The organism is Ancylobacter oerskovii, assembly GCF_018390555.1.
GTDB classification, from domain to species: Bacteria; Pseudomonadota; Alphaproteobacteria; order Rhizobiales; family Xanthobacteraceae; genus Ancylobacter; species Ancylobacter oerskovii.
The window spans coordinates 226259-283440 of the sequence record NZ_JAHBGB010000041.1; the positions used below are offsets into that span (position 1 = coordinate 226259).

At 70.1% G+C, this 57182-nt stretch carries 49 protein-coding genes (2 of these 49 running past the window's edge); 22 read left to right on the forward strand and 27 right to left on the reverse strand.

The window, feature by feature from the left end; translation table 11 throughout:
- Positions 1-593, forward strand: the 3' portion of a protein-coding gene (locus KHC19_RS19675) for a LysR family transcriptional regulator (RefSeq protein WP_213354647.1). Its footprint begins 319 nt before the window's first position; only the last 593 of its 912 coding nucleotides appear in the window; its start codon lies off the left edge, out of view; the stop codon is at positions 591-593.
- Positions 594-605: 12 nt separating this feature from the next.
- Here the strand turns inward: KHC19_RS19675 and KHC19_RS19680 are convergent, their stop codons facing one another.
- The 7 genes from KHC19_RS19680 to KHC19_RS19710 form a co-directional block, all read right to left on the reverse strand.
- Positions 606-2486, reverse strand: coding sequence for a PAS domain-containing sensor histidine kinase (locus KHC19_RS19680; protein ID WP_213354649.1), 1881 nt, complete (start codon positions 2484-2486; stop codon positions 606-608).
- 159 nt (positions 2487-2645) lie between these two features.
- Positions 2646-3176, reverse strand: coding sequence for a DsbA family protein (locus KHC19_RS19685; RefSeq protein WP_213354650.1), 531 nt, complete (start codon positions 3174-3176; stop codon positions 2646-2648).
- On the reverse strand, positions 3173-3712 hold the full coding sequence (locus KHC19_RS19690; RefSeq protein ID WP_213354652.1) for a redoxin domain-containing protein: 540 nt from the start codon (positions 3710-3712) through the stop codon (positions 3173-3175). Before KHC19_RS19690 ends, KHC19_RS19685 begins: the two co-directional genes overlap by 4 nt.
- Before the next feature lie 58 nt (positions 3713-3770).
- Positions 3771-4289 carry a Dps family protein gene (locus KHC19_RS19695; RefSeq protein WP_213354654.1) on the reverse strand — a complete coding sequence of 173 codons (519 nt, stop codon included), beginning with the start codon at positions 4287-4289 and terminating at the stop codon, positions 3771-3773.
- A gap of 238 nt (positions 4290-4527) precedes the next feature.
- Positions 4528-4887 carry a response regulator transcription factor gene (locus KHC19_RS19700; protein ID WP_213355159.1) on the reverse strand — a complete coding sequence of 120 codons (360 nt, stop codon included), beginning with the start codon at positions 4885-4887 and terminating at the stop codon, positions 4528-4530.
- A gap of 125 nt (positions 4888-5012) precedes the next feature.
- Positions 5013-5621 (reverse strand): response regulator transcription factor, encoded by a 609-nt coding sequence (locus tag KHC19_RS19705; RefSeq protein WP_213355161.1) that lies wholly within the window; start codon positions 5619-5621, stop codon positions 5013-5015.
- A 47-nt stretch (positions 5622-5668) separates the two neighbouring features.
- Positions 5669-7114, reverse strand: coding sequence for a sensor histidine kinase (locus KHC19_RS19710; RefSeq protein ID WP_343207763.1), 1446 nt, complete (start codon positions 7112-7114; stop codon positions 5669-5671).
- 266 nt (positions 7115-7380) lie between these two features.
- On the opposite strand from KHC19_RS19710, the gene poxB reads away from it, so the two are divergent.
- Positions 7381-9114 (forward strand): ubiquinone-dependent pyruvate dehydrogenase, encoded by a 1734-nt coding sequence (gene poxB, locus KHC19_RS19715; RefSeq protein WP_213354658.1) that lies wholly within the window; start codon positions 7381-7383, stop codon positions 9112-9114.
- 130 nt (positions 9115-9244) lie between these two features.
- Here poxB and KHC19_RS19720 read toward each other — a convergent pair whose 3' ends face one another.
- From KHC19_RS19720 to KHC19_RS19770, 11 genes are all read right to left on the reverse strand, one after another.
- Complete coding sequence (locus tag KHC19_RS19720) at positions 9245-10081, reverse strand: alpha/beta fold hydrolase (protein WP_213354660.1); 837 nt, start codon at positions 10079-10081, stop codon at positions 9245-9247.
- Positions 10082-10358: 277 nt separating this feature from the next.
- Positions 10359-11321, reverse strand: coding sequence for a cation diffusion facilitator family transporter (locus tag KHC19_RS19725; RefSeq protein WP_213354662.1), 963 nt, complete (start codon positions 11319-11321; stop codon positions 10359-10361).
- Positions 11322-11435: 114 nt separating this feature from the next.
- Positions 11436-12221, reverse strand: coding sequence for an AprI/Inh family metalloprotease inhibitor (locus KHC19_RS19730; protein ID WP_213354664.1), 786 nt, complete (start codon positions 12219-12221; stop codon positions 11436-11438).
- Positions 12222-12228: 7 nt separating this feature from the next.
- Positions 12229-13233 (reverse strand): 2-hydroxyacid dehydrogenase, encoded by a 1005-nt coding sequence (locus tag KHC19_RS19735; RefSeq protein ID WP_213354666.1) that lies wholly within the window; start codon positions 13231-13233, stop codon positions 12229-12231.
- Positions 13234-13496: 263 nt separating this feature from the next.
- Positions 13497-13985 (reverse strand): MarR family winged helix-turn-helix transcriptional regulator, encoded by a 489-nt coding sequence (locus KHC19_RS19740; RefSeq protein ID WP_213354668.1) that lies wholly within the window; start codon positions 13983-13985, stop codon positions 13497-13499.
- Positions 13986-14088: 103 nt separating this feature from the next.
- Complete coding sequence (locus tag KHC19_RS19745; protein ID WP_213354670.1) at positions 14089-14691, reverse strand: NAD(P)H-dependent oxidoreductase; 603 nt, start codon at positions 14689-14691, stop codon at positions 14089-14091.
- A gap of 9 nt (positions 14692-14700) precedes the next feature.
- Entirely contained in the window at positions 14701-16110 is a 1410-nt protein-coding gene (locus KHC19_RS19750; protein ID WP_213354672.1) for an FAD-binding oxidoreductase, read from the reverse strand.
- Positions 16110-17426 carry a cytosine deaminase gene (locus KHC19_RS19755; protein ID WP_213355162.1) on the reverse strand — a complete coding sequence of 439 codons (1317 nt, stop codon included), beginning with the start codon at positions 17424-17426 and terminating at the stop codon, positions 16110-16112. Before KHC19_RS19755 ends, KHC19_RS19750 begins: the two co-directional genes overlap by 1 nt.
- Before the next feature lie 30 nt (positions 17427-17456).
- Positions 17457-18263 (reverse strand): ABC transporter permease, encoded by an 807-nt coding sequence (locus tag KHC19_RS19760; RefSeq protein WP_213354674.1) that lies wholly within the window; start codon positions 18261-18263, stop codon positions 17457-17459.
- A gap of 13 nt (positions 18264-18276) precedes the next feature.
- Positions 18277-19080 carry an ABC transporter ATP-binding protein gene (locus KHC19_RS19765; protein ID WP_213354676.1) on the reverse strand — a complete coding sequence of 268 codons (804 nt, stop codon included), beginning with the start codon at positions 19078-19080 and terminating at the stop codon, positions 18277-18279.
- A gap of 25 nt (positions 19081-19105) precedes the next feature.
- Entirely contained in the window at positions 19106-20149 is a 1044-nt protein-coding gene (locus tag KHC19_RS19770; protein WP_213354678.1) for an ABC transporter substrate-binding protein, read from the reverse strand.
- Between the two features lie 412 nt (positions 20150-20561).
- Here KHC19_RS19770 and KHC19_RS19775 point away from each other — a divergent pair, with 412 nt between their 5' ends.
- From KHC19_RS19775 to KHC19_RS19785, 3 genes are read left to right on the forward strand one after another with little or no spacing between them, the layout of a single operon-like run.
- Positions 20562-20957: a RidA family protein gene (locus KHC19_RS19775; RefSeq protein WP_213354686.1), complete on the forward strand. Its 396-nt coding sequence runs from the start codon at positions 20562-20564 to the stop codon at positions 20955-20957.
- 31 nt (positions 20958-20988) lie between these two features.
- The gene (locus KHC19_RS19780) at positions 20989-21807 is read left to right on the forward strand and encodes a creatininase family protein (protein ID WP_213354688.1); all 819 of its coding nucleotides are present in this window, start codon (positions 20989-20991) and stop codon (positions 21805-21807) included.
- 17 nt (positions 21808-21824) lie between these two features.
- Positions 21825-22847, forward strand: a complete 1023-nt coding sequence (locus KHC19_RS19785) for an Ldh family oxidoreductase (RefSeq protein ID WP_378297049.1) — start codon at positions 21825-21827, stop codon at positions 22845-22847.
- Between the two features lie 103 nt (positions 22848-22950).
- Here the strand turns inward: KHC19_RS19785 and ppa are convergent, their stop codons facing one another.
- On the reverse strand, positions 22951-23478 hold the full coding sequence (ppa, locus tag KHC19_RS19790; RefSeq protein WP_213354690.1) for an inorganic diphosphatase: 528 nt from the start codon (positions 23476-23478) through the stop codon (positions 22951-22953).
- A 216-nt stretch (positions 23479-23694) separates the two neighbouring features.
- On the opposite strand from ppa, the gene KHC19_RS19795 reads away from it, so the two are divergent.
- The 8 genes from KHC19_RS19795 (at position 23695) to KHC19_RS19830 (ending at position 33603) form a co-directional block, all read left to right on the forward strand.
- Positions 23695-23901 (forward strand): hypothetical protein, encoded by a 207-nt coding sequence (locus tag KHC19_RS19795; protein WP_213354692.1) that lies wholly within the window; start codon positions 23695-23697, stop codon positions 23899-23901.
- The gene (gene aztA / locus KHC19_RS19800; protein ID WP_213354694.1) at positions 23901-24662 is read left to right on the forward strand and encodes a zinc ABC transporter ATP-binding protein AztA; all 762 of its coding nucleotides are present in this window, start codon (positions 23901-23903) and stop codon (positions 24660-24662) included. The genes KHC19_RS19795 and aztA overlap by 1 nt, the downstream gene beginning before the upstream one ends.
- Positions 24659-25531, forward strand: a complete 873-nt coding sequence (locus KHC19_RS19805; protein WP_213354696.1) for a metal ABC transporter permease — start codon at positions 24659-24661, stop codon at positions 25529-25531. Before aztA ends, KHC19_RS19805 begins: the two co-directional genes overlap by 4 nt.
- A gap of 12 nt (positions 25532-25543) precedes the next feature.
- Entirely contained in the window at positions 25544-26530 is a 987-nt protein-coding gene (locus KHC19_RS19810) for a metal ABC transporter substrate-binding protein (RefSeq protein ID WP_213354704.1), read from the forward strand.
- Positions 26531-26710: 180 nt separating this feature from the next.
- Entirely contained in the window at positions 26711-27685 is a 975-nt protein-coding gene (locus KHC19_RS19815) for a CobW family GTP-binding protein (RefSeq protein WP_213354712.1), read from the forward strand.
- A gap of 97 nt (positions 27686-27782) precedes the next feature.
- Complete coding sequence (locus KHC19_RS19820) at positions 27783-28772, forward strand: WD40 repeat domain-containing protein (RefSeq protein ID WP_213354714.1); 990 nt, start codon at positions 27783-27785, stop codon at positions 28770-28772.
- Positions 28773-28961: 189 nt separating this feature from the next.
- Positions 28962-32468, forward strand: a complete 3507-nt coding sequence (locus tag KHC19_RS19825; RefSeq protein WP_213354716.1) for an autotransporter family protein — start codon at positions 28962-28964, stop codon at positions 32466-32468.
- A 394-nt stretch (positions 32469-32862) separates the two neighbouring features.
- The gene (locus KHC19_RS19830) at positions 32863-33603 is read left to right on the forward strand and encodes an acetoacetate decarboxylase (protein WP_213354718.1); all 741 of its coding nucleotides are present in this window, start codon (positions 32863-32865) and stop codon (positions 33601-33603) included.
- A gap of 282 nt (positions 33604-33885) precedes the next feature.
- Here KHC19_RS19830 and KHC19_RS19835 read toward each other — a convergent pair whose 3' ends face one another.
- The 6 genes from KHC19_RS19835 to KHC19_RS19860 all read right to left on the reverse strand — a co-directional run bounded on the left by KHC19_RS19835 (position 33886) and on the right by KHC19_RS19860 (position 40068).
- Positions 33886-34842 carry a nickel/cobalt transporter gene (locus KHC19_RS19835; protein ID WP_343207764.1) on the reverse strand — a complete coding sequence of 319 codons (957 nt, stop codon included), beginning with the start codon at positions 34840-34842 and terminating at the stop codon, positions 33886-33888.
- Positions 34839-35414 carry a DUF1007 family protein gene (locus KHC19_RS19840; RefSeq protein WP_246549267.1) on the reverse strand — a complete coding sequence of 192 codons (576 nt, stop codon included), beginning with the start codon at positions 35412-35414 and terminating at the stop codon, positions 34839-34841. The genes KHC19_RS19835 and KHC19_RS19840 overlap by 4 nt, the downstream gene beginning before the upstream one ends.
- Before the next feature lie 428 nt (positions 35415-35842).
- A complete protein-coding gene (locus KHC19_RS19845) occupies positions 35843-36877 on the reverse strand; it encodes an aspartate-semialdehyde dehydrogenase (protein WP_213354728.1) in 1035 nt (344 codons plus the stop codon).
- Positions 36878-37008: 131 nt separating this feature from the next.
- Positions 37009-38211: an MFS transporter gene (locus KHC19_RS19850; RefSeq protein ID WP_213354730.1), complete on the reverse strand. Its 1203-nt coding sequence runs from the start codon at positions 38209-38211 to the stop codon at positions 37009-37011.
- Entirely contained in the window at positions 38211-39494 is a 1284-nt protein-coding gene (gene ispG / locus KHC19_RS19855) for a flavodoxin-dependent (E)-4-hydroxy-3-methylbut-2-enyl-diphosphate synthase (protein ID WP_213354732.1), read from the reverse strand. The genes KHC19_RS19850 and ispG overlap by 1 nt, the downstream gene beginning before the upstream one ends.
- A gap of 73 nt (positions 39495-39567) precedes the next feature.
- The gene (locus KHC19_RS19860) at positions 39568-40068 is read right to left on the reverse strand and encodes a Fur family transcriptional regulator (RefSeq protein WP_213354739.1); all 501 of its coding nucleotides are present in this window, start codon (positions 40066-40068) and stop codon (positions 39568-39570) included.
- Between the two features lie 188 nt (positions 40069-40256).
- Between KHC19_RS19860 and KHC19_RS19865 the strand changes: the two genes are divergently transcribed.
- From KHC19_RS19865 to KHC19_RS19880, 4 genes are all read left to right on the forward strand, one after another.
- Complete coding sequence (locus KHC19_RS19865; protein ID WP_213354740.1) at positions 40257-41036, forward strand: 3-hydroxybutyrate dehydrogenase; 780 nt, start codon at positions 40257-40259, stop codon at positions 41034-41036.
- Between the two features lie 29 nt (positions 41037-41065).
- Positions 41066-42343, forward strand: a complete 1278-nt coding sequence (locus KHC19_RS19870; RefSeq protein ID WP_343207765.1) for a patatin-like phospholipase family protein — start codon at positions 41066-41068, stop codon at positions 42341-42343.
- 50 nt (positions 42344-42393) lie between these two features.
- Positions 42394-42975, forward strand: coding sequence for a GNAT family N-acetyltransferase (locus KHC19_RS19875; RefSeq protein WP_213354741.1), 582 nt, complete (start codon positions 42394-42396; stop codon positions 42973-42975).
- 64 nt (positions 42976-43039) lie between these two features.
- Entirely contained in the window at positions 43040-43810 is a 771-nt protein-coding gene (locus KHC19_RS19880) for an RluA family pseudouridine synthase (RefSeq protein WP_213354748.1), read from the forward strand.
- A 19-nt stretch (positions 43811-43829) separates the two neighbouring features.
- On the opposite strand, the gene KHC19_RS19885 is transcribed toward KHC19_RS19880, so the two are convergent.
- A complete protein-coding gene (locus tag KHC19_RS19885; RefSeq protein WP_213354750.1) occupies positions 43830-44780 on the reverse strand; it encodes a glucokinase in 951 nt (316 codons plus the stop codon).
- A gap of 146 nt (positions 44781-44926) precedes the next feature.
- On the opposite strand from KHC19_RS19885, the gene rsmB reads away from it, so the two are divergent.
- From rsmB to KHC19_RS19910, 5 genes are all read left to right on the forward strand, one after another.
- Entirely contained in the window at positions 44927-46288 is a 1362-nt protein-coding gene (gene rsmB, locus KHC19_RS19890; protein WP_213354752.1) for a 16S rRNA (cytosine(967)-C(5))-methyltransferase RsmB, read from the forward strand.
- 105 nt (positions 46289-46393) lie between these two features.
- Entirely contained in the window at positions 46394-48148 is a 1755-nt protein-coding gene (locus KHC19_RS19895; RefSeq protein ID WP_246549194.1) for a heparinase II/III family protein, read from the forward strand.
- A gap of 380 nt (positions 48149-48528) precedes the next feature.
- Positions 48529-50118 carry a bifunctional phosphoribosylaminoimidazolecarboxamide formyltransferase/IMP cyclohydrolase gene (purH, locus tag KHC19_RS19900; protein WP_213354754.1) on the forward strand — a complete coding sequence of 530 codons (1590 nt, stop codon included), beginning with the start codon at positions 48529-48531 and terminating at the stop codon, positions 50116-50118.
- Positions 50119-50376: 258 nt separating this feature from the next.
- The gene (locus KHC19_RS19905; RefSeq protein ID WP_213354756.1) at positions 50377-55239 is read left to right on the forward strand and encodes an NAD-glutamate dehydrogenase; all 4863 of its coding nucleotides are present in this window, start codon (positions 50377-50379) and stop codon (positions 55237-55239) included.
- Between the two features lie 177 nt (positions 55240-55416).
- Positions 55417-56187: a DUF1796 family putative cysteine peptidase gene (locus KHC19_RS19910; protein WP_213354758.1), complete on the forward strand. Its 771-nt coding sequence runs from the start codon at positions 55417-55419 to the stop codon at positions 56185-56187.
- A 13-nt stretch (positions 56188-56200) separates the two neighbouring features.
- Here KHC19_RS19910 and acs read toward each other — a convergent pair whose 3' ends face one another.
- Positions 56201-57182, reverse strand: partial view of an acetate--CoA ligase gene (acs, locus tag KHC19_RS19915; protein ID WP_213354764.1) — the 3' portion only. It continues 974 nt past the right edge of the window; the window shows 982 of its 1956 coding nt (coding positions 975-1956); its start codon lies beyond the right edge, outside the window — the gene reads right to left on this strand; its stop codon occupies positions 56201-56203.

Below are 57182 nucleotides of genomic sequence, written 5' to 3' on the forward strand. Positions count from 1 at the left end.
CGCCGCTGGTGGCGGATTTCATGGCGGCGCATCCGCAGGTGAGCGTCGACCTGCAGCTTTCCGACAGCGTGGTCGACATCGTCGCCGAGGGGCTGGACCTCGCCATCCGCATCGCGCCGATGGACGACAGCAGCCTCATCGCCCAGCGGCTGGCCGACAATCCGCGGCGGCTGGCGGCGGCGCCGGCCTATCTCGACCGGCACGGCGCGCCGGCCAGCCTCGCCGATCTGGCACGGCACGAATGCCTGACGGTGAGCGGGGCGTCGCATTGGAGCTTCCGCGCCGGCACGGCGACGCGGCGGGTGAAGGTGGCCGGGCGGTTCTCCGCCAATTCGGTGGACGCGCTCCACGAGGCCTGCCGCGGCGGGCTGGGCATCGCCAATCTGTCGGACTGGAACCTCCACGAGGACCTGGCGCGCGGCGTGCTGCGGCCGGTGCGGCTCGCCGATGCCGAGCCGGAGCCGCTGGCCATCTGGGCGGTCTACCCGACCCGGCGGCTGGTGCCGGCCAAGGTGCGCCTGTTCATCGAGGCGCTGGGGCGCCGGCTGAAGGCCGGTGCCGCGGAACGCGGGGGAACGCCCCCGGCGCCGTGAGCGCCCCGCCGGTCAGAAGCCGGGCGCGGCGCGGCCGGCGACGGGCAGCGTGATCGAGATCCGCCCGCCGGGGGCGTCGTCGCCGGGGATGTCGATGCGGATCTCGCCGTCATGGGCGTTGACGATGGTGCGGCACATGGCGAGGCCGAGGCCCATGCCGCCGGCCTTGGTGGTGAAGAAGGGCTCGAAGGCCTTCTGCGCCGCCTCGGCGCCGAAGCCCGGCCCGGAATCGCGCACCTCGATGCCGACCCTGCCGCCGGCGCGCCAGGTGCGCAGGGCGATCCGCCGCTCGCCGGCCGGGGTGGCGTGCATGGCCTGCACGGCGTTGGTGATCAGGTTGATCAGCACCTGCTGCAGCATGATGCGGTCGCCCTCGACGGCGACGCCGTCGGCTTCCAGCACCGGAGCCAGCGCCACGCCGTGGGAGACGATCTCACCCTGGACCAGGCGCATCGCCTCCTCCACCAGCGCGTCGACGTCGAGGCGCGTGCGCTCCGGCTCGACCTTGGTCATGAAGGAGCGCACCCGGCGCACCACCTGCGAGGCATGGTGGGCGGCGGCGCCGGCGGCATCGAGCGAGGCCCGCACCTCGGCGAGGTTCGGCGGGTCGCGGTCCATCCACCGTCCGGCCGCCGCGGCATGGGCGCTGATGGCGGCGAGCGGCTGGTTGATCTCGTGGGCGATGGAGGCGGACACCTCGCCGATGGTGGCGGCGCGCAGCGCGTGATCGAGCTGGCCGCGGGTGCGCTGCAGCGCCTCCTGCACGCGGATGCGCTCGGTGATGTTGAGGACGCTGGCCTGCACGCGGTCCAGCAGTTCCGGCGGCGGGAAGTTGAACGCCACCAGCACCCGCAGCAGCTCGCCCTGGCGGGTGCGGATGCCGGCCTCGCTCTGGAAATGCGGCGCGCCGGCATCCAGCGCCAGCAGGAAGGCGATGAAATCCTCGTCGGGATCGGTGAGGAAACCGTCGAGATGGGTGAAGAACTCCTCCTTGGAGGACACGCCCATCAGGCGCAGGCCGGTGCTGTTCACATCGGTGATGCGGACGCTGGCGCGGATGCGGCGCAGCAGCTCCGGGCGCTGGCCGAGATGCTGGGCGAGATCCTCGACGCCCTCCGCCCGCAGCGCGTCGAGCTCGGCCTTCACCGGCCGCAGATCGTGCTCCCAGATCGCCACCGCCAGCGTCTCGAAAATGGTGCGGAAGCGCTGCTCGCTCTGGCTCAGCGCCTCGATGGCGGCCTTGCGCTGGGTGATGTCGGTATTGGTCTCGAGCGTGGTGCCTTCATAGCGGCCGGGCTCGGTGCGCCGGCGCAGCCGGCTGAAGACGTGGATGGTGCGCCCGTCGCGGGTGGTCTGGGTCACTTCGCCCTCCCACGAGCCCTCCCGCGCCAGCGCGCCGCGTATGGCGCTGCGGGAGGGGGCGGAGCGGGTGGCGAGCAGGGCGTGGGGGTCCTGGCCGTAGGCCTCGTCGAAGCTCCAGCCATAGAGCGCCTCGGCGCCATGGTTCCAGTAGATCACCCGGCCGGCGACGTCGGTGAGGAAGATGGCGTCGCTGGTGACGTCGAGCAGTTCCGCCTGCGAGGCGACGGTCTGCTGGTCGGCGAGGCGCTTGAGCACGATGAAGGCGGTGGCGAGCACCGCCGCCACGCTGAAGACGAGGCGCAGTACCGCGTCGAGCGCGACGGCGTCGTCATGCCCGTAGAAGAAGCTGAACAGCGCGAGGGCGATGCAGCCGGCCGCCGTCGCGCGGATGGTGCGCTCCGACGCGGTGTCGCCGATGAGGATCAGCACCAGCACATACAGCACCGCCACGGCGCTGCTGAGCATGGTGAAGCTGTCTATGGCGAAGATCGCCGCGGCCAGAGCGGCAGCCCCGGCATAACGGCATTTCAATGCCAGGCTGCCCGGGGCTGCTTGTCGACGCATCGCGGATGGCGGTTCTTCATGACGTTGGGTGAGGTGGCTTCCATTATAGGGCCGTCATGCCGCGTGTCATCGGCCAAGGCGAGGGGACTTCTTGCCAGAACGCACGAATAAGCGCCGGAGGCACGCTCATATCCGCTCCGCGGCGGCCGCCCGCAGCACCGTCAACAGGCTGTCGACGTCGCGCGGGCCGTCATAGCGCTCGCCATTGACGAACAGCGTCGGGGTGCCGTTGACGCCGCTGCGCAGGCCGCCGGAGAAATCGCGGCGGATCTTCTCGTCGTAGCGCCCCTCGAAGGCGGCGGCGAGATGGGCGTCGTCGAGGCCGATCATCCGCGCATAGGCGTGCAGGCTGGCCTGGTCGAGCGCGTCCTGGCGTTCATAGAGAAGGTCGTGCGCTTCCCAGAACCGGCCGATGGCGGCGGCCGCCTCGGCGAACTCCGCGGCACGGCCGGCATGGGGATGCTGCTGGGTGAGCGGGAAGTTGCGGAACACGAAGCGCAGCCGGTCGCCCATTTCCGCCTGCACCGCCTTGAGCACCGGATAGGCTTCGCCGCAATAGGGGCATTCATAGTCGCCATATTCCACCAGGGTGACCGGCGCGTCGGCCGGCCCCTGGCCGTGATCGTCGGGACCCACCGGGGGCTTGAGCGTGCTCATGATGCGGCTCCCGCGCTGTTCTTCGCCGCGAGCGCATCCAGTGCGTCGAGGATACCGTCGGCGCCGGGATTGAGGCCGAGCGGCGAGACGTAGCTCCAGCGGATCACGCCCTCGCCGTCGATGACGAACAGCGCGCGCTCGGAGGTGCCCTCCGTCTCGCGATAGACGCCGTAGCGGCGCGCCACCCCGCCCTTGGGCTCGAAATCGGCCAGCAGCGGAAAATGCAGCCGACGCTCGGCGGCGAAGGCGGCATGGCACCACACCCCGTCGGTGGAGATGCCGACCAGCTGGGCGCCATAGCGGTGAAACTCGGGGAGCACTTCATTGTAGAGCGCCATCTGGTCGCCGCAGACCGGGCTCCAGTCGGCGGGATAGAAGGCGAGGATCACCGGCTTGCCCCGGAGGTCGCCGAGCGACAGCGACTGGTCCGGCGTCGCCGGCAGGGTGAAGGCGGGAGCGGGCACGCCAGCCGGCAGCACGCCAGCCGGCAGCACGCCAGCCGGCAGCACGCCGGCGCGGGAGAGGGCGTCGGGCATCGGATATCTCCGCTGGCCGCCGCCGGCGCCATGACGGCACCGGCGGGACGGCGCGCATTCAATGGTTGGAGCGGGTGCACTCGTAGAGGAACCAACTGCGGCGCTCGGCCTCGTCGATCCACACTTCGAGGAGGCTGGTGGTGGCGACGTCGTTATATTCCTCGCAGACCACATGGGTGGCGCGCAGGAAGCCGATGAGCGCGCGATTGTCCTCGGCGAGCTCGGCGAGCATGTCCTGCGCCGTCACATAGTCGGCATCGTTGTCGGCGAGGCGCTGCAGGCGGGAGATGTGGCCGATGGAACGCAGCGTGGTGCCGCCGACCTTGCGCGCCCGCTCGGCGATGGCGTCGGTGGTGGCGAAGATCTGGTCGCCCTGCTCGTCGAGCATCAGATGGTAGTCGCGGAAATGCGGGCCCGACAGGTGCCAGTGGAAGTTCTTGGTCTTGAGATAGAGCGCGAACATGTCGGCGAGCAGGGCGGTCAGCGCGGCGGCGATGTCGCGGGTGGCGTCGGCGCCGAGATCGGTGGGGGTGCGCAGCGGGGCGATCTGGCGCGTCTTGGCCGGGATGTCGGTCATGTCAGGCTCTCCAATCGGGCGGGTTGAATGCGGTAGGCGAGGCTGGCCTTTCGGCGGGCGGCGCTGCACGTCCGGCGCCTGTCCGGCCGTCGCGGCCCGCCGTGCCGGGATGTCGGGAGCGAGACTAGCCGGTGGCGCGGCCGCCGGAAATCGGCTGTTGGGGTGGCGGCCTCATACTTCGGTTTGCGCGGTGGCCGCGCGGGCGCGAGGCGCCGGAGGGCGCGGGCGAAGGCGGTGGTCAGGCCGGGCGGCTGAGCGCCTGGTCGAGGCAGGCGATCATCTCGCCGCCGTCGAACGGCTTCGACAGGAAGCCGATGGCACCGGAGGCGGTCACCTGGCGGCGCAGCCGCTCCTCGGGAAAGGCGGTGATGAAGATGAGCGGCATGTGGTGGCCGCCCTGCCGCAGGCGGGTCTGCAGCTCGACGCCGCTCATGCCGGGCATCTGGACATCGGTGATGACGCAGTCGCTGTCGAGCAGCCGCGGGGAACGAAGGAAATCCTCGGCCGACGCAAAGGTGCTGGTCTCGAAACCCAGCGACCGAACCAGGCTTGCGGTCGCGGTCCGCACCGACTCGTCATCATCGATGATCGAGATCATCGCGGTCTGGCGCACAATACTCGTTTCCTTCTCGCTGATCGGGACGCGTACCGATCGCACGCCTCCTGTCCCCTCTATATCGCGCACAAGAGACGGCTTCGGAATTATATGAAGGTTTGCGTCGTCTATCTCTTCGGTGCCGCGAGGCCCAGCGTCTCCGCCATCCGCACGAGATCCGCGAGGGAGCGGGCGTTCATCTTCTTCATGACATGGCCGCGATGGATCTTCACGGTGATCTCGCTGAGGCCGATCTGCGCCGCCACCTGCTTGTTCATCAGCCCGGAGGTGACGAGCGCCATCACCTCCTTCTCGCGGGCGGTCAGGGTTTCGTAGAGTTCCTGGACCCCGGCCACCGCCCTGTCGGCCTGCCGGCGCGCGCGGTCCTGCTCGATCGCCGCCGAGACGGCGTCGAGAATGTCCTGGTCGCGGAAGGGCTTGGTGAGGAAGTCCACCGCGCCCGCCTTCATCGCCCGCACCGTCATCGGGATATCGCCGTAGCCGGTCATGAAGATCACCGGCATGTTGCGCTCGCTGCGGGCGAGCTGCGACTGGAAGTCGAGCCCGCTCACCCCGGGCAGGCGGATGTCGAGCACCAGGCAGCGCGGCACGTCCGGCAGCCGGGCGGCGAGGAATTCCGCCGCCGAGCCGAACAGCTCGACGCTGAGGCCGATGGAGCGGAACAGGCTGGAAAGCGCCTCGCGCAGGGACGGATCGTCGTCGACCACGATCACCATGGGCTCGGCGGGCTCGGCGGCGGCGCGGCGCGGGGGAGGGGTCGCAATCACGGGGTCGGCTCCTTGAGCGCGGGCAGGATCACGCGGAAGGTCATTCCGCGATCGGCATTGGGGAGGGCTTCGATGCGGCCCATATGGGTCTCGACGATCGAGCGGCAGATCGACAGGCCGAGCCCCATACCCTGGGACTTGGTGCTGTGGAACGGCTCGAAGAGCCGCGGCATCGCCTCCGCCGCGACGCCGGCGCCGCGGTCGACGACGGCGATCTCGACGACCGGCTCGCCGGCCTCGTCGCGTCCCGGCCGCGAGCGCACCACCAGCGGCCGGCTGCCGGCGAGCCCGTCCATCGCCTGGGCGGCGTTGATGACGAGATTGGTCAGCACCTGCTGCAGCTGCACGCGGTCGCCCCTCACCAGCGGCAGGTCCGCCGCGAGGTCGAGCTGCGGCCGGGCGCGGTGATGCTGCAGCTCCCGCTCGATGATGGCCAGCGTCTCCTCGATCAACGGGTTGAGCGCCACCGGCTCGTGGCGGAGCTCGTCCCGGCGCGACAGCGCCCGCAGCCGGGCGACCACGTCGCCGGCGCGGCGGCCATTGGCGATCATCCGCTCCACCGAGGCGCTGGCCTCGGCGACGTCCGGCACCGGCCGGCGCAGCCAGCGCAGCCCCGCCTCGCCATTGGTGACCACCGCCGCGAGCGGCTGGTTCACCTCATGGGCGATCGACGCCATCAGCTGGCCGAGCGTCGCCATCCGCGTCACCTGCGCCAGCTCGGCCTGCGCCTTCAACAGCCGTTCCTCGGCCTGCTTGCCGGCGGTGATGTCGTTGTTGGTCTCCATGGTGGCGACCGGCCGCCCCTGGGGATCGCGGTGCTGCGACCAACGGCTGGCGACGACGACATGGGTGCCGTCGCGGCGGGTGTGGCGCAGCTCGCCTTCCCAGCGGGCGTCGCGTTGCAACTGCGCGTTCGAGGCCTCGCGGCTGACCGGGAAGACGGTGCGCAGCAGCTCCGTGGTCTTGCGGCCGGTGGCCTCGCCGGCGGGCCAACCATAGAGCTCCTCCGCGCCGCGATTCCAGTAGAGGATGGTGTCGGCGGCGTCGCGCACCAGAATGGCGTCGTGGGTCAGGTCGAGCAGCGCCGCCTGGCCGTGCATCATCTCGCTGGAGCGGCTGTGGCGGAGCGAGAGCAGGGTGACGATGCCGATGGCGACGGTGGCGACCACCGCGCGCATCACCGCCTGCAGGTCGTAGCGGTCGCCATGGACGGCGAGAAAGCTGACGGCGGTGAGGGCGATGCAGATCGCCCCGGCCAGCAGGATGCCGCGCGGGGTGAGCCGGTCCGCCGCCAGCATCACCGCCGCGACATAGAGCACGGCGATGGCGATATCGAGCTGCGTCAGCGTATCGACGGCGAAGATGGCCGCGGCGAGCAGCGCCGCAAAGACGGGCGCCAGCGATCCGCCGGGCCGCAGCAGGGCGGCAAGGCGAGCGCTCACCGCGCGGCTCCGCGTCGCGGACGCCCGGGGCGCGGGCGGGAAGGGCACGGGCAGCGGGAGGCCGCCATCCATCCTCGGGGGGCAGGGATACACATCATGTTGCCATGCTAGCAAAATCCCTCTCCCGCAAGCCTATACACTCGTATGTTTTTCATCGGCCGATCGTATGCCGGGGAAAGCAAATGTAGAATTGAGCCCGAGGCTGGATCATCGATAGTCGCCCGGTCGTCTTGAAAATCCCACCTCCCGTTCGAAGGGCACCTGCCATGAGCCGAAACATCGCCGAGCTGACCATCGCGACCCTGACCCAGATCGGGGTCAAGCGGATCTATGGCGTTGTGGGCGACAGCCTCAACGGCCTCACCGACGCCATCCGCCGGACCGAGGCCATCGACTGGGTGCATGTGCGCCACGAGGAGGTCGCCGCCTTCGCCGCCGCCGGCGAAGCGGCGATCACCGGCGAGCTGGCGGTGTGCGCCGGTTCCTGCGGGCCGGGCAACCTGCACCTGATCAACGGCCTGTTCGACGCCCAGCGCTCGCGCGTGCCGGTGCTGGCGATCGCCGCGCAGATCCCGTCCTCGGAGATCGGCGGCGGCTATTTCCAGGAGACGCACCCGCAGAACCTGTTCCGCGAGTGCTCGGTCTATTGCGAGCTGGTTTCCGACCCGGCGCAGATGCCCTTCGTGCTGGAGAACGCCATCCGCGCCGCCATCGGCCAACGCGGCGTCGCGGTGGTGGCGATACCCGGCGACATCGCGCTGAAGCCAGCGCCTGCCCGGCCGACCTCCGCCAATGCCGGGCTCAAGCCGCCGGCGCCGGTGGTGCGGCCCGCCGAGGACGAGATCGATGCGCTCGCCGCGCTGCTCAACGGCGCCGAGCGCGTCACCCTGTTCTGCGGCCGCGGCTGCGCCGGCGCGCATGCGCCGCTGATGGCGCTGGCGGAAAAGCTCAAGAGCCCGGTCGTGCATGCGCTGGGCGGCAAGGAGCATGTCGAATACGACAACCCCTACGATGTCGGCATGACCGGCTTCATCGGCTTCGCCTCCGGCTACGAGGCGATGCATGCCTGCGACGTGCTGCTGCTGCTCGGCACCGACTTCCCCTACAAGCAGTTCCTGCCGGCCGGCATCAAGATCGCCCAGGTCGACATCCGCCCCGAGCAGCTCGGCCGGCGCTGCGCGCTGGAGCTCGGCCTCGTCGGCGACGTGGCGGCGACGCTCGACGCGCTCATCCCCAAGCTCGCCGTGAACGAGGACCGCACCCATCTCGACGAGGCGGTGGCGCGGTATCGCACGTCGCGCAAGGGGCTGGACGACCTCGCCACCGGCACGCCGGGCAACAAGCCGATCCACCCGCAATATCTGGCACGCCTCGTCAGCGAGGCGGCGGCGGAAGACACGGCCTTCACCTTCGACGTCGGCACCCCGACCATCTGGGCGGCGCGCTACCTGACCATGAACGGCAAGCGTCGCCTGGTCGGCTCGCTGGTGCACGGCTCGATGGCCAATGCCATGCCGCAGGCGATCGGCATCCAGGCGTCGCAGCCGGGCCGGCAGGTGGTGTCGCTCTCCGGCGATGGCGGCTTCACCATGCTGATGGGCGACCTCATCACGCTGAAGCAGGAAAAGCTGCCGGTGAAGGTGGTGATCTTCAACAACGGCACGCTCGGCTTCGTGGCGCTGGAGATGAAGGCGAACGGCTTCGTTGAGATCGGCACCAACCTCGAAAACCCGGACTTCGCGGCGATGGCGCGGGCCATGGGCATCCATGGCGTGCGGGTGGAGGACCCGGGCGACCTGCCGGGCGCGATCGCCGACGTGTTCGCCCATGACGGCCCGGCGGTGCTGGACGTGGTGACGGCGCGGCAGGAACTCTCCATGCCGCCGACCATCGAGCTCGCCCAGGCCAAGGGCTTCGGCTTGTGGATGGTCCGCGCGGTGATGAGCGGGCGCGGCGACGAGGTGCTCGACCTCGCAAAGACCAATTTGCTGCGGCGCTGACACGGACGCCGCCATGCCGGGGACGGCGTGGCGGCGACCCGTTCCGGCGATCCGGCGCGGGGCGGGGGCCAAACGAAACGGGGCGGCAAGCCGAACGCTTGCCGCCCCGTTCTTGTCGATGGAAGCCGGCTCAGCCCTTGATGAAGGCGAGCAGGTCGGCGTTCAGCACCTCGGGGTGGGTGGTGAGCATGCCGTGCGGGTAGCCCGGATAGATCTTCAGCGTGCCGTTCTTCAGCAGCTCGATCGACTTCAGCGCGGCGTCCTTGTAGGGCACGATCTGGTCGTCGTCGCCGTGCAGAACCAGCGTCGGCACCGAGATCGCCTTGAGGTCTTCGGTCTGGTCGGTCTCGGAGAAGGCCTTGATGCCTTCGTAATGCGCCTTGGCGCTGCCGATCATGCCCTGGCGCCACCAATTGTCGATCACGCCCTGCGAGACCTTCGCGCCCTCGCGGTTGAAGCCGTAGAAGGGGCCGGCGGGGACATCGACGTAGAACTGCGCGCGATTGGCGGCGAGCGCGGCGCGGAAGCCGTCGAACACTTCCAGCGGCAGACCCTCGGGATTGGCGTCGGTCTTGACCATCAGCGGCGGCACGGCGGAGACCAGCACCGCCTTGGCGACGCGGCCGGCCGGCTCGCCGTGCCTGGCGACATAGCGGGCGACCTCGCCGCCGCCGGTGGAATGGCCGATATGCACCGCGTTCTTCAGGTCGAGATGCTCGACCACCGCGAAGGCGTCGGCGGCGTAATGATCCATGTCGTGGCCGTCGGAGACCTGCGACGAGCGGCCATGGCCGCGGCGGTCATGGGCGACGACGCGGAAGCCCTTCTGCACGAAGAACAGCAGCTGGGCGTCCCAGTCGTCGGACGACAGCGGCCAGCCATGGTGGAACATGATCGGCTGGGCGTCCTTCGGACCCCAGTCCTTGAAGAAGATCTCGACGCCGTCCCTGGTGGTGACGAAAGGCATGGTTGCGATCCTTCGAGCTGGCGATAAGGCGGCGGTGGAATGGCAAGCTGCGAAGCACCGCCGGGTGGCGCGGAAGGTAGAGCGAACGCCGCGACCGGTACGTGACGAATGCACGCCCGCTATCGTGAATGCCCGCCGGCGAGCGGGTGGGAGCCGGTGTCGCCCGCCCGTCGCAGGCAGCAAGATAGGCCGCCGCGCAGAGGGTGGCTATTGGCGTTCGCGCAATGAATGTCGTGTGATGATGCGATATCCTTTGCGTTGAAGGCGAGCGGCGACCCTAGAGCCGCTGCGGGGCCTCGGCGGCGCGGAGCGCGGCATCCTCGATCTGGATGGTGAGATGCGACAGGCCGAATTCGGCCTGCATCGCCGCCTGCGCCGCGGCGAGCGTCGCGCGGGCGCGGGCCATGTCCCGCACCACGACATGGCCGCTCATCGCGTCCATGCCGGAGGTGAGCGTCCAGACATGCAGGTCGTGCACCGCCTCGACGCCCTCGATGGCCATCAGCGCCGCCTCGATCCGGGCGAGGTCGATGTCGGGCGGCGTGCCTTCCATGAGGATGTGCACGGCGCCCTTCAGCAGGATCCAGGTGCGCGGCACGATGAACAGGCCGATGCCGGCGCCGACGAGCGGATCGACCAGCGTCCAGCCGGTGAACATGACGATGACGGCCGCCAGGATGACGCCGAGCGAGCCGAGCATGTCGGCCAGCACCTCGAAATAGGCGCCCTTGACGTTGAGGCTCTCGCTCGAACCCGCCGACAGTAGCCGCATGCTGACGAGGTTCACCGCCAGGCCGGCGACGGCGACCGCCAGCATCGGGCCGCCGATGATCTCCGGCGGATTCAACAGCCGCTGCCAGGCCTCGTAGAGGATGAACACCGTCACCACCAGCAGCACGACAGCATTGGCGAGCGCCGCCAGCACCTCCATGCGGACATAGCCATAGCTGTTGCCCGGGGTGGCGGGGCGCTCGGCGAAGCGGATGGCGACCAGCGCCAGCACGAGGCCGCCGGCATCGGTGAGCATGTGCACGGCATCGGCGACCAGCGCCAGGCTGCCGGTCCACAGGCCGCCGACGACCTCGACCACCATGAAGGAGAAGGTCAGCGCCAGGGCGAGATAGAGCGAGCGCTTGTGCCGTCCGCCGGCCGTGACGAGGGCGGCGGCATCGCCATGCGAATGTCCGCCGCCATGCGAATGCCCGCTACCATGCGAATGTCCATGCGCATGTTCCGCCACCGCGCTCTCCCCGTTGCCCTGCTTCCCCGCGCGCCGTGCGGCGCCGCCGGCGATGGTAGTCGATTTTCCGTGACACGCATGCGTGCGACGGCCCCGGGACGCCGCCGAGGCGGCTCAGGGGCTGCGCGAGAGCATCAGCGTGGCGCGGTCCTCCGGCACCTTCAGCCAGCTGCCATCCTCCTGCGCGGCGAAGCGCAGCGGCTCGCCCTTGTCGCCGAGCAGCAGCAGGTCGCCGGCCTCCAGCCGCCAGCGCTCGGGCGACACGGTGCCGAACAGGGCGGCGCAGGCCGCGTCGGGGGCGAGCGGGTAATCGCCGTCGCCGAAGGGCTGCTCGCCGAACATCACCGTGCAGAAAGGCGCATCGGGGGCGCGCGACAGCCGCCACAAGCCGAACAGATCGGCGGGGCGCGCCGTGGGCGCCGCCTGGGCGAGGCGCGGATTGATGAGGAAATACACGCCGTCGCGCTCGCGCAGCGCTTCCCAGGCGCCGCCGGCGCCCTCGGTGAACTCCGCCACCAGCCTGCCGGACGGGGCGTGCAGGCGGATGGCGTCGCCCGGACCCGGCGACCAGGAGGCGATGTCGGCGGCGAAGGCGATCTGCTCGGCGCAGGCGGCGCGGTCGAGGGAAAGCGCGAACAGCGGATGGCCGACGCCGGCCGGCGGACGGACGGCCTTGCCCGCCAAGGTGAGATGGCAGATGCGGTCGCCATCGGCATTGGTGAGCTGATAGGCCTCGGCAAGGCGGCGGGCGACCTGCGCCGGGGTTTCCGGCACGGCGCTTTCCGGCGACTCGCGCGTCGTCGCCTCCTGAGCGTGGAGAAGGGGAGCCGTCGCGCCCAATCCGCCCACTCCCGCGCAGAGCAGGAGGGCGGAAAGGGACAGGCCGCGACGGCATGTCATGGGCGTCTCAGCCCCGGACCGGCGGCCAGGGCGTCTCCGGCACCGGGGTGAGCGGCGGCCGGCCCGCGGCCCAGGCGAGGAGATTGTCGACCACCAGCTGACCCATGGCGTCGCGGGTGAGCTGCGTCGCCGAGGCGACATGCGGCAGCAGCACGACATTGTCGAGCGCGACCAGCGCCTCCGGCACGTTCGGCTCATGGGCGAAGACGTCGAGCCCGGCGGCGAGGATGGTGCCGTCCTGCAGCGCGGCGATCAGTGCCGGCTCGTCCACCACCGAGCCGCGCGCGACATTGATCAATACGCCGCGCGGCCCGAGCGCCTGCAGCACCTCGGCATTGATCATGCGGTCCGTCGCCGCGCCGCCGGGCACGATGACGATCAGCACGTCGACGTCGCGGGCGAGGGCGAGGAGGTCGGGATAATGCGGGTAGGCGACGTCGGCGGCCGGCCGGCGGCTGTGATAGGCGATGGGACGGCCGAAGCCTTCGAGCCGCCGGGCGATCGCCTGGCCGATGCGGCCCATGCCGACGATGCCGATGGAACGGTCGCGCAGCGTCGCGGTGAGAGGGAAGCCGCCGGTCGGCCATTTGCCGGCGCGCAGATAGCGCTCGGCCTGCGGCAGGCGGCGGACGGCGGCGAGGGTGAGCGCGAGGGTGAGGTCGGCCACCTCGTCGTCCAGCACGCCGGGGGTGTTGGTGACGACCACGCCGCGCGTGCCGGCGGCGGCGGCATCGACGGAATCGTAGCCGACGCCGAAATTCGAGACGATCTCCAGCTGCGGCAGCGCGTCCATCAGATCGGCGGTGACGCGGCGGCGGGCGGTGGCGCCGACCCCGGTGGCGATGGCGCGGATGCGCGGACCCGCCTGCGCCAGCACCGCATCGCCGTCCGCCCCGTCGAGCCGGTGCACGGTGAAGTGCGCGGCGAGCTGCTTCTCGATCATCGGCATCAGCGGGCCGGTCTGCAGAAGCTCGATGCGATCGGCGGGGCGGGCGGTCGGGGATTCGGACATGTCAGGCTCCTTCGCGTCGCGGGCTATTCGTCACCAAAGCGCCGGCGCTGGCAATCCGTCTTCCGCAGGATCGGCAGCCTGCCGGCCGGTTCCCGGAGAGTTGCGGCGGTATCGGGAGGTGGGTCGGGGACGGGGCGGGAGCGCGGCGAACATTGCCGGGGATCGCCGGCAGCGGAGCCGCGCCGGAGCAGGGGAGACAGGCGCGCAGCGCGTGCGGCCGCGCCACAAGGGGCGGTGAACGGCCCGGTGATCGCGTGGAGGACCTAAGCCGGCTCCTCGACCTCGTCGGACTGCTCGTCCAGATCGGGATCGTCGGCGCCGAGCTTGGTGGAGAGGTTCTTCTCGATGCGGCGCAGCAGCTTGCGTAGGCGCTTGCGGTCCTTGCCGTCGATGCCGCCGATCATGGTGTCTTCGAGCGAGTCCCAGATGTCGTCGATGGCGCCGGCACGGACGCGGCCCTCATCGGTGAGATGGACGCGCACCAGCCGGGCGTCGGTATCGGAGGCCTTGCGTACCAGCAGGCCTTGCGCGGCGAGGCGTCCCACGGTCTTGGAGGCGGTGGGCGGGCGCACGCGCAGCGCGTTGGCGAGCTCCGACATGGTGCGGCCATCCATGTCGAACAGCAGCTTGAGCACCGTCTCCTGCCCCGGAAACAGGCCGAGTTCCTGAAGCCGCCGCGCCGCGAGGGCGCGCTGGAGGCGCGCGGCATGCTGCAGGCGAAGACCGATGCTCTTGTCGAACCCGTCCTTCATGGAACGCCCCGTCGACCGCATGGCGGCAACAACCATTGTTGCAGCAGAAACAGCGTGTCATGACAGGAACATGGCGGCAAACGCCGATTTCGTCAAAAACTTGCTATATGCCCGGATTTTTGAGCCGGGCGAAGCGTTCCTCGATCCGGCTAAGAAAGGCGGTTCGCTTTTCGAGGCTGACCGAATCCATGCCGTGCAGCGCCAGCCAGAGCTTGGGCGCCCGCGGGTGGACGATGCCGCCAATGCCGTCGAGCAGGATCCGCCGCCCGGGCTGGCCGATCCAGCGCCACCAGAACCAGGGCGAGCCCAGCGTCGAGACCGCGGCGATGAGGCGGATATTGGTGAGGTGTCGCTCCAGCGGCCGGAAGGGCCTGGGCATGCCGAAGGTCTCGAACGGCACCAGCACGCGGTCGAGCCAGCCTTTCAGCATCGCCGGCGGGCCGTACCACCAGGTGGGGGCGACGAAGACGAGGGCGTCGGCCGCCTTCACCCGGTCGAGATGGTCGGCCACCGGCAGGCGGTTGAGGCCGGGCGTGTGGTAGTTGCGCCGCTCCTCCTCGGTGAGCGCCGGCTGGAAATTGTCGGCATAGAGATCGATCAGGTCGGCCTCGTGGCCGCCCCTGGCGAGGCCGCGCAGCACCGCGTCGCGCAGCGCCGCGCCGTAGCTGTCCGGCACCGGATGGCAGAAGACGACGAGCGCGCGCATGGCCGGCTCCTATGCGAGGCCCTGGAACAGATAGAGGCGGCCGGAGGCGAGGTCGAAATCCGGGTTCTCCCAGCCGATCATCTTGCCGGGATTGAGCAGGCCGGCGGGATCGGCCTCGCGCTTGAAGGCCAGCTGCACGGCGTCGGTCTGCTTCATGCCGCCTTCCTCCAGCGTATAGCGGTGCGGGTTGAAGACGACGGCGCCCATTTCCTCGTGGATGGCGATGATCTCCTCCAGCCGCTCCTCGGTGGTGAATTGCACCAGCGGCAGGCCGAAGCAGGTGACCTTGCCGTCGAAGCGCACGAATTCGAGATGCGCCGGCACCTCGGCGCCGAGCCGGGCATGGAGGCGGGCGACGAGATCGAGCTGGTGCGGGAAGGGGTAGAGGGTCTGCAGATAGGTGATCGCCGGATCGACGCGCAGCGCGCGCAGCGTGGTGTGGTTCCAGGCGAGCTCGTATATCGGCGGCAGGCCGGCCCGGCGTTCCGCCGGCACAAGGTCGGAGCGGAACAGGAACTCGCCGCCATGACGGGTGGTGAAGGCGGCGAAGGCGTCGGCGGCGAGCACGTCGACCATGGCGAGCACCACATGCTTGCCATCGGGAAGGAACGGCCGGTGCCGCAGGAAATAAAGCTGCGGTACCGGGGCGGCGACGACGCTGACCAGCTTCTTCGCCAGCGCGTCCTGCTCGCCCAGCGCATTGGCATAGGAGCAGGCGCGGCCGAAATCGTCGAAGCCGATGATGGCCTCCAGCCAGCCATAGGCGGGGGCGAGCGGCATCGTCACCTCGGTGATGATGCCGTTGGTGCCATAGGCATGGGCGACCTTGCCCACCTCCTCGCCGGTGAGACGGAGCACGCGCGGCTGCCGCTCCATGGTGACGACGGTGAGGCCGAGGATGTTGCCGAGGTCGCGCAGGCCGCCCCACATGATGGAGCCGACCCCGCCGGAGCCGCCGGCGATGAAGCCGCCGATGGACGCCGTGCGATAGGTGGACGGGGAGAGGCGCAGCTCTTGCCCGGTGGCGCGGGTGGCGGCGTCGATGTCGGCGAGGAGGGCGCCGGCCTGCGCCACCACCCGGCCGGGGGCGATGTCGAGGACACGGTCCATGCCCGACAGGTCCAGCACCACGCCGCCGGCGAGCGGCATGGCCTGGCCGTAATTGCCGGTGCCGGCGCCGCGGGGCGTGACGGGAATGGCGAGCTCGGCGCAGGCTTCGAGGACGCGCACGACATCGTCCTGCGAGGCGGGATACGCGACGAGATCCGCGGCCACGGCATCGAGCTGGCGCTTGAGGATGGGCGAGTACCAGTAGAAGTCGCGGCTCTTCTGGCGGACCAGCGCCGGATTATCCTCGAGGCGGATGCCGTCGAGCCGGGTCCGCAGGGCGGCGAGGTCGTAGCGAGGGCGGTCGCTCATCAAGGTTCACCCATCAGTTCGTCGAGTTCGGCCGGGTCCGGCGGCGTGGTGTCGATGCTGCGGCCGGCCCGCAGCACCAGGCGGTCCGATTGCGGCCGGGACAGCAGCTCGCCGAGGCTGCGCGCGCGGAACAGCGACAGGTCGGCCGGCGCGCCGGTCGCCAGCAGGCCGGCGCCGTCGAGGCCGAGCGCGGTGGCCGGCCGGGCGGTGACGATGTCCGGCCACTCCGCGAAGGGATGGTCGAGATGGGCGATGCGGGTCGCCTCGCGATACACCTCGATCAGGTCGAAATCGCCATAGGCGTAGAAGGGGTCGCGCACATTGTCGCTCGCCACCATCACCGGAATGCCCCGCGCGCGCATCTCGTGCAGCAGGGTGACGCCGCGCTGGCGCGGGGTGCGGGCCGGCGCGCGGTCCTGCAGATAGAGATTGCACATCGGCAGGGCGGCGACGCTGATGCCGGCGCGGGCGACGAGATCGAGCGTGCGGTCGACCTCCTCCGGCGGCTGCCGGGCCAGCGAGCAGCAATGGCCGACGAGGATGCGGCCCTGGAAGCGGCGGCGCAGCGCGGTGCCGGCGATGCGGGCGAGCGCGTGGGCGCCCGGATCGAGGGTCTCGTCGACATGGAAATCGAGATCGAGGTCGTGCCGCTCGGCGGCGGCGAACAGGCGCTCGAGCCCGGCATCGAGATCCGCGGACATATAGGTGAAGGCGCCGAGGACGCCGCGCTGGCGGATGACCGACTCCAGCACCGGCTGGAAGGCGCGGTCGTCGAGCGCCTGCTCGACCGGCAGCAGCGCCACCGCCTGGAGGGCGATGCGGTCCGCCCATTGCTCGCGCAATTCGGCGAGGACCGGCCAGGAGATGGCGGTCTGCGGACCGATGCAGTCGAGATGGGTGCGCAGCGCGACGGTGCCATGCGCATGGGCGCAGCGCAGGGCGAAATCCATGCGGCGGGCGAGGTCGGCGGCGGTCCAGCGTGCCTGCCGGTCGGCATCGGCGGCGGCGAGGGCGCCGGCGAAGCTGCCGTCGGGGTTGGGCCGGCGCGCCCAGATGAACGCCTTGTCGAGATGGGTGTGGGCATCGACGAGGCCGGGCAGCACCAGCGCGCCGTCGAGATCGAGGCGCGGCAGCGGGTGATTGGTCTCGCCATGCGGCGTGAGGCCGGCAATGGCATTCTCGACGATGAAGACGTCGAGTTGCACCAGCCCCTCGCGGTCGGGCACCAGCGCGAGTTCCGGCGCCAGCGCGGCCGGGGTGCGCACGCCGGCGAGCACATAGGCGTCCGGTGGGTTGGCGAGGAAGGCGGCGCGCATGGCGGAGTTCACGGCTCGATCCCTCGCTTCTCAGTTGCCCGTGCCGAGCGCGCTCTCGTGCCAGCGCCGCAGGAGCAGCCAGGAGAGGAGGCTCAATGCGGCATAGATGAGGATGCCGGCGAGAGAAATCAGCAGGAGGGCGGCGAACATGCGGGGGATATTGAGCCGGTAGCCGGATTCGACGATGCGGAAGGCGAGGCCCGAGCCCTGTCCGGCCGAGCCGGCGGCGATCTCGCCGACCACCGCGCCGACCAGAGCGAGGCCGCCGGCGATCCGCAACCCGCCGAGGAAATAGGGCAGGGCGGTGGGCAGCTGCAGCAGGCGCAGCGTCTGCAGGCGGCCGGCGCCGGACAGGCGGAACAGGTCGCGCAGGTTGGCGTCGACCGAATTCAACCCCAGCGTGGTGTTGGACAGGATGGGGAAGAAGGCGACGATCCAGGCGCAGGTGAGCACGGCGGTGTCGGTGGACAGGTAGATCAGCATCAGCGGCGCGATGGCGATGAGCGGCGTCACCTGCAGGATGATGGCGATGGGGAACAGCGAGAACTCGACGATGCGCGCGGAGGCGAAGACCAGCGCCAGCGCGCCGCCGCCGACCGCGGCGAGGACGAGGGCGACAAGGGTGGTGCGCAGCGTCACCATGAGCGAGCCGAGGAGCACCGTGCGGTCGGCGACCAGCGTGTCGAGGACGCGCAGGGGGCCGGGCAGGATGTAGGGCGGCAGATCGTTCAGCCGCACCACGAGGTCCCAGCCCAGCACGACGAGGCCGAGCACCGCCACCGGGAGCGCCCAGCGGAACGGCGAGTTCTCCAGGCGGTGGGTGATGCGGAGCGCCATGGACGGTGCCTCGTCAGCCGGCGTTCATGGCGGCGGCGAGCGCGGTGGAGGCCTGCCGGCACAGGGCGACATATTCCGGCGAGGTGCGGAAGGCCTCGTCGCGCTCCAGCGAGGGATCGATGGCGAGTTCGGCGGCGACCCGGCCAGGACGGGCGCGAAACACCAGGATGCGGGTCGACAGGTAGACCGATTCGAACACCGAATGGGTGACGAAGACGATGGTGCAGTTCAGCTGGCGCCAGACCTGCAAGAGATCGTTGTTGAGCTTGAAGCGGGTGATCTCGTCGAGGGCGGCGAAGGGCTCGTCCATCAGCAGCAGGCGCGGCTTCGTCACCAGCGCGCGGGCGATGGAGACGCGCATCTTCATGCCGCCGGAAAGCTCGCGCGGATAGGCGTCGCGAAACGCCTCGAGCCCGACCAGCTCCAGCGCCTGCATGATCGCCGGCTCGGCCTCGCGGCGCGAGGTGCCGGCGAGCTTGAGCGGCAGGTGGACATTGCCGAACACGCTCGCCCACGGCATCAGCGTCGGCTCCTGGAAGACGAAGCCGACGGAGGGATGGGGGGAGGCGGCCTTGCCCGGGTGCTCGCCGTTGAAGTCGATGCGGCCGGAGGTCGGCTCGGCGAGGCCGGCGATCAGCCGCAGCGCCGTCGACTTGCCGCAGCCGGACGGGCCGAGCAGCGAGAGGAACTCGCCGCGGCGCACCTCCATGTCCAGCCCCTCGAGGGCGGTCACCTGGTTGCCGAAGCGCTTGCCGACGCCGGAAAGGGCGAGCAGCGGCGCGCCGGCTTCCGGCCCGGCGGGGCGGGTCTGTTGCATGACGGCGCTCACGCGCGGGCGCCGCTCATTTCGGCGCCAGTTCCTTGCCGACGCCCTTGTTCACGAACTGCGTCGTATAGGATTTCCTGTAGTCGATGCCGGCCTTGACCACCTTGGCGCGCACCATCTTGTCGTAGAAGCTGGTGATCTTCGCGTCGGTCATCGCGCCGACGCCCAGGCTCCTGGCGTCGCCGGAATCGACGATGCCATACGCCTTCAGCTTCTCGATGGAGAAGGCGATCATCTCGTCGGTCATTTCCGGGTTGTCCTTCCTGATCAGCGCATTGGCCTTGGCGTTGTCGCCATATAGGTAGTTATACCAGCCGATGATCGAGGCATCGACGAAGCGCTGCACGAGGTCCGGGTTCGACTTCACCAGCTCGGTGCGGGTCTCGATGGTGGTGGAATAGGTGTCGAAGCCCTGGTCTGCCAGCAGGAACAGCTTCGGCTTGAAGCCGCCCTGCTTCTCCACCGCATAGGGCTCGGAGGTGATGTAGCCCTGCATGGCGCTGTTCTTGTCGGCGAGGAACGGCGCGGCATTGAAGGTGTAGGGCTTCACCTGGCTCTCGCTGAAGCCGAAATCCGAGACCAGCCACTGGTAGTAGCTGGCGAGGCCTTCCTTGGAGATGAACAGGGTGCGGGTCTTCAGATCCTCGAAGGTCGCGACGTCGGGATGGGCGATGAGGACCTGCGGGTCCTTCTGGAACAGCGCGGCGACGATCACCGTCGGGATGCCCTCCACCACCGAGGAGAAGGCCTGCAGCATGTTGGCGCCCATGTAGAAGTCGATCTTGCCCACCGGCAGCAGCAGCCGGTTGTTGGCCTGCGGGCCGCCGGGCAGGATGGTGACGTCGAGCCCGTATTTCGCATAGGTGCCGTCGACCACCGCCTGGTAGAAGCCGCCATGCTCGGCCTGCGCCACCCAATTGGTGCCGAAGGTCACCTTGTCGGCGGCCTGCGCGGGAGTGGCGAGGAGGTTCGCAAGGCCCGCCGTCAGCGTGGCGACGGCGAAGGCGAGGGAACGCAGGGCAGAGCGGCGCGACACGATGTTGCGCGAAATCTGGCGCATGGACGGGATCTCCCAACAGGCAATGCCGCCATACTAGGCGAGCTTAAAGCCGATGCACATATGCCCCGCACGGCCTTGTCCGCACAAATTTGCGGGCTTAAGAGTCGGGGATGGAACGACCCTTCCATCCGATGAACCTCATCCCGAGGTGCCCGGCGTTCGGCCGGGCCTCGAAGGATGCGCGTCCGGGTGCGCGAGGCGAGCATCCTTCGAGGCTCGCTGCGCTCGCACCTCAGGATGAAGGCGTGCCGGGGAGGGGTTTTTTGACGTCGCGCCTTGTAGCTCGTGCGTCGGGTGCGCCCGGAGGAGCGTCCTTCGAGGCTCGCTGCGCTCGCGCCTCAGGGTGAGGGCGCGCGGGTGGAACGGATCTAACGGGGGCACGGCTGTGCGGCGGGCCCTTCAAGGACATAGCATGCTGCGCCATCTTCTCCCTTCCGCGGTCCGCCGCCCCTTCGCGCGCTACAGCCACGCCGTCGAGGTGACGGCCGGGGCGCGGCTGCTGCTCACCTCCGGCCAGCTCGGCATCTCCCCGGACGACGCCATTCCCGACAGCGCCGAGGAGCAGGCGGAGCTGTGCTTCCGCGCCATCGCCGCCTGCCTCGCCGAGGCGGGAATGGCCCCCGCCGACATCGTGCGGCTGAACGCCTATGTCACCGATCGGGCGCATATGGCGGGCTACATGGCGGCCCGCGACCGGTTCGTCGCCGATCCGCCGCCCGCCTCGACGCTGATGATCGTTTCCGGCTTCACCCGGCCGGAATTCAAGGTCGAGGTCGAGGCGCTGGCGGCGCGGCGCGATCGGGACTAGAACCCGCTCCTCCTTCCCCGGACATCGAGACATGCCGCCCAAACGCTTCTGGACCGAAATGAGCTGGACCGACTTCGCCGCGGGCGATGTCGGCAACTGGATCGCCGTGCTGCCGGTGGCAGCGGTGGAGCAGCACGGGCCGCATCTGCCGGTCGGTGTCGACCAGATGATCGGGCAGGGCTATCTCGATGCGGTGATGACGCTGCTTCCCGACGACCTGCCGGCGGTGTTCCTGCCGATGCAGGCGATCGGCAAGTCCAACGAGCACATCTTCTTCCCGGGCACGCTGACGCTTTCCGCCGAGACGCTGGCCCGCGCGTGGATCGAGATCGGCGAGAGCGTGCATCGCGCCGGGGTGCGGAAGATCGTGCTGGTGAACTCGCATGGCGGCAACGTCTCCACCCTCGACACCGTGGCGCGCGAGCTGCGCGCCCGGCTGGGCATGCTGGCGGTGACGGTGTCCTGGCATCGCTTCGGCTATCCCGAGGGGCTGTTCTCTGCCACCGAACGCCAGCACGGCATCCATGCCGGCGGCATCGAGACGTCGCTGATGCTGGAGTTCCGCCCGGACATGGTGCGGGAAGACAAGATCGACAATTTCGTGCCGGCGACGCTCGCCATGGAGCAGGAATTCGATTTCCTGCGCGCCGGCACGCCGGCCGGCTTCGGCTGGATGTCGCAGGACATCAACCCGACCGGCGCCATGGGCGACGCCACCGAGGCGGATGCCGAGAAGGGCCGGGCCTGCGCGGCCTATGGTGCGCGCGCCTTCGTGGCGCTGCTCGCCGACGTGCACCGCTTCGACCTCTCGCGCCTGCCGGCCGGGCCGCTCGGCGGCGCCGCGACATGAATGCTCCCGTGAACGCGATGGATATGACCGCCATGCCGCTGCGCCTGACGCTGGACGAGGCTCGCGCCTATGCGGGCCGGGTGCTGGAAACCTTCGGCGCCGCGCCGGCCAATGCCGCGATCACGGCGCAGGCGCTGGTGGCGGCGGAGGCCGACGGGCTCGGCAGTCATGGTCTCGCCCGCCTGCCGAGCTATTCGGCGATGGTGGCGGCCGGCAAGATCGACGGCCACGCCGTGCCGACCAGCCGGCGGGTGGCGGCGAGCGTGCTCAGCGTCGATGCCGGCAACGGCTTCGCCTACCCCGCCATCGAGCATGCGCTGCCGCTGGCCGAGGAGATCGCCCGCGAGACCGGCATCGCGCTGGTCTCAATGCGGCGGTCCAGCCATTTCGGCGTCGCCGGCCAGCCGGTGGAGAAGCTGGCCGAGCGCGGGCTGGTGGCGCTGGCCTTCTCCAATGCCTCGGCCTCCATCGCCCCGTGGGGCGGGAAGAAGGCGGTGTTCGGCACCAACCCGCTCGCCTTCGCCACGCCGCTGCGCGACCGGCCGCCGGCGGTGGTCGACCTCTCGGTCGCCAAGGTCGCGCGGGGGAATGTCCTTGCCGCCGCCCAGCGCGGCGAGCCGATCCCCGAAGGGTGGGCGCTCGACAAGGACGGACGGCCGACCACCGATTCCAAGGCGGGGCTGGCGGGAACCATGGTGCCGATGGGCGAGGCCAAGGGCACGGCGCTCGCCTTCCTCATCGAGGTGATGGCGGCGGGGCTGACGGCCTCCACCTTCGCCTTCGACACGCCGAGCTTCTTCGACGGCGAGGGCCCGCCGGCGGCGGTGGGGCATGTGATCATGGCCATCGATCCCGGCCGCACCGCGGGAGCGGCCTATCTCGACCATATGGAGCGGCTGGCGGCGACCATCGAGGGCGAGCCCGGCGCGCGGCTGCCCGGCCAGCGCCGCCTCGCCAATCGCGAAAAGGCGGCGCGGGACGGGGTGAGCGTGCCGCCGGCCCTGCGCACGGCGCTGGCGGGGATGGGGTTCAAGGGCTGAGCCCCGCACGCCGCGGCCGCATCTCCGCGCCGGCATGACGAAGGGCCGCCCGCTGACGGCGGACGGCCCCTTGATCACGGATATCGATGCCGCCGGCGGCAGCTCACTTCTTGGCGGCTTCGATCGCCTTGAGGATCAGCTCGTGGGCGCGCTCGGGACCGTGCCAATCGTCGATATTGACGGTCTTGCCCTTCTCCAGATCCTTGTAGTGGGTGAAGAAGTGGCCGATCTGCTCGACGATGAGCGGCGGCAGGTCCTTATAGGTCTTCACGCCCGAATGGTACGGGTAGACGCTGTTGGCGGGCACGGCGAGGATCTTCTCGTCCTTGCCCTTCTCGTCGCTCATCAGCAGCACGCCGACCGGGCGGCAGGGGATGACGCAGCCGGCCATCAGCGCCACCGGCGAGAGCACGATCACGTCGAGCGGATCGCCATCGTCGCCGAGCGTCTGCGGGATGAAGCCGTAATTGCCCGGATAGAACATCGGCGTGTGCAGGAAGCGGTCGACGAAGATCGCGCCGGATTCCTTGTCGAGCTCGTACTTCACCGGCGCGCCGCCGGCCGGGATCTCGATGACGGCGTGGATCTCCTCCGGCGGATTGGGTCCGGTCGAAATGCGTGAGATGTCCATGAACGGGCTCCAGATCGAAAATGCCGGGCACTCCGGCGGAGAAAGCGCCTTCTAATAGGTCGGAGCAAGCCTGCCGTCGAGAGCGGCCGCGCGGGCAATTCGGCTGATATGCCGCAGTGCGATGAAAATTCCGCATTTGCGATGAGATAAAGTATCGAATGGCTGGACGCGGTCGGTCGATATGTTGTATCACTTCGATCGTCATCGAGGTTCCGCATGTCCGTGCATCACCCTTCACACGATCATTCGCACCCGCATCACGCGCACTCCCACCCTTCGCATCCGCTTGGCACCCGCCATCCGGCGGCGGCGGTGGCGCCGTCGCTGCTGCGGCTTTCCGCGCTCGCGCGGCTGATGATGGTGCTGCCGGTGGTGGCGCTGCTCTGGGCGGCGGCGCTCGCCGTGCTGTGGGGAGCGGCGTGATGGGCGAGGTGCTGGCCTTCCGCGACGTGACGCTCGGCTATGACCGGCATCCGGCGGTGCATCATCTGAGCGGCATCGTGAATGCGGGCGAGCTGATCGCCGTCTGCGGGCCGAACGGGGCAGGCAAGTCGACGCTGCTCAAGGGCGTGATGGGCCTGTTGCCGCCGCTGTCGGGCAGCATCGCCCGGCCGGATGGCGGACGGGCGCGCATCGCCTATCTGCCGCAGGCGGCCGAGGTCGACCGCTCCTTCCCGATCTGCGTCTACGATCTCGTGGCGCTCGGGTTGTGGCGGCGGACCGGCCTGTTCGGCGGCGTCTCGCGTGCCGACCGCGAACGCATCGCCGCGGCGATCGCCGCGGTGGGGCTGGAGGGCTTCGAGCGCCGCGCCATCGGCACGCTGTCCGGCGGGCAGATGCAGCGCGCGCTGTTCGCGCGGCTGCTGCTGCAGGACGCGGAGATCATCCTGCTCGACGAGCCCTTCACCGCCCTCGACACCGCCACGGTGAGCGACCTCGTGGCGCTGGTGGAGCGCTGGCACGGCGAGGGACGCACCGTGCTGGCGGTGCTGCACGATCTCGAACTGGTGCGGGCGCATTTCCCGCGCACGCTGCTGCTGGCCCGCTCGCCGGTCGACTGGGGCGAGACGCGCGCGGTGCTCACCGCCGCCAATCTGAGCAAGGCGCGGCGCATGTGCGAGGCCTGGGACGAAGGCGCCCATGCCTGCCAGCCGGAACGCCCGGTATCGGAGCGCGCGGCATGAACCCCTATGATCTGCTGATCGCTCCCTTCGCGGAATTCGACTTCATGCGCCGTGCGCTGGTGGGCGTGGTCGCGCTCGGCCTCGGCGCCGGCCCGGTCGGCGTGCTGATGATGCTGCGGCGCATGAGCCTCGCCGGCGACGCCATGGCGCATGCCATTCTGCCCGGCGCGGCGGTGGGCTTCCTCGCCGCCGGGCTGAACCTGTTCGCCATGACCATCGGCGGCCTTGTCGCCGGCTTCGCGGTGGCGCTCGGCGCCGGCGCGGTGGCGCGGGCGACGCAGATGAAGGAGGACGCGGCGCTCGCCGCCTTCTACCTCGTCTCGCTGGCGCTCGGCGTCCTGCTGGTCTCGCTGCGCGGCTCGAATGTCGACCTGCTGCACGTTCTGTTCGGCACCGTGCTGGCGCTGGACGATCCGACGCTGCTGCTGATCGTCGGCGTCTCCACCCTCTCCATGCTGACGCTGGCCCTGCTGTGGCGGCCCATGGTGGTGGAATGCGTCGATCCCGGCTTCCTGCGCTCGGTGAGCCGGGCCGGCGGGCCGATCTATCTGATCTTTCTCGGCCTCGTGGTGCTCAACCTCGTCGGCGGCTTCCACGCGCTCGGCACGCTGCTCGCCGTGGGGCTGATGATGCTGCCGGCCGCCACCGCCCGCTTCTGGACCGGCGACCTCACCGCCATGGTCGGGGTCGCCGTGCTGGTCGCCTGCGGTTCCGGCATCGTCGGGCTGCTGGTCTCCTATCATCTCGGCGTGCCCTCCGGGCCCGCCATCATCCTCGTCGCCGGCGGCGCCTATGCGCTGTCGGTGCTGGTCGGCCCCATCGGCGGGCTGCTGCCTCGCCTGATGCCTCGCCGGCATCTCGAAGCCTGAAGGAGTTCATGCATGAAGCTCTCCCGTCTTGCCGCGGCGGCGTCGCTGCTCGTGGCGCTGGTCGCTCCCGCGATGGCGCAGTCCGATGCCGGCGCGCCGGATGCCAAGCTGCCGGTCGTCGCGTCCTTCTCGATCCTCGGCGATCTCGTGAAGAATGTCGGCGGCGATCGCGTCGCCGTCTCGACGCTGGTCGGCGCCGATGGCGACGCGCATGTGTTCCAGCCGGCGCCCGCCGACGCCAAGAAGGTGGCGGCCGCCAAGGTGGTGTTCGTCAACGGCCTCGGCTTCGAGGGCTGGATGGAGCGCCTGGCGAAATCCTCCGGCACCAAGGCGGCGATCGTCGTCGCCTCCAAGGGCGTCGAGGCCCGCGACATGGAAGAGGAAGGGCATGACCACGCCGATGATCATGCCAAGGGCGACGGCCACGACCATGATCACGACAAGCAGGCGCATGCCGGCCACGACCACGGCGCCACCGATCCGCATGCCTGGCAGTCGGTCGGCAATGCCGAGATCTATGTCGCCAACATCCGCGACGGGCTGATCGCCGCCGATCCGGCCGGCAAGGCGAGCTACGAGGCCAACGCCGCCGCCTATCTTTCCAAGCTGCAGGCGCTCGACGCCGAGATCAAGGCGGCGGTGGCCCGCATCCCGGCGGACAAGCGGCGGGTGATCACCTCGCACGACGCCTTCGGCTATTTCGAGGGCGCCTACGGGCTGGAATTCATCGCCCCGCAGGGCGTCTCGACCGAGAGCGAGGCCTCGGCCAAGGACGTCGCCCGCATCATCCGGCAGATCAAGGCGGAGAAGATCCCGGCGGTGTTCATGGAGAACATCTCCGATCCGCGGCTGATCAAGCGCATCGCCGACGAGACCGGCGCCAAGATCGGCGGCACGGTATTTTCCGATGCGCTGTCCGATGACAAGGGACCGGCCGCCACCTATATCGACATGATGCAGAACAACATCCGCGAGTTCTCGGCCGCGCTGTCGAGCTGAGTTGCGCAGAGCCGCCGTCATGCCCGGCCGTCATGCCCGGCCTTGTGCCGGGCATCCACGCCTTCGTCGCGGCGGCGAGGATGGCGGCGGCAAGGGCGGCGGCGGAAAGACATGGATGGCCGGGCCAAGCCCGGCCATGACGCGTTGAATGACTGGCGCGCGCCAGAGGAGATCGAGACCATGGCCGAAGCTGTATCCGAAAAAATCCCCGTCACCGTGCTGACCGGCTATCTCGGCGCCGGCAAGACGACGCTGCTCAACCGCATCCTCTCCGAGCCGCACGGCAAGAAATTCGCCGTGGTGGTCAACGAGTTCGGCGAGATCGGCATCGACAACGACCTCGTGGTCGGCGCCGACGAGGAAGTGTTCGAGATGAACAACGGCTGCATCTGCTGCACCGTGCGCGGCGACCTGATCCGCATCATCGACGGCCTCTTGAAGCGCAAGGACGGCTTCGACGGCATCATCGTCGAGACCACCGGCCTTGCCGATCCCGCCCCGGTGGCGCAGACCTTCTTCGTCGACGAGACGGTGGGCGCCAAGACGGCGCTCGACGCGGTGGTGACGGTGGCCGACGCCAAATGGCTGAAGGACCGGCTGAAGGACGCCCCCGAGGCGAAGAACCAGATCGCCTTCGCCGACGTCATCCTGCTCAACAAGACCGACCTCGTCTCCGAGGAGGAGCTGAAGGACGTCGAGCTGCGCATCCGCGCCATCAACCCCTTCGCCCGCATCCACCGCACCCAGCGTTCCGACATCGCCATCGACAAGGTTCTGGGGCAGGGGGCGTTCGATCTCGACCGCATCACCGCCATCGACCCGGACTTCCTCGAGGGCGGCCACAAGCATTTCCACGACGAGGACATGCGCTCGGTGTCGTTCACCAGCGACCTGCCGCTGGACCCGGACAAGTTCTTCCCGTGGATCCAGGAGCTGACCCAGCGCGAGGGGCCGAACATCCTGCGCTCCAAGGGCATCCTCGCCTTCAAGAACGACCCGGAGCGCTTCGTCTTCCAGGGCGTGCACATGATCCTCGACGGCGACCACCAGCGCCCGTGGAAGGATGGCGAGCCGAAGACGAGCCGCATCGTCTTCATCGGCCGGCAGCTCAACGTGCCGGAGCTGGAAAAGGGGTTCCGCGCCTGCGTGGCGTGAAGCGGCCGTTCCAGGGCGGGCTGCGTGACGGCGGGCGCAATATGCGCTAGTCGGGCGCAGCCCTTCGCGTTTTCGGATCCGAGCTCGACAAGCAGACATGGCCGCCACCAGCACTCCCTCGTCCCTCACTTCCAAGCTGCGCGTGCATGCGCTGGACGGCGCGGTGGTCGGCGCCGCCTATCTCGGCACCACGCCGGTCTTCGCGCTGGCCGAGGGCGTGCTCGCCTTCGCCGGCGAGGAGCCGCTCCGCGTCGAGGCGCACAAGGGCGTGCTATTGTCGCTCGCCGCCGATGCGCGCTCGATCCTCACCGGCGGCGACGACGGGCGGGTGGTGCGCACCCGTGGCGACGGTTCCACCGAGGTGGTGTTCGAGCAGAAGGGGCGCTGGATCGACCAGGTGGCGCTCGGCGCCGACGCGGTGGCCTTCTCGGTCGGCAAGACCGCTCATTTCAAGCCGGCCAAGGGTGAGACGAAGACGCTCGACGTGGCTTCCAGCGTCGGCGGGCTGGCCTTCGCCTATAAGGGTACGCGGCTGGCCGTGGCGCATTATGGCGGCGTCACGCTGTGGTTCCCCAATGCGCAGGCCAAGCCCGAGCTGCTGGAGTGGAAGGGCTCGCATCGCGGCGTCGCCTTCAGCCCCGACATGCGCTTCGTGGTGACAACCATGCAGGAGCCGGCGCTGCATGGCTGGCGGCTCGCCGATGGCGGGCACATGCGCATGAGCGGCTATCCGGCGCGGGTGAAGTCGATGGCGTTCACCGCCGGGGGCAAGTTCCTCGTCACCTCCGGCTCCAACGAGGCGATCCTCTGGCCTTTCGCCAGCAAGGAAGGCCCGATGGGCAAGCAGCCGACCATGCTGGCGCCGCGCGACGTGCGCGTCTCCTGCGTCGCCGCGCATCCCAAGGACGAGGTGATCGCGGTCGGCTTCGAGGACGGCATGGTGATGATGGTGCGCATCTCCGATGGCGCCGAGATCCTGGTGCGGGCGCCCGATGCCAGCCCGGTCGCCGCCATGGCCTGGCGCGCCGATGGCGGGGCGCTGTGCATCGGCACCGAAGGCGGCAAGGCCGGCGTGCTGGTGCTGTAGAGCGCGGTTGCCCGAAAACGTGGCCGCATCAACGCGTTAGTTTCGGGGCGCTGTTGCCGTTGCGCCACGTTGGCGCGCCGTCGGAGAGGACGGGCGCAATTCGGCCCGTGGCATGCGCGAGCGTCACCCGATTGTCATCCAGGCTGGTTAGCCCATCATTCCGCTAGGGATAGGGCTTGGGGTGCCTCGATGACCAACCGCTTCTTCTCGTCGGCGAGCGGCCGCGCGCTGCTCGCCGCCAGTTCGCTGCTGTTCGCGCCGCTCGCCGCGCGCGCCGACAGCTTCACGGTGCCGGCCGGGACCACCCAGACCAAGCAGCAGACGGTGTCGGGCACCGATAGCGGCCGTGTCGAGGCGGGCGGCGTGCTCGACGTGACCAAGAGCGCGGTGATCTGGGACGGCCCGGCGACTGGCGCGGGGATCGTGATCGTCAATGACGGCACCATCACCAGCGAAAAGCGGGCCTTCGACACCGATGGCGAGGTGAGCGGCCGCTACGCGCTGACCAATAACGGTACGATTTCCTCGACCGATGACGGCTTCCGCCTCGACGACGCCTTTGCCGGCGGCGATCTCACCGTGGTCAATAACGGCTCCATCACCTCGCAGGAGGGGCAGGCCTTCGATCTCGATTCGGCCAATGATGCCACCGCCAAGGTGCGGATCGAGAACGCCGGCACCATCACCGCCAACGCAAACGACGCGGTGCGCCTCGGCGGCGGCACCATCGAGCTGATCAATTCCGGCACCATCCAGACGCTGAGCGACGAGGACCGGGCGATCAAGTTCGACGACGAGGCGAATGTCGAGACGTTGCAGTCGTTCAGGCTGGTCAACGAGGCGGGCGGGCGGATCATTGGCGGCGACGACGCCATCAAGATCGCCGCCGAGACCGATACGACCACCGCGAGGATCGACATCGAGAATCACGGGCTGATCGACGGCGGCGCCGGGCAGGCGCTCGACTTCGCCGACCTGACCTCGCCGGACAACGTCATCCTCGTCACCAATTACGGCACGCTGCAGTCCAGCGAGGCGGACGGCATCCGTCCCGGCGCCGGGGCGAGCGTGATCAATTACGGCCTCATCCAGTCCACCGACCTCACCAGCGACGGCGACGGCATCGACTTCCAGGAGGCCGGCGGCAGCGTCGTCAACAAGACGGGCGGCAGCATCTACGGCGCCAAGCACGGCATCACCGGCGACGGCGCGCTCCCGCTGAGCGACGAGCCCGATGCCGGCAACTGCTTGCGTTCTGGTTGCGTCATCGCCGAGCCCGCCGCGGTCTCGGTGATCAACGAAGCCGGGGGCCTGATCATCGGCCGCAACGGCTCGGGCATCAATGTCGACAGCAGCGGCGACACCTTGGTGAGGGTGATCAATTACGGCATCATCCGCGGCGAAGTGACCGGCCTCCTCGACGATGACGGCGAGGCCGATGGGGTGGCCGATGGGGACGGCGACGGCGTCGATGTCGATGGCAAGGTCGAGCTGCACAATTACGGGTTGATCCAGGGCACCGGCGCCACCGGCACCAATGACGGCGTGCCCAATACCGCCGACGGTCTCGCGATCGGCGGCGGCCTGATCCACAACCATGCCACCGGCGTCATTGAGGCCTTCGACAACTACCCCAATGAGGGGGCCGACGATGTCGGCCGGGCGATCCTGGTCGATGACAGCAACCAGGGGCCGGCGCCCTTCGCCACCACGCTGATCAACGAAGGCATCATCCGCTCGGACGGGGTGGCGGTGACCTTCATCGGCGACAATGCCGACACCATCGACAATGCCGGCACTATCCAGAGCGACAATGCCAAGGCCGTCGACATGGGCGGCGGCGACGACCTGTTCATCTACCGCGCCGGCAGCACGGTGACGGGCTATGTCACCGGCGGCGACGGCAGCGACACCTTCCGCCTCGCCGGCAGCGGCAGCTTCGCGCTGGAGCTGCTGGGCAACGACGCGCAATATCGCGATTTCGAGGCGCTGTTCCTCGGTTCCGACGCCAGCTACGCTCTCACGGGCTCATCGAGTTTTGCCGGCAATGTGACGCTGGACGGGCAGCTGAACCTCAACGGCTCGCTGGCCTCCGCCAATGTCGCCATGGGTAATGGCGCGCGCCTTTCTGGCAATGCCAGCCTCGGCGAGCTGACGGTGAATTCCGGCGCCACCGTGTCGCCGGGCAATTCCATCGGCACCATCAACGTCGCCGGCACCGTCAGCTTCAATGCCGGCTCGACCTATGTGGTGGAGGCCAATGCGACGACCTCCGACCAGATCGTCGCCGGCACCTCGGCGATCAATGGCGGCACGGTGGTGATGTCGATCGCCGACGGGCCGATCAATGTCGGGCAGGTCTACACCATCGTCTCGGCGCAGCAGACCACCACGCCGGACGGGCAGTTCACCTCGTTGGTGGCCCCTGACTACCTGTTCATCGACCCGACGCTCGGCAAGGCCGGCGCCTCGATCACCGTGACGCTGGCGCGCAACGGCACCTCCTTCGCCAGCTTCGCGCAGAGCGCCAACCAGGCGGCGGTGGCGAATGCGCTCGATGCGGCGGGCAAGGGCACGCTCTATTCCAGCATCGTCTCGCTGCAGCCGGGCGAAGAGGGCGCGCTGCCGGCAGGCTACGACCTCACCTCCGGCGAGGCGCATGCCTCGCTCGGCACCACGCTCTATGGCCAGAACACGCTGGTCGCCGACACGCTGGTCTCGCGCCTGCGCCAGGCTTCCGCCTCTGCCGCGGCGGGAACCCAGGCCGCGGCGCTGGGCTTCGGCGGCCCGGCGACCGCCTATGCCGCCAAGGCGCCGGCCGCCACCAGCCCGATCCCGGTGAAGGCGCCGCCGGCGCCGGCCCCCGGGGCGGCCTATGCGGGCTGGGTTCAGGGCTATGGCCAGTGGAGCACCGCCGACGGCAACGGCAATGCGGCCGAGGTCAACTCCTCGCTCGGCGGCTTCCTCGCCGGCGGCGACGTGACGATCGGCAACACCACCTTCGGCCTCGCGGCCGGCTATGTGTCGGCGTCGAGCGACGTCGACGACCGCCTGAGCAGCGTCGATGCCGACACGGCGCTGATCGCCGCCTATGCCGGCACCAGCTTCGACGCCTGGCGGCTGCGCGCCGGCGCCTCCTATGGCTGGAGCGACATCGACAGCCGGCGCACCGCCAGCCTGCTCGGCATCACGGAAAACCCGCGCGCCTCCTATGACGGCTCGACCGCCAACCTGTTCCTGGAAGCCGCCTATGCGGTGGAGATGAACAGCGTCGCGCTGGAGCCGTTCGCGCAGATCGCCTGGAGCTGGGTGAACACCGACAGCTTCACCGAAACCGGCGCCCCGGCGACCGGGCTGAGCTCGTCCGGCCTGTCCTTCGACACGCCCTATTCGACGCTCGGCTTCAGGCTGGCGACCAGCCTCGCGACGGCGGGCGGCACGCTGACCCCGCACGCCTCGCTGGCCTGGCGCCATGCCTATGGCGACATCACGCCGGAAGCGGCGATGGCGTTCATCGAGACCGGCAGCGGCTTCAGCGTCGCCGGCGCGCCGATCGCGCAGGACAGCTTCGTGGTGGGCGCCGGGCTCGGCTTCGATGTCGGCGCCAACCTGTCGCTGAACATCGGCTATGAGGGGCAGTTTGGCGACGCGGTCGAGACCAACGCCCTCAAGGGCGGGCTGACCTACCGGTTCTGAGGGGCGGCTTCGTCTGAGTTCATGCCATGTCGGCGCTGGCTCCCTCTCCCCGCGCTGAGTTCGGCTGTTGCCGAGCTCAGCCTCAAACGAAGTCAACATCGGATAGATCCGATGTTGACGGAGAAGGGTGGGGTGAGGGGGCTTCTTGGCTTGCCGATCGCGAGAGCCCCTCACCGACCCGCTTCGCGGGCCACCTCTCCGTCGAAACCGGATATTTCCGGTTTCGACCTTGCCGGAGCCGAACTCGGCAACAGCCGAGTTCGGGTGGGGAGAGGGTAAGAAAAGCGGCGCTTGCCTTCGCCCGGTGAAAAGCAGCCGGCGAACCGGCAATGTGAGGCTACCGCACCGCCGCAAATAGGCTAGGCTTGATGCATCGCAGCGAGGACCGCAGGCCATGAAGATCGAGGACGTCCGCAAGACCGCCTATTCCATGCCGCTGACCAGCCCTTCCTATCCCAAGGGGCCGTATCGCTTCTTCAACCGCGAATATTTCATCATCACCTACCGCACCGATCCGGCGGCGCTGGAGAAGGTGGTGCCCGAGCCGCTGAAGGTGGTCGAGCCCATCGTCAAATACGAGTTCATCCGCATGCCGGATTCCACCGGCTTCGGCGACTATACCGAGACCGGGCAGGTGATCCCGGTGGAGTTCGAAGGGCGCAAGGGCGGCTTCGTCCATTCCATGTATCTCGACGACGAGGCGCCGATCGCCGGCGGCCGCGAGCTCTGGGGCTTCCCCAAGAAGCTCGCCAAGCCCAGCTTCGAGGTCGAGAGCGACGTGCTGGTGGCCAAGCTGAATTATGGCAGCGTGCTCTGCGCCTGCGGCACCATGGGCTACAAATACGAGGCGCTCGACAAGGACGCGATGCTGAAATCGATGCTGGCGCCGAACTGGATGATCAAGATCATCCCGCATGTCGACGGCTCGGCGCGGATCTGCGAGCTGGTCGAGTATTATCTCGAGGACGTGACCATCAAGGAGGCCTGGACCGGCCCGGCGGCGCTCGGCCTGTTCCCGCACGCCATCTGCGACGTCGCCAAGCTGCCGGTGCTGGAAGTGCTGGGCGCGGTGCACATCAAGTCCGACCTGACGCTCGGGCTCGGCAAGGTGGCCTATGACTATCTGAAGGACTGAGCGGGAGACAGTCATCCCGGATGGCGGATGGCCGTTCCGGGATCGCGCGGACATGGGAAACCAGTTCCGGCTCCGCGCCTCGCTTCGGCCCGTATGACGTAGACGGAGCGGGCCGGCGTGCTTCGAGGCTCGCTGCGCTCGCACCTCGGCATGAGGGGCATTGTTTCGGGAAGCCGCCTCATGAGGGGCGCTGTTACGGGGAAGCAACCTTCCTCATCCTGAAGTACCCGGCTTTGCCGGGCCTCGAAGGACGCAGGCGGCCGATGCCGCGGCCCGGATCGCTCACCCCAGCCCCAGCCGCTCGCTGGCCATGAAGCCGAACAGCAGCGCCAGGCCAAAGGCGACGAGGGCGAGGGCGGCGGCGAGTTCCACCGCCCGCAGCGCCACGGCGACGCCATTGCCCTCGCGTTTCGCCGCCAGCCGCACCGCCAGATGCTTGGCGAACACCGCGATGGCGGCGATGGCGCTGACGGTGATCGCCGTGCCCACCCCCATCAGCGCGGTGGAGGCGGCGCCGACCCAGAAGATGCCCTGCGTCAGCGAGAACACCAGCACCAGGATGGCGCCGCTGCAGGGGCGCAGGCCGACCGAAAGCACCGCCGCCCACCATTCCCTGACGCCGCCGCGCGGCAGCGCTTCCGGCCCGGGCAGATGCGCATGACCGTCCTCGCAGGCCTCGCCGGCGGCGTGGGCGTGGTCGGGCTCGCCGCGCCAGGCGCGCAGGAGCGCCCGGCCCTTGACGAAAGCGAGGCGGGTGCCGAGCAGCACGATCAGCGCATAGGCGGTGATCTCGATGAGGAACACCGCGCGCTGCATGGTGGCGGCGGTGGCGCCGAGCACGACGGCGAACAGGCCGGCCACCAATATGGCGGTGAGCGACTGGGCGAGCGCGCTCGCGAAGGCGAGGCCGATGCCACGCTTCAGGCTCGCCTCGTTGGCGAGCAGGTAGGAGGAGATCACCGCCTTGCCGTGGCCGGGACCGGCGGCATGGAAGATGCCATAGGCGAAGGAGATGCCGCCGAGCAGGTACAGCGCCGAGCCGTCCTGCTTGGCCGCGCGCACCGCGCCGGTGAGCAGCCGGTAGAATTCCGCCTGCTTGGCGAGGATGAAGCCGGCGAGGCCGTCCGGCGCCGGCGGGGCCGCCATGCCGAACGGCGTCTGCGCGACGGCGGGGAAGGCGAGGGCGACGAGGCCGGCGGCCGCGAGGACGGCCAGCGCCGGCGGCACGAGGCGCCTCACGGGCAGCTCACCGTGGCGCGATTGGCGAATTGCGAGCCGAAATTGCTCGCCGAGGTCAGCGCGTTGAAGAAGCCTTCCGACAGGCTGGTGGAGCCGGCGGCCGGATCGGGCCGGTGCACGTCCACCGTGCAGCCGGACGGGCTGCCGGCGAGCTTCACCGGATCCTTGTCGGCGAGCTGGAAGGCGACGAAATAGGTGGGGTCGTAGACGTCGACGGCGGTGCTGCCCTTGGCGGCAAGCGGCTTCTGCAGCGGCAGGGTGAAGTGCAGCGTCAGCGCGGTGCCGTCATAGGTGAGGCTGTAATCGCGCGGCGGGGCGAAGGGGAACTGGTCCTTCCCGCGCTTGGCATAGGTGAAATAGTCGAACTCCTTGAGGGAATCGATGTTCACCTGCGCGAGTTCGGACAGCGTCTTCTCGGTCGGCTTGCCGTCGGGCGTCTGCTCCAGTCCCTGAAGGGCGAAGGAGGAGAAGCCTTCGTCGAAGGTCCAGTCGTGACGCACCCCGGTGAGGCTGCCGTCGGGGCCGTAGAGCAGCTGGGAATGGATCACCACCCACACATGCGGATGCGCCATGGCCGGCGCCGCGAGCGCGGCCAGGGCCAGCAGGGCGGCGGCGAGGCGGAGAGCGAGACGTGGGGCGAGACGGGGCAAAGGCCGATTCCCGGTGAGGTGCGTGACGCCATTGATCGCTGCGGAGTTCGACCGAAACGTGACAGGAGGCCCGCGAAAGGCGACGGTTGCCCGGCGGGGGGCGGCTGTCTCGTCGTCTCTTCTCCCCGCGGGGCCCATCCTGAGGTGCCCGGCGCGAGCCGGGCCTCGAAGGCTGGTTGTTTCGGTGCGATCGCGCCGGATGAGCCTCCTTCGAGGCTCGCTGTGCTCGCACCTCGGGAGGAGTTTGTTCTTTCAGGGGGCTATTGCCGCCGAATGCAGGGATGGAGGCCTGTCGCCAAACGCAAGAAAGGCGGCTCGCGCCGCCTTTCAGGACTTCCATCGACCGAGGCTCACGCCGCCTTCTGCTTGGGCTTCAGGAGCTTGCGGTTGACCAGCACCTCGGCGATCTGCACCGCGTTCAGCGCCGCGCCCTTGCGCAGATTGTCCGACACGCACCAGAAGGAGAGGCCGTTCTCCACCGTGGCGTCCTCGCGGATGCGCGACACATAGGTGGCGTCCTCGCCGGCCGCCTCGTAAGGCGTGATGTAGCCGCCGGCCTCGCGCTTGTCGACGACCAGCACGCCCGGCGCGTTGCGCAGGACCTCGGTCGCCTCCTCGACGGTGATCGGGCGCTCGAACTCGACGTTCACCGCTTCCGAATGCGAGACGAACACCGGCACGCGCACGGCGGTGCAGGTGAGCTTGATCTTCGGATCGAGGATCTTCTTCGTCTCCGCCATCACCTTCCATTCCTCCTTCGTGTAGCCGTCTTCCATGAAGACGTCGATGTGAGGAATGACGTTGAAGGCGATGCGCTTCGGGAACTTCTTCGCCTCGATCGGATCGGAGACGAACACGGCGCGGGTCTGCGAGAACAGCTCGTCCATCGCATCCTTGCCGGCGCCCGACACCGACTGATAGGTCGCCACCACGACGCGCTTGATGGTCGCGGCGTCGTGCAGCGGCTTCAGCGCGACGACCAGCTGAGCGGTCGAGCAGTTGGGGTTGGCGATGATGTTCTTCTTGGTGAAGCCGGCAATGGCGTCGGCATTCACCTCCGGCACGATCAGCGGGACGTCGCTGTCGTAGCGGAAGGCCGAGGAATTATCGATCACCACGCAGCCCTGGGCGCCGATCTTCGGCGACCACTGCTTGGACACCTCGCCGCCGGCCGACATCAGGCAGATGTCGGTGTCGGAGAAGTCGTAATTCTCGAGGGCTTTGACTTTCAGGGTCTTGTCGCCGAAGGAGACCTCCGTGCCCACCGAACGGCGGGAGGCGAGCGCGATCACCTCGTCCGCGGGGAAACCGCGTTCGGCGAGGATGTCGAGCATTTCGCGGCCCACGTTACCCGTGGCGCCGGCGACAGCGACCTTGTAGCCCATCTCAATTCTCTCCTGACAGCCCTGCCATTCACAAGCTCGGGCGAGGGCGGGCTTTTACGCCGAAAGTCGAGGCGAGGCAACGCCCATGGCGTGCGCGGGACGCAGGGGTGGCAAGCTTTTGCCGGGGACGCTCAGGCCGGCCGCCTGGTACCGCCCAGCAGCAGGAAGGCGGCGAGCGCCACCACCGACAGGCCGGCGCCGGCGAGGAAGGTGGCGGAGGACCCATGCGCCTGCCACAGCCAGCCGGCGGCGACGTTGCCGACGAGCACCGTCAGCCCGGTCATCAGGTTGAAGACGCCGAAGGCGGTGGCCTTCAGCCGCGCCGGGGCGGCGTCGGCAATCAGCGTGGCGAGGATCCCCTGCGAGAAGCCCATATGCAGGCCCCACAGCACGATGCCGGCGAAGAAGGCCGGCAGCGAGCCGGCCTGCGCCAGCACCAGATCGGCGGCGAGCAGCAGGACGAGGCTGACGGCGAGCGGCGCCATGCGGCCGGTGCGGTCGGACAGTCGGCCGACCGGATAGGCGGCGAGGCCGTAGACCACATGCATCACCACCATGGTGATCGGCACCCAGGCGGCGGCGAGGCCGACCTCCTGCGATTTCAGCAGCAGGAACGCCTCGCTGAACCGCGCCATGGTGAAGACGCAGGCGGCGGCGATGACGGCCCAGGTACCCGGATTCAGCCTGCCGGCCTCGGTGAGCCGCGGGCGATCCTTGGCCTTGCCGGGTGGTTGCGCCGGCTCGCGGATGCCGAAGATCAGCAGCGCCACGGCGAGGAAGGCGGGGAGGGTGGCGATCCAGAACACGGTGAGGATGTCGCCGGAGGTCGCCAGCATCAGGCCGATGGCGACCAGCGGGCCGACGAAGCCACCGACGGTATCCAGAGACTTGCGCAGCCCGAAGGCGGCGCCGCGGATCTCGGCCGGCACGGTGTCGGCGATCAGCGCGTCGCGCGGGGCGCCGCGGATGCCCTTGCCGACACGGTCGAGCGCCTTGGCGGCGACGATCCAGCCCAGCGAGGATGCGAGCGGGATCATCGGCTTCGAGAGCGCACCAAGGCCATAGCCGAGCACGGCCAGCGGCTTGCGCTTGCCGGTCCAGTCGGAGATCAGGCCGGAGAACAGCCGCGTCACCATGGCGATGGCGACCGCCAGCCCCTCGATGAAGCCGATGGCGAGCGCCGAGGCGGCGAGCTCGGTGACGAGATAGATGGGCAGCAGCGTCTGGACCATCTCCGAGGAGATATCCATCGCCAGGCTGACGACGCCGAGCACCCAGACGGTGGCGGGGATCGGCGGCTTCGCGCGCGGCGCGGCCGCGGCCGGCGACGACATTATTCCGCCGCGCCGGCGCGGGTGACGGCGAAGCGGCGCGCGACGTAATCCTCGACGATCTTCTTGAAATCCTCGCGCAGGCTGGGGCCGCGCAGCGTCATCGCCTTCTTGCCGTCGATATAGACCGGGGCGGTGGGGAATTCGCCGGTGCCGGGCAGCGAGATGCCGATATCGGCATGCTTCGATTCTCCCGGCCCGTTGACGATGCAGCCCATCACCGCGACGTTCAGCGTCTCGACGCCGGGATAATGCTTCTTCCACTCGGGCATCGAGGCGCGGATGAAGTCCTGCACCTCGAAGGCGAGTTCCTGGAAGGTGGTGGAGGTGGTGCGCCCGCAGCCCGGGCAGGCGGCGACCAGCGGCACGAAGGTGCGTAGGCCCATGGTCTGCAGCATTTCCTGCGCCACCGTCACCTCGCGGGTGCGGTCGCCGCCCGGCTCGGGGGTGAGCGAGACGCGGATGGTGTCGCCGATGCCCTGCTGCAGCAGCACGCCCATGGCGGTGGAGGAGGCGACGACGCCTTTGGTGCCCATGCCCGCCTCGGTGAGGCCGAGATGCAGCGCGTAGTCGGCGCGGCGGGCGAGCTCGGAATAGACGGTGATCAGGTCCTGCACCGCCGAGACCTTGGCGGAGAGGATGATCTTCTCGCGCTTCATGCCGATCTCTTCGGCGAGCGCGGCGGAGAGCAGCGCCGAGCGCACCAAGGCTTCGCGGGTGACGGCGCGGGCGTCGGCGGGGCGCGGCAGCCTGGCGTTCTCGTCCATCAGCCGGGTCAGCAGGTCGTCGTCCAGCGAGCCCCAATTGGCGCCGATGCGCACCGGCTTGTCGTGCTTGATGGCGATTTCGACGATGGTGGCGAAGTGGCGGTCGCGCTTCTCGCCGAAGCCGACATTGCCGGGATTGATGCGGTATTTCGCCAGCGCTTCCGCGCAATCCGGGAAATTCGCCAGCAGCAGGTGGCCATTATAGTGGAAGTCGCCGACCAGCGGGGTGTCGAGCCCCATGCGGGCGAGGCGCTCGCGGATCTCCGGCACGGCGCGGGCGGATTCATCGCGGTCCACGGTGATGCGCACGATCTCCGAACCGGCGCGGGCGAGCTGGGCGACCTGCAGCGCGGTGGCCTCGGCATCGGCGGTGTCGGTATTGGTCATCGACTGCACGACGACCGGCGCGCCGCCGCCCACCGTGACCGCGCCGACCTGGACCGGCACGGTGCGGCGCCGCTCCTGCGGGCCGGCGGCTTCCAGCTCGGGCGCGACGATCGGGGCGGGTTCAGCGGTCATGACACGGGTTCCGGCAGCGTGACGGCCAGTCGGGAGAGCAGTTTCGGAGGGGTAGGCCGGGCGCCGGCCGGCGTCAACCGTTGGCGGAGGCGGGCGGCGTGCGGCAGCGGGCGCAGGTGCCGGCGATCTCGAGCACCGGGGTGCGCGGCATGAAGCCGGCGGCACGGGTCGCCCAGGCGATGTCGCGGCCGATGGCGTGCGAGGCGACCTCGTCGGTGAGGCCGCAATGCTCGCAGATGAGGAACACGATCACGTCATCGGCCTCATGCGCCCGGCCGCAGGCGAGGAAGGCGTTGCGGCTCTCGATGCGGTGGGCGAGGCCGCCGGCCACCAGGAAATCGAGCGCGCGGTAGACCGACATCGGCGGCGGCCGCTCGCCGCTCTCGCCCAGCCGCTCCACCAACTCATAGGCGCCGAGCGGTATGTGGCTCTGCGCCAGCGTCTCCAGCACCCGGCGGCGCAGCGGCGTGAGCCGGGCGCCGCTTGCGCCGCAGCATGCCTCGGCGCGCGCCAGCACATCCGCGACGCAGGCGGCGTGGTCGTGATCGTGATGGACGGCGGGCGAAACTGTCATGCGCGGATCGTAGCCGACGGATAGGAAACGGGAAACCGTCTTTGCGGCCGGGGCTTTGCGACCGTGCGACGGGACTAGCAATGGCAGGCGGCCATGCTAGCGTAACTCATATGGGGATGAGGCCGCGCGGCTGCGAGCCGCCGCGTCTCTGGTTGCGATGCCGCAGAACTCAGGCAGGAGAAAGATCGATGCTCAAGGGTAAGAACGCCGTCGTCACCGGCTCGACCAGCGGGATCGGCCTCGCCATCGCGCGTGGCCTCGCGGCGCAGGGCGTGAACATCACGCTCAACGGCTTCGGCGACGCGGCGGCGATCGAGAAGGAGCGCGCGGGCATCGAGAGCGCATTCGGCGTGAAGGCGGTCTATTCCGCCGCCGACCTCACCAAGGGATCGGAATGCGCGGCGCTGATAAAGTTCGGCGAGGAGCAGCTCGGCTCGGTCGACATCCTCGTCAACAATGCCGGCGTGCAGCATGTCTCGCCGATCGAGGACTTCCCGGACGACAAGTGGGACCTCATCATCGCGCTGAATCTCTCGGCCGCCTTCCACGCCATCAAGGCGGCGGTGCCGGGCATGAAGGCGCGCAAATGGGGGCGCATCATCAACACCGCCTCGGCGCATGCGCTGGTCGCCTCGCCGTTCAAGTCGGCCTATGTCTCGGCCAAGCACGGCATCGCCGGCTTGACCAAGACGGTGGCGCTGGAGACCGCCACCTTCGGCATCACCTGCAACGCCATCTGCCCGGGCTATGTGTGGACGCCGCTCGTCGAGAAGCAGATCCCCGACACCGCCAAGGCGCGCGGCATCACCGAGGACGAGGTGAAGGACTTCCTGCTCGCCGAGCAGCCGACCAAGCAGTTCGTGACGGTGGAGCAGGTGGCGGCGCTGGCGGTGTTCCTCTCCCAGGAGACCTCCGCCTCGATCACCGGCGCGCTGCACCAGATCGACGGCGGCTGGGTCGCACAGTGAGCGGGGCGAGCTGAGGGGAGGAGGCGCAGGTGGCTGACAAGGGGTCCGACACGTCGAAGACGCGGCGTCCCGCCGCCCGAAAGGCGGGCGCCCGGTCCGGCGCCTCCGCTCGCGCCACCGCCAAGGACGCGCCGCCCGCCGAGGCGGCGGAGCGGCCCAGCGAGGAGGCGGCCACCGTCGCCAGCGCCATCTCGGTGCAGGGACCGGTGGGCGAGGCGGCGGTGCGGCGTGACACCAACTCCACCCACCCCGCCAAGGCCGAGGCGCTGAAGACCAACCTCAAGCCGATCAACCTCGCCTTGCAGGGCGGCGGCGCGCATGGCGCCTTCACCTGGGGCGTGCTCGACCGGCTGCTGGAGGATGGGCGCATCGTCGTCGAAGGCATCTCCGGCACCAGCGCCGGCGCGATGAATGCCGCGGTGCTGGCCTCCGGCCTGGCGCGCGGCGGCAATGAGGGCGGGCGCGAGGCGCTCGCCCGCTACTGGCGGGCGGTGTCCAAGGACGGGCGCGCCAGCCCCTTGCAGCGCACGCTGCTCGACCGGCTGTGGGGCAACTGGTCGCTCAACATGAACCCGGCCTATATCGCCTTCGACGTGATGAGCCGGTTCTTCTCGCCCTACGACCTGAACCCGATGAACATCAATCCGCTGATGGACCTCATCGAGGAGCATGTCGACTTCGGCGCCGTGCAGTCCTGCTCGCATGTGCACGTCTTCGTCTCCGCCACCAATGTGCACACCGGCAAGGTGAAGGTGTTCTCCAAGCACGAGCTCACCCCGGCGGCGATCATGGCCTCCGCGTGCCTGCCCTTCATGTTCCAGGCGGTGGAGATCGACGGCGTGCCCTATTGGGACGGCGGCTACATGGGCAATCCCGCCATGTTCCCCTTCTACGACGCGGTGAAGACCGACGACATCGTGCTGGTGCAGATCAACCCGATCATCCGTCGCGAGACGCCCAAGACCGCCCGCGACATCAACAACCGGATGAACGAGATCACCTTCAACGCCTCGCTGCTGGCACAGCTGCGCGCCGCCGAGTTCGTCACGCGGCTGCTCAACGAGGGGCGGCTGAGCCACAAGGGCGACGGGATTGACGGCTACCGCAACCTGCGCCTGCACCGGATCGACGGCGCGGAAAAGCTGGTGGCGCTCGACGCTTCCACCAAGATGAACGCGGAATGGGAGTTCCTGCTGTTCCTGCGCGACATCGGCCGCGAGGCGGCCGAGGGCTTCCTCGAGCGCCATTACGACGATATCGGCGTGCGCTCGACGCTCGACGTGCACGAGGAGCTGCGCAAGAGCTAGGGCTACGACAGCCGGAGCCGCGGCGCGCGGACCGGCGAGGAGGTGGCGACATGGCCGGAGAGGCGCCTGCCGTTCCCGAGCTGGAGACGGCGCGGCTGTCGTTGCGTGCGCTGGGCCCGGCGGATGCCGAGGGGCTGCACCAGGCCTATGGCGACGCCGAGGCCATGCGGTTCTGGGACCTGCCGGCCAGCGCCGACGTGGCGGAAACCGAGCGTCGCATCCGCTTCTCCCTGCAGATCGGCACGGCGTGGCATGCCGCCTGGGCGGTGCGCACGCGCACGGACGGACGCGCGGACGGGCGCTTCGTCGGCATGGTGAACTATCACGACCGCCAGCCCTGGAACCGCCGCCTGGCGGTGGGATGGATCCTGGTGCCCGCCCTGCGCGGCCAAGGCCTGATGACGGAGGCCATGGGCGCCCTGCTCGCCCATGGCTTCGGCGCGCTCGATGCCCATCGCATCGAGGCGGAGATCGAACCGCAGAACCTGCCGTCGGAACGGCTGGCCCGGCGGCTGGGGTTCCGGCGCGAGGGACTGCTGCGCGACCGGCTCCAGGTCGCGGGGCGGGCGCGGTCGGTCGCGATGTGGTCGCTGCTGCGGCCGGAATGGGAGGCCGGGCGGGTCTCGTCCTAGGCGGGCGCGGTGCGGAGGCCGACATCCTCTCGACGCGCCCCGCGCTTTGTGATGTGACGGGAGCATGAGCCAGCCATCATCCCCGCCGTCCGATTTCTCCCGACACCGCCCCGCCGTCGATATCGCCGCGCGCGTGCTGCATCGCGACGCGATGACGCTGATCATCGACAAGCCGGCCGGCCTGCCCGTGCACAAGGGTCCCAAGGGCGGGGAGACGTTGGCCGACCATCTCGACGCCCTGCGCTTCGGCCTGCCCAACCCGCCGGAACTGGCGCACCGGCTGGACAAGGACACGTCCGGCTGCCTGGTGCTGGGCCGCCACCGCAAGGCGCTGGCCGATCTCGGCCGTGCCTTTGCCGGCGGTTCGGTGGGCAAGACCTATATCGCGGTGGCCAAGGGCGTGCCGGGCGAGACGCGCGGGCGCATCGAGCTGAAGCTCGCCAAGCGCTCGCCGCAGCGCGGCTGGTGGATGGCGGTGGATCCGGCCGGGCAGCAGGCGATCTCCGAATGGGAGCTCATCGCCGCCGGCGAGGGGCTGTCGGTGCTGGCGCTCTCGCCGCTGACCGGGCGCACCCACCAATTGCGGGTGCATCTCGACGCCATCGGCCACCCGATCCTCGGCGACAGCATCTATGGCGGCGCCTCGCGGCTGCCGGGCGGGCCGATCCTGCATCTGCACGCCCGCCGGGTGGTGCTGCCGCAGCCCAAGGGCCGGCCGCCCATCGACGCCCGCGCGCCGCTGCCGCCGCACCTCGCGGCGACGCTGACCGGCATGGGGCTCGACCCGGACGCGGTGGCGCAGGCCGCCGATGCAGTGGTGTTCTCCAAGCTCTAGCGGGGCGCCCGCGCCGCGGTCAGGCGAGCGCGAGCGCGAGCCGGCCGCCCAGCTGGCCGCAGCCGACGAGGCCGGGCGTGGGGTGGGTGATGACCTGCACCGGCGTCGCCGCAAGGCGCGGATCGAGCGGAGGGTGCTCCTCGAAGGCGTCGCGGAACGGCGAGCCCTCATAGAAGGGCAGCAGCCCGGCGGAGACGCCGCCGGCGAGATAGACGCCGCCGCGGGCATCGAAGGTCAGCGCCAGATCGCCGGCGACGCGGCCGAACAGCCGCAGGAACACGTTGCAGGTCTCGCGCGCATCGGCGTCGCCCGCGAAGGCGGCGGCGATCACCTGTTCCGGCGGCAGCCGCTCGCCGGTGAGCACGCGATGGATGCGGGCGAGGCCGGAGCCGGACAGCGCGTGCTCGACGACCGCCGGGCCGAGTTCGCGCACCATGTGGGCGATGAGGCGGGCTTCCTCGGTGGTGGTGGCGCCGAGCCGCGCATGGCCGCCTTCGCCGGTGACGGCGTGGAACGTGTCGCCGATCTTCATCAGCCCGGCGACGCCGAAGCCGGTGCCCGGCCCGCAGACCAGCATCGGCGCGCCCTCGGCCGCCTCGCCGCCGCCGACCGCCACCAGATCGTCCGGCCCGAGCGCCGGCACGCCATAGGCGAGCGCCTCGAAATCGTTGACAGCCGCCAGTTTCTGCCAGCCGAAGCGGCGGCGCAGCTCGTCCTTGGCGAAGGACCAGTCGCGATTGGTGAGGCGCACCTGCTCGCCATCGGCGGGCCCGGCGATCGCCAGCACCGCGCCGCCGACATCGTCCGCCGCCGTGCTGCGGGCGGCGAGATCGGTCTCGATCAGCGCCTCGAAGCCGGCAAAGTCGTCGTTGCGGTGGATGCGCACATCCTGCGGGCGTCCGTCGGCTCCGACGAGGGCGAGGCGGGAGGAGGTTCCGCCGATATCGGCGACGAGAATGAGGTGGGGCATAGGGCCTGGGCGTCTGGCTCGCGGTGGGATGGCGGGTGCGCATAGGACCCAATCTCGCGCGCTTCCACAAGTCCCGGCCGCAGATGTCCCGAACAAGCGGGCGGCGGACGGTTGCGTTCCACGCCGGACCGGCCTAGTCCGACGAAATGAGCGAATCATCCCGCCGACCGCACGCCGCTTCCAATCGCCGGGCCGCTCCGGCCCAACCGGGTCTCGCAGTTCGCCGCGCGGCCGCGGACGCCTTCGACGCCGTCTTCGTCAATGGCCGTCCGCTGGAGGAGGCGCTCGACCGGCTGACCCGCGACCTCGACGACCGCGACCGCGCGCTGGCGCGGATGATCGCGGCCACCACGCTGCGGCGGCTCGGCTCGCTGCGGGCGCTGCTGGCGGCTTTCGTCGAGAAGCCCTTGCCGGAGAAGGCGCGGCGCGGCGAGACGCTGCTGCTGATCGGCGCCGCGCAGGTGCTGTTCATGGACGTGCCCGACCATGCGGCGGTGGCGACCAGCGTCGACCTGGCGGGCGAGCAGGCCTCCACCGCCGGTTTCAAGGGGCTGATCAACGCCGTGCTGCGCCGGATCGCCCGCGAGGGGCGGGCGCGACTGGAGGCCGATGCGGTGTACGATCAGCCCGATTGGCTGATCCGCGGCTGGACGCAGGCCTATGGCGCCGAGGCCGCCGGGGCGATCGCCCGCGCGCTCGCCAGCGAGGCGCCGCTCGACCTCACCGTGAAGACGGATCCCGCGCTCTGGGCGGAGCGGCTCGGCGGCGAGGTGCTGCCGACCGGCTCGGTGCGCCTCGTCGATGCCGGCAACGTCACCGCCCTGCCGGGCTTCGGGGACGGCGCGTGGTGGGTGCAGGACGCGGCGGCCTCGATCCCCGCCGGCCTCGTCCATGCCGCGCCCGGCATGCAGGTCGCCGATCTCTGCGCCGCGCCGGGCGGCAAGACCGCCCAGCTCGCCGCCGCCGGCGCGCAGGTGACGGCGGTGGACCGCTCCGGGGCGCGGCTGAAGCGGCTCACGCAGAATCTCGCCCGGCTCGGGCTCGCGGCCGAGGTGGTGGAGGCGGATGCCTCGAATTTCCAGGGCGGGCCGTTCGACGCGGTGCTGATCGACGCGCCGTGCTCGGCGACCGGCACCATCCGCCGGCATCCCGACGTCGCCTGGTCGAAGGCGCCGGCGGATATCGCCAGCCTCTGTGCGCTGCAGGGGCGGATCCTGCGCCATGCGGCGAACCTGGTGCGGCCGGGCGGCGTGCTGGTCTATTCCACCTGCTCGCTGGAGCCGGAGGAGGGCGAGGGGCAGATCGCCGCGCTGCTCGCCGCCCGCACGGATTATGAGCGGGTGCCGGTGCTGCCCGGCGAGAACGGCATCGCGGCGGAGTGGATCAACGCCGCCGGCGAGGTGCGCACCCTGCCGACGCACCTGCCGCATGAGGACCCGCGCCGCGGCGGCCTCGACGGCTTCTTCGCCGCGCGCCTGCGCCGTCGCGGCGGGCCGGACGCCGCGTAAGGGCATCCGGTGGTGGACGCGACTCGAGGCTCGGCTAAGCTGGCGACGATTCATGCGTCGGATTCCGGGAGGGGGCCGGTTGGCCGGACCACACCAGACGAAGCGATGTCCGAGGCGACGGCGTTCAGGGATCTCGCCCCGATGAGCGGCGAGGGACTGGCCGACCGCGCGCGCCGGCTGCTGCGCATCGCCGAGCTCGGCTGGCGCACGCTGGCGGTGCATGCGCTGGCGCATCCTCCCTTCGCCTGGTGGTCGGCCTCGCTGCCGGTGTCCGGGCGGCTGCTGTTCGCGCCGCAGGACCTGCGGGCCGGCGATCCCGCCCGGGCGGCGGAGATCTATGCCGGCTGCTTCTCCTTCGCCGGCAAGGCGGTGGAGACCGGCGGCGCCTCGCCCTTCGAGATGGTGCCGCCCTCGCGCGAATGGGCGCAGGCGCTGATGTCGTTCGGCTGGCTGCGGCACCTCCACGCCTCCGACACCGCCATTGCGCGCGCCAATGCGCGGGCGCTGGTCGGCGATTTCATCAGCCTCGGCGGCGCCCGCCTGCCGATGGCCGCCGAGCCGGAGGTGGCGGCACGGCGGATGATCAACTGGCTGTCGCAGGCGCCGCTGATCCTCAAGGACGGCGATGCGCGGTTCCATCGCCGCTTCCTGCGCTGCCTCTCGCAGCAGGCCCGCTATCTGCGCAGCGTCCAGCGGCTCGCCCGTGACGGGCGGGCGCGGCTGGCCTGCGCGGTGGCGCTGAGCTTCGCCGGCCTGTGCATGGCCGACCAGCCGCGGCTGCTGCGTTCCGCCCAGAGGCGGCTGACCGAGGAACTGGAGCGGCAGGTGCTGGCCGATGGCGGGCCGGCGAGCCGTAATCCGGGCATGCTGATCGAGCTGCTGCTCGATCTCCTGCCGCTGCGCCAATGCTTCGAGGCGCGCCATGTGCCGCCGCCGCCGGTGCTGGTGAACGCCATCGACCGCATGATGCCGATGCTGCGCTTCTTCCGCCATGTCGACGGTTCCTTCGCGCATTTCAACGGCATGGGGCCGACCTCGGCCGACGGGCTGGCGGTGGTGCTGGCCTATGACGACGCCCGCGGGCAGCCGGTCTCCAACGCGCCCTATTCCGGCTATCAGCGCCTGGAAGCCGGCGGCACGGTGCTGATCGCCGACACCGGCCGGCCGCCGCCGCCGCTGATGAGCCACGAGGCGCATGCCGGCTGCCTGTCCTTCGAGCTTTCCAGCGGCCGCAACCGCGTGGTGGTGAATTGCGGCGCCCCCACCCCGGCGCATGAGAGCTGGCGTTCCGTCGCCCGGCAGACCGCCGCGCATTCCACGGCGACACTGGCGGAGATCTCCTCCTGCCGCTTCATCGCCGGCGGGCTCGCCATGAAGCTGTGCGGCACGCCGGTGCTGGACGGCCCCGCCGACATCCATGTCGACCGCTCGGCGCGCGGCGGCGCCGACGTGCTGCGCGCCAGCCATGACGGCTATGCCCGCCGGCTCGGCATCGTGCATCAGCGCTCGTGGCGGCTGTCGGGCGACGGCAGCTGCCTCGACGGCGAGGACCTGTTCCGCGCCGCCCAGGGCGAGGAGCTGCCCGGCGACAGCCGCGACGGCTACGCCATCCGCTTCCACCTGCACCCCTCGGTGAAGGCGGCGCGGGCGCCGGACGGGCAGACGATCTATCTCACCCTGCCGGATGGCGACGACTGGGTGTTCGAGGCGCCGGACTGCGCGGCGACCATCGAGGAGAGCGTCTATCTCGCCGCCCATGGCGGGCCGCGCCGGGCCGAGCAGATCGTGGTGAGCGGCCATGCCCGCAAGACGCCGCGCGTCGCCTGGACCTTCGTGCGGGTGCAGGGCGCGCGGGGGTAGGAGGCTCTTCGCTTCCCGAGGTGGTCCCCTCTCACCGATCGGCTTTGTCGGCCACCTCTTGCCATCGGGGAGAGGGTGGGAAGGAGGCGCGCGCCGGGGAAGGCGTGGATGCCCGGCACGAGGCCGGGCATGACGGTGCTCCGGGTGGGAGCGGGCGCGGGGCATTCGGGTGCGGTTTCCCTCTCCCCGGCGGGGAAAGAGGCGCTCCCCTGGGGAGGCGTGGATGCCCGGCACGAGGCCGGGCATGACGGTGCTCCGGGTGGAAGCGGACAGAGGCGTCGTCTACCCTCCGCGCGACAGGGTTGCGTGAGGCGAGGGTTAACGCGCCGGGCGTTCCGTGATAGGCCCCCGCCAATCCGCAACGAGGCCCGGCCACCACCATGTCGCTCGACATCCGCCCCATCACCCGCGCGCTGCTCTCGGTCTCCGACAAGACCGGGCTCGTCGATTTCGCCCGCACGCTCGCCGCGCATGGCGTCGAGCTGGTCTCGACCGGCGGCACCAGCAAGGCGCTGAAGGAGGCGGGGCTTCAGGTGCGCGACGTCTCCGACGTCACCGGCTTCCCGGAGATGATGGACGGCCGGGTGAAGACGCTGCACCCCAAGGTGCATGGCGGCATCCTCGCCGTGCGCGCCGACGCCGCCCACAAGGCGGCGATGCAGGAGCACGGCATCGGCGCGATCGACCTCGTGGTGGTCAACCTCTATCCGTTCGAGGCGACCGTCGCCCGCGGGGCCTCCTTCGACGAGTGCGTGGAGAACATCGATGTCGGCGGCCCGGCGATGATCCGCGCCGCCGCCAAGAACCATGGCGACGTCACCGTGGCGGTCGATCCTTCCGCCTATGCGACCGTGCTCGACGAGATCGCCGCGCAGGGCGGCACCGCCGGCGCCACCCGCCGCCGCCTCGCCCGCGCCGCCTTCGCCCGTACCGCCGCCTATGACGCCGCCATCGCCGAGTGGTTCACCTCGGTGGAGGGCGACACGGCGCCGCCGAGCCGCGCCTTCGCCGGCACGCTGGCCGAGGCGCTGCGCTATGGCGAGAACCCGCATCAGGACGCGGCGTTCTATCTGAGCGGCATCGCGCGGCCGGGCGTCGCCACCGCCCGGCAGCTGCAGGGCAAGGCGCTCTCCTACAACAACCTCAACGACACCGACGCCGCCTTCGAGGCGGTGGCCGAGTTCGACCCCGCCCGCGCGCCGGCGGTGGTGATCGTCAAGCACGCCAATCCCTGCGGCGTCGCCGAAGGCGCCAGCCTCGTCGAGGCCTATCGCAAGGCGCTGGCCTGCGACCCGACCTCGGCCTTTGGCGGCATCGTGGCGCTGAACCGCACGCTGGACGCCGAGGCGGCGAAGGCGATCGTCGAGATCTTCACCGAGGTGATCGTCGCCCCCGACGCCACCGAGGAAGCGGCGGCCATCGTCGCCGCGAAGAAGAACCTGCGCCTGCTGGTGACGGGCGGGCTCCCGGACCCCCGCGCCAACGGCCTTGCCGTGAAGTCGCTGGCCGGCGGGCTGCTGGTGCAGTCGCGCGACAATGCGGTGGTCGACGACATGGAGCTGAAGGTCGTCACCAGGCGGGCGCCGACCCCTGCCGAGCTCGCCGATCTCGCCTTCGCCTTCCGCGTCGCCAAGCATGTGAAGTCGAACGCCATCGTCTATGCCAAGGACCTCGCCACGGTGGGCATCGGCGCCGGGCAGATGAGCCGGGTCGATTCGGCGCGCATCGCCGCCCGCAAGGCCGTCGACGCCGCCGCCGCCGCCGGGCTCGCCGCGCCGCTGACCAAGGGCTGCGTGGTGGCGTCCGACGCCTTCTTCCCCTTCGCCGACGGCCTGCTGACGGCCATCGAGGCCGGGGCGACGGCGGTGATCCAGCCGGGCGGCTCGATCCGCGACGCCGACGTGATCGCCGCCGCCGACGAGGCGGGCATCGCCATGGTGTTCACCGGCGTGCGCCATTTCCGCCACTGATCGCCGCTGCCGCCGCGTCGACCGCAAGGGCCGGTGCGAACCGGCCCTTTTGCTTTTTCCTCGCCGTCCGCACCGGCGGCGCCGACATTCCCCAGCGGCCGGAGTCGCTGAAATTTGATACATCTGTGCCACCCTGTCCGGTGTCGTCGGCTGTGACGACCCGGCAACGGGGCTAAGGTCGTCATCCGGCCGTCAGAAGCCGGAACCAACGATAGGGCGGCCGCCGCGACGGCGCGCGGACCGAGGCAGGAGACGGACATGGGTGTCGAAGGCTTTCTCGCCAGCGAGGACGAGCGCGCGGCGCGCCAGCTGGTGGAACAGGCGGATCTCATCACGCAGGCGACCGAGGGCGACATGCCGCCCCGTTTCGCCAGCCGGCTGTTCGGGCGGGCGGCGGCGGAGGATGTGCGGCTCTACACCGCGCAGGAGCTGGCCGAGCTGGCGCGGCGCGCCCATGAGCATCTCGCCCGCCGCAGCCCCGGCACCGCCGATGTGCGCGTCGAGCTGCCGCCGGCGGTGGCGGGCGGCGAGCGCCTCGGCGAGGTGACGGTCATCGAGATCGTCAACGACGACATGCCGTTCCTGCTCGATTCGGCGATGGCGGCGCTCAATGAGCGCAACCTCACCGCCTCGCTGGTGGTGCACCCGATCCTGCGCGTCGAGCGCGACCGGCAGGGGGCGCTGGTCGGCATCGCCGCCCAGGGGGCGCCCAAGGACCCGCACCAGAAGCGCGAGAGCCTCATCCACATCCATGTGCCGCGCCTCGCCGATGCCGGCGAGCGCGAGGCGCTGGCCGCCGAGCTGGTCGGCATCCTCGCCCAGGTGCGCGCGGCGGTGACCGACTGGAAGCCGATGCGCGCCGAGGTGGAGGCGGCGGTGGCGGAGCTGCGCGCCGCCCCGGCCGGCGTGCCGCAGGACGAGGCCGCCGAGGCGGTCGCCTTCCTCGACTGGCTGCTGGCGGACAATTTCACCTTCCTCGGCACCCGCCATTATGACCTCGAGGCTGGCGGCCTGTTCTCCCGCCGCATGAAGGACGCCTACGGCCTGCTCGCCGACGAGGAGACGCGGCTGTTCCGCCGCCAGCTCGACCCCAAGGCGGTGAGCGCCGACCTGTCGCTGGTGCTGGCCGATGCCAGCCCGCTGGTGGTGACGCGCTCGCGCACCGTGGCGCAGGTGCACCGGCGCACCTGGATGGATGTGGTGGTGGTGAAGCGCTACGACGCCGAGGGCCGGGTGGCCGGGGGCCTCGCCATCGCCGGGCTGTTCACCTCCTCCGCCTATACGCGCTCGCTGTCGGTGATCCCGCTGCTGCGCCGCAAGGCCATGAGCGTGATCGAGCGCGCCGGCTTCGATCCCGCCAGCCATTCCGGCAAGGCGCTGGCCAGCGTGCTGGAGCATTTCCCGCGCGACGAGCTGTTCCAGATCGACGCGGGCACGCTGTTCCATTTCGCGCTCGCCATCCTGCAGCTCGACGAGCATCCGCGCGTCCGCGTGCTGGCGTGGCGCGAGCGGTTCGACCGCTTCGTCTCGGTGCTGGTCTATGTGCCGCGCGACCGCTACGGCTCGGAGGTGCGCCAGCGCATCGGCGACCTGCTGGCGGCGCGCTTCGGCGGCCGGGTGGTGGCCTTCAAGCCGCTGTTCCTCGATGGGCCGCTGACGCGCGTGCATTTCACCCTCGAACGCGACGAGACGGAAACGCCGGCCGACCCCGGCCGCGCCGAGCTGGAAACGCAGGTGGGGGAGATCATCCGCACCTGGGAGGACGTGTTCGCCGGCGCCATCGGCCTCGTCTACCCGCCGGAGACCGCGGCGAAGCTGCGCGCGCGCTATGGCCGCGCCTTTCCCGCCGGCTATGAGGACACCAACACCCCGCAGACCGCGCTCGCCGACCTGCGGCTGATGGAGCGGCTCGGCGAAGTGGCGCCGGTCGCGGTCGACTTCCACAAGCCGGAAGGCACCGGCGGCGAGCGGGTCGGGCTGAAGGTGCTGAGCTACAAGGTGCCGCGCCTGCTGTCCGAGCGGGTGCCGCTGCTGGAGGCGATGGGCTTCGTCGTCGTCGACGAGCGCACCTTCACCGTCGAGCCCGACGGCCTCGCCCCGGTCTATGTCCATGACATGCTGCTCGCCCGGCGCGGCGGCGGCGACATCGACCTCGACGTGCTGGAAAGCCGGCTGCATGCCTGCCTGATGGCGGTGCTGCACGGGCAGGCGGAAAGCGACGGCTTCAACGCGCTGGTGCTCAATGCCCGACTCGGCTGGCGCGACATCGCGCTGCTGCGCACGCTGGCGCGCTATCTGCGGCAGATCGGCTCGCCCTACAGCCAGGACTATCTGTGGACGGCGCTGAACGCGCATCCCGCCATCGTCGACCGGCTGGTGGCGCTGTTCCATGCCCGCTTCGACCCCGCCGCCGGCACCGGCCGCGAGGAGCGCCAGGAGGAGGGCAGCCCGCGCGAGGCGGCGATCCGCGCCGAGATCGAGGAGGCGCTGACAGGGGTGCAGAGCCTCGACGACGACCGCATCCTGCGCGCCTTCGCCGATCTCGTCGGCGCGGCGATCCGCACCAATTTCTTCCAGACGACGGCGAGCGGCGACCCCTTGCCGACCATCGCGGTGAAGTTCCTCAGCCACAAGGTGGAGGGGCTGCCGCTGCCCAAGCCGCTGTTCGAGATCTTCGTGCATTCGCCGCGGGTGGAGGGCATCCATCTGCGCTTCGGCCGGGTGGCGCGCGGCGGGTTGCGCTGGTCGGACCGGCCGCAGGACTTCCGCACCGAGGTGCTGGGCCTCGTCAAGGCGCAGCAGGTGAAGAACGCGGTGATCGTGCCGGTGGGCGCCAAGGGCGGCTTCGTGCCGAAGCTGCTGCCCGCCGGCCCGCGCGAGGCGGTGCAGGCGGAAGGCACGGAAGCCTACAAGCTGTTCGTCTCCTCGCTGCTCGACCTCACCGACAATATCGACGGCGCCGAGATCGACCATCCGCCCCGGGTGGTGCGGCACGACGAGGACGACCCCTATCTGGTGGTCGCCGCCGACAAGGGCACCGCGACCTTCTCCGACACCGCCAACGGGCTTTCCGAGGCGCGCGGCTTCTGGCTGGGCGACGCCTTCGCCTCCGGCGGCTCGGTCGGCTACGACCACAAGGGCATGGGCATCACCGCCCGCGGCGCCTGGGAGGCGGTGCGCCGGCACTTCCGCGAGATGGACACCGACATAAGGGTGACGCCCTTCACCGTGGCCGGCGTCGGCGACATGTCGGGCGACGTGTTCGGCAACGGCATGCTGCTGGAGAACACCATCAAGCTGGTCGCGGCCTTCGACCACCGCGACATCTTCCTCGACCCGACGCCGGACCCGCTCGCCTCGCTCGCCGAGCGCAAGCGGCTGTTCGCGCTGCCGCGCTCCTCCTGGCAGGACTACGACAAATCGCTGATCTCGCCGGGGGGAGGTGTTTACTCACGCGCGGCCAAGAGCATCGCGCTCGCCCCGGCGGTGCGCGAGGCGCTCGGCTTCGACCGCTCCACCGCCTCGCCGGCCGAGGTGATCAGCGCCATCCTGCGGGCGCCGGTGGACCTCCTGTGGTTCGGCGGCATCGGCACCTATATCCGCGCCTCCGCCGAGACCGACGCCCAGGCCGGCGACCGCGCCAATGACGCGGTGCGCATCGCCGCCGCCGATGTGCGGGCCAAGGTGATCGGCGAGGGGGCCAATCTCGGCGTCACCCAGCGCGCCCGCATCGAGGCGGCCAAGCGCGGGGTGCGGCTCAACACCGATGCCATCGACAACTCGGCCGGGGTGAACACCTCCGACGTCGAGGTGAACATCAAGATCGCCCTCGGGCCGGCGGTGCGCGACGGGCGGCTCGACGCCGGGGCGCGCGCCGAATTGCTGGCCTCGATGACCGACGAGGTGGCGGCCCTGGTGCTGCGCAACAACTATCTGCAGACGCTGGCACTGTCGCTGGCCGAGCGGCGGGCGGTGGGCGAGCTCACCTTCCACCAGCGGCTGATGCAGCGGCTGGAGGAGCGCGGCCTGCTCGACCGCGCGGTGGAATATCTGCCGGGCGACGGCGAGATCAACGAGCGGCGGGGGCGCGGCGAGGGGCTGACGCGGCCGGAGCTGGCGGTGCTGCTGGCCTATGCCAAGCTGACCGCACATTCCGACCTGCTCGACACCGACGTGCCGGACGACCCCTATCTCGCCCGCGAGCTCACCGCCTATTTCCCGCCGGAGCTGAACGACCGCTTCCCCGACGGGATCGAGGGGCACCGGCTGCGCCGCGACATCATCGCCACCCGGCTCTCCAACGCGATGATCAACCATGGCGGGCCGGCCTTCCTGTCGCGGCTCATCGATGCCACCGGCGCCGATGTCGGCTCGCTCGCCAAGGCCTTCGCGGTGGTGCGCGACGGCTTCGACCTCGGCGCCCTCAACGCCGCGATCGACGCGCTGGACGGCCGTACCACCGGCGCGGTGCAGCTGGATCTCTATGCGGCGGTGCAGGACCTGCTGCTCGACCGCACCGTGTGGTTCCTGCGCAATGTCGACCTGCGCCACAGCCTCGACCAGCTGGTGGCGCATTACGCCGCCGGCGTGCCGCCGGTGGTGGAGGCGCTGAAGGGCACGGTGCGGGAGCTGATCCCGGAGGAGACGCGGGCGGTCTACGACGCCCGCATCGCCCAGTGGACGCAGGCCGGCGTGCCGGAGGAGCTGGCACGCCGCATCGCCCGGCTGCCGGCGGTGGCGAACGCCACCGACATCGTGCTGATCGCCGACCGTACCAAGGCGTCGATCCCCGACGTGGCCACGACCTTCTTCGCGGTGGGGCTGCATTTCCGCCTCGACCGCATCGTCTCGGCGGCGCGGGGGCTGGCGGTCAGCGACTATTACGACCGGCTGGCGCTGGAACGGGCGCTGGTGGCCTTCGAGATCGCGGTGCGGCGGCTCGCCGCCGAGGTGATCGAGAGCCACGGCCCGGGGGCCGCCGGGGTCGCCGCCTGGGCGGCGGCGCGGTCGGCGGAGGTGGAGCGCACCCGCGCGGCGGTGCACGAGATCGCCGGCTCGGGCCTCAGCGTCTCCAAGCTGTCGGTGGCGGCGAGCCTGATCGGCGACCTGGTGCGGGGATAGCCGCGAGCAGGGCCCGACTGGCGCGCCTTTTGCCTGTGCCGCGCCTGCGGGCCTTGTGTCGGCCTTGGGGGTGAAGCGATATCCGGGCGGCGGGGGCGTTCCTGCCGGCCGGGCGTCGCCTCGAGCGTTGATCCGACATCCCGCCTCCGATCGTCGGCTGGGTAGGGACCTCCCGCCATGTGGCCGTTTTCCCCACCGGTCGAGCCGCTTCTGGCGGTCGACCGGATCGTCAGTCTCGGCGCCTTGTGCGAGGTGGCCTATCAGGCGCGCCGCCTGTCGCGCACGGGCCGCGCCTACCCTTTCGACTGGTGGGACACGCCGTTTCACGGTGTGCTCACCGTGCTGGAGGTGGGGGCGGCCGAGGTGTTCGCGGCGGTCCACATCGTCAGGGTGCCGACCGGGCGCGGCACGCTTCCGGCCTTCTGTTCGCGCCTCTCCGAGACGATCCACCAGCACGAATTTTCCGCAGGCGAGGATGTGCCGGCCATGGAGGCGGCGGAGATCGAGCGCCGTCTCGTCCCGAAATACCGCGCGCTCCATCATCGTCTGATCGCCGACTGCGCCTCGGGCACGACGCTGTTCGTGCGCCAGCGCAACCCGCGCTACGATGTGGAGGGTGCGGCGCTGGAGGCGACGCTCGACCGCCTGCATGCCGCATTGGTGCGCTTCGCGGCCGATCCGAGGCTGCTGCTGCTCGACTACCCGCCGGTGGCGCCGCGACCCTGGCTGATCGCGGCGCAGGTGCCATGCTATCGCGATCGCCGGGATCTCGGCTCGCGGCGGGGCTGGAACGAGGTGTTCCGCGCACACGGCATCGTCTGCCGGGCGCCCGGCGACGATTTCGGCATCGAGGATCTGCGGGCGAGCTTTGCGAGGGCCTCCCCGCTCGCCGTCGCGATCCGCCGCGCCCTGCGGCGCCGCCGGGCCTTGCCGCGCGGCGCCGACTAAAGACGCCGCGCCGCTACGCCGCGGCGTGCTTCTTGTTCTGGCGCTGGTCGATCAGGTCGTTCACCACGCCGGGATCGGCCAGGGTCGAGGTGTCGCCGAGATTGCCGAACTCGTCCTCGGCGATCTTGCGCAGGATGCGGCGCATGATCTTGCCCGAGCGGGTCTTCGGCAGGCCGGGCGCGAACTGGATCAGGTCCGGCGAGGCGATAGGGCCGATCTCGCGGCGCACCCACGCCACAAGCTCCTTGCGCAGCTCGTCGCTGGGCTCGACCTCGGCCATCAGCGTCACATAGGCATAGATGCCCTGTCCCTTGATGTCGTGGGGATAGCCGACCACGGCGGCTTCCGACACCTTGGGATGGGCGACGAGGGCGCTCTCCACCTCCGCCGTGCCCATGCGGTGGCCGGAGACGTTGATGACGTCGTCGACGCGGCCGGTGATCCAGTAATAGCCGTCGGCGTCGCGGCGGCAGCCGTCGCCGGTGAAGTACTTGCCGGGATAGGTGGAGAAATAGGTCTGCATGAAGCGCTCATGGTCGCCATAGACCGTGCGCATCTGGCCGGGCCACGAATCGGCGATGACGAGGTTGCCCTCGCAGGCGCCGTCCTGCACCTTGCCCTCGGCATCCACCACCTGCGGCACCACGCCGAAGAAGGGCTGCGTCGCCGAGCCGGGCTTCAGCCGCGTGGCGCCGGGCAGCGGGGTGATGAGGATGCCGCCGGTCTCGGTCTGCCACCAGGTGTCGACGATCGGGCAGCGGTCCTCGCCGACCACGCGGTGATACCACTCCCAGGCTTCCGGGTTGATCGGCTCGCCCACCGAGCCGAGCAGGCGCAGCGACGCGCGCGACGTCTTCTTCACCGGCTCGTCGCCCGCCTGCATCAGCGCGCGGATGGCGGTGGGGGCGGTGTAGAAGATGTTCACCTGGTGCTTGTCGATGACCTCCCAGAAGCGGGAATTGGTCGGGTAGTTCGGCACGCCCTCGAACATCAGC

What these genes read in the sequence shown, in the direction of transcription:
- KHC19_RS19685 (WP_213354650.1), bottom strand. Translation starts at nt 3,176, where the DNA reads ATGAGCACGCTCAAGCCCCCGGTGGGTCCCGACGATCACGGCCAGGGG.
- KHC19_RS19690 (WP_213354652.1), bottom strand. Translation starts at nt 3,712, where the DNA reads ATGCCCGACGCCCTCTCCCGCGCCGGCGTGCTGCCGGCTGGCGTGCTG.
- KHC19_RS19695 (WP_213354654.1), bottom strand. Translation starts at nt 4,289, where the DNA reads ATGACCGACATCCCGGCCAAGACGCGCCAGATCGCCCCGCTGCGCACC.
- KHC19_RS19700 (WP_213355159.1), bottom strand. Translation starts at nt 4,887, where the DNA reads ATGATCTCGATCATCGATGATGACGAGTCGGTGCGGACCGCGACCGCA.
- KHC19_RS19705 (WP_213355161.1), bottom strand. Translation starts at nt 5,621, where the DNA reads ATGGTGATCGTGGTCGACGACGATCCGTCCCTGCGCGAGGCGCTTTCC.
- poxB (WP_213354658.1), top strand. Translation starts at nt 7,381, where the DNA reads ATGAGCCGAAACATCGCCGAGCTGACCATCGCGACCCTGACCCAGATC.
- KHC19_RS19720 (WP_213354660.1), bottom strand. Translation starts at nt 10,081, where the DNA reads ATGCCTTTCGTCACCACCAGGGACGGCGTCGAGATCTTCTTCAAGGAC.
- KHC19_RS19730 (WP_213354664.1), bottom strand. Translation starts at nt 12,221, where the DNA reads ATGACATGCCGTCGCGGCCTGTCCCTTTCCGCCCTCCTGCTCTGCGCG.
- KHC19_RS19735 (WP_213354666.1), bottom strand. Translation starts at nt 13,233, where the DNA reads ATGTCCGAATCCCCGACCGCCCGCCCCGCCGATCGCATCGAGCTTCTG.
- KHC19_RS19740 (WP_213354668.1), bottom strand. Translation starts at nt 13,985, where the DNA reads ATGAAGGACGGGTTCGACAAGAGCATCGGTCTTCGCCTGCAGCATGCC.
- KHC19_RS19745 (WP_213354670.1), bottom strand. Translation starts at nt 14,691, where the DNA reads ATGCGCGCGCTCGTCGTCTTCTGCCATCCGGTGCCGGACAGCTACGGC.
- KHC19_RS19750 (WP_213354672.1), bottom strand. Translation starts at nt 16,110, where the DNA reads ATGAGCGACCGCCCTCGCTACGACCTCGCCGCCCTGCGGACCCGGCTC.
- KHC19_RS19755 (WP_213355162.1), bottom strand. Translation starts at nt 17,426, where the DNA reads ATGCGCGCCGCCTTCCTCGCCAACCCACCGGACGCCTATGTGCTCGCC.
- KHC19_RS19760 (WP_213354674.1), bottom strand. Translation starts at nt 18,263, where the DNA reads ATGGCGCTCCGCATCACCCACCGCCTGGAGAACTCGCCGTTCCGCTGG.
- KHC19_RS19765 (WP_213354676.1), bottom strand. Translation starts at nt 19,080, where the DNA reads ATGCAACAGACCCGCCCCGCCGGGCCGGAAGCCGGCGCGCCGCTGCTC.
- KHC19_RS19770 (WP_213354678.1), bottom strand. Translation starts at nt 20,149, where the DNA reads ATGCGCCAGATTTCGCGCAACATCGTGTCGCGCCGCTCTGCCCTGCGT.
- KHC19_RS19775 (WP_213354686.1), top strand. Translation starts at nt 20,562, where the DNA reads ATGCTGCGCCATCTTCTCCCTTCCGCGGTCCGCCGCCCCTTCGCGCGC.
- KHC19_RS19780 (WP_213354688.1), top strand. Translation starts at nt 20,989, where the DNA reads ATGCCGCCCAAACGCTTCTGGACCGAAATGAGCTGGACCGACTTCGCC.
- KHC19_RS19785 (WP_378297049.1), top strand. Translation starts at nt 21,825, where the DNA reads ATGGATATGACCGCCATGCCGCTGCGCCTGACGCTGGACGAGGCTCGC.
- ppa (WP_213354690.1), bottom strand. Translation starts at nt 23,478, where the DNA reads ATGGACATCTCACGCATTTCGACCGGACCCAATCCGCCGGAGGAGATC.
- KHC19_RS19795 (WP_213354692.1), top strand. Translation starts at nt 23,695, where the DNA reads ATGTCCGTGCATCACCCTTCACACGATCATTCGCACCCGCATCACGCG.
- aztA (WP_213354694.1), top strand. Translation starts at nt 23,901, where the DNA reads ATGGGCGAGGTGCTGGCCTTCCGCGACGTGACGCTCGGCTATGACCGG.
- KHC19_RS19805 (WP_213354696.1), top strand. Translation starts at nt 24,659, where the DNA reads ATGAACCCCTATGATCTGCTGATCGCTCCCTTCGCGGAATTCGACTTC.
- KHC19_RS19810 (WP_213354704.1), top strand. Translation starts at nt 25,544, where the DNA reads ATGAAGCTCTCCCGTCTTGCCGCGGCGGCGTCGCTGCTCGTGGCGCTG.
- KHC19_RS19815 (WP_213354712.1), top strand. Translation starts at nt 26,711, where the DNA reads ATGGCCGAAGCTGTATCCGAAAAAATCCCCGTCACCGTGCTGACCGGC.
- KHC19_RS19820 (WP_213354714.1), top strand. Translation starts at nt 27,783, where the DNA reads ATGGCCGCCACCAGCACTCCCTCGTCCCTCACTTCCAAGCTGCGCGTG.
- KHC19_RS19825 (WP_213354716.1), top strand. Translation starts at nt 28,962, where the DNA reads ATGACCAACCGCTTCTTCTCGTCGGCGAGCGGCCGCGCGCTGCTCGCC.
- KHC19_RS19830 (WP_213354718.1), top strand. Translation starts at nt 32,863, where the DNA reads ATGAAGATCGAGGACGTCCGCAAGACCGCCTATTCCATGCCGCTGACC.
- KHC19_RS19840 (WP_246549267.1), bottom strand. Translation starts at nt 35,414, where the DNA reads ATGGCGCATCCGCATGTGTGGGTGGTGATCCATTCCCAGCTGCTCTAC.
- KHC19_RS19845 (WP_213354728.1), bottom strand. Translation starts at nt 36,877, where the DNA reads ATGGGCTACAAGGTCGCTGTCGCCGGCGCCACGGGTAACGTGGGCCGC.
- KHC19_RS19850 (WP_213354730.1), bottom strand. Translation starts at nt 38,211, where the DNA reads ATGTCGTCGCCGGCCGCGGCCGCGCCGCGCGCGAAGCCGCCGATCCCC.
- ispG (WP_213354732.1), bottom strand. Translation starts at nt 39,494, where the DNA reads ATGACCGCTGAACCCGCCCCGATCGTCGCGCCCGAGCTGGAAGCCGCC.
- KHC19_RS19860 (WP_213354739.1), bottom strand. Translation starts at nt 40,068, where the DNA reads ATGACAGTTTCGCCCGCCGTCCATCACGATCACGACCACGCCGCCTGC.
- KHC19_RS19865 (WP_213354740.1), top strand. Translation starts at nt 40,257, where the DNA reads ATGCTCAAGGGTAAGAACGCCGTCGTCACCGGCTCGACCAGCGGGATC.
- KHC19_RS19875 (WP_213354741.1), top strand. Translation starts at nt 42,394, where the DNA reads ATGGCCGGAGAGGCGCCTGCCGTTCCCGAGCTGGAGACGGCGCGGCTG.
- KHC19_RS19880 (WP_213354748.1), top strand. Translation starts at nt 43,040, where the DNA reads ATGAGCCAGCCATCATCCCCGCCGTCCGATTTCTCCCGACACCGCCCC.
- KHC19_RS19885 (WP_213354750.1), bottom strand. Translation starts at nt 44,780, where the DNA reads ATGCCCCACCTCATTCTCGTCGCCGATATCGGCGGAACCTCCTCCCGC.
- rsmB (WP_213354752.1), top strand. Translation starts at nt 44,927, where the DNA reads ATGAGCGAATCATCCCGCCGACCGCACGCCGCTTCCAATCGCCGGGCC.
- KHC19_RS19895 (WP_246549194.1), top strand. Translation starts at nt 46,394, where the DNA reads ATGTCCGAGGCGACGGCGTTCAGGGATCTCGCCCCGATGAGCGGCGAG.
- purH (WP_213354754.1), top strand. Translation starts at nt 48,529, where the DNA reads ATGTCGCTCGACATCCGCCCCATCACCCGCGCGCTGCTCTCGGTCTCC.
- KHC19_RS19905 (WP_213354756.1), top strand. Translation starts at nt 50,377, where the DNA reads ATGGGTGTCGAAGGCTTTCTCGCCAGCGAGGACGAGCGCGCGGCGCGC.
- KHC19_RS19910 (WP_213354758.1), top strand. Translation starts at nt 55,417, where the DNA reads ATGTGGCCGTTTTCCCCACCGGTCGAGCCGCTTCTGGCGGTCGACCGG.